Origin of the sequence: Nostoc favosum CHAB5714 (genome assembly GCF_020829495.1) — a bacterium.
GTDB classification, from domain to species: Bacteria; Cyanobacteriota; Cyanobacteriia; order Cyanobacteriales; family Nostocaceae; genus Nostoc; species Nostoc favosum.
Window position 1 is genome coordinate 1 of the sequence record NZ_JAIVFQ010000052.1, and the last position, 52,531, is coordinate 52,531.

The 52,531-nt window shown below is 42.2% G+C and carries 64 protein-coding genes, 1 tRNA gene and 1 pseudogene; 35 read left to right on the plus strand and 31 right to left on the minus strand.

Annotated features, from left to right (window positions below; translation table 11 throughout):
• Positions 1-54 precede the first annotated feature (54 nt).
• From kdpA to LC586_RS25660, 4 genes are all read right to left on the minus strand, one after another.
• The gene (gene kdpA, locus LC586_RS25645) at positions 55-1,803 is read right to left on the minus strand and encodes a potassium-transporting ATPase subunit KdpA (RefSeq protein ID WP_229488061.1); all 1,749 of its coding nucleotides are present in this window, start codon (positions 1,801-1,803) and stop codon (positions 55-57) included.
• Positions 1,804-2,188: 385 nt separating this feature from the next.
• Entirely contained in the window at positions 2,189-2,644 is a 456-nt protein-coding gene (locus LC586_RS25650; protein ID WP_229488062.1) for a type II toxin-antitoxin system VapC family toxin, read from the minus strand.
• A complete protein-coding gene (locus tag LC586_RS25655; RefSeq protein ID WP_229488063.1) occupies positions 2,645-2,965 on the minus strand; it encodes a hypothetical protein in 321 nt (106 codons plus the stop codon).
• A gap of 467 nt (positions 2,966-3,432) precedes the next feature.
• On the minus strand, positions 3,433-4,668 hold the full coding sequence (locus tag LC586_RS25660) for an FIST signal transduction protein (protein ID WP_229488111.1): 1,236 nt from the start codon (positions 4,666-4,668) through the stop codon (positions 3,433-3,435).
• 371 nt (positions 4,669-5,039) lie between these two features.
• Here LC586_RS25660 and LC586_RS25665 point away from each other — a divergent pair, with 371 nt between their 5' ends.
• From LC586_RS25665 to guaA, 9 genes are all read left to right on the plus strand, one after another.
• Positions 5,040-5,285: a Calvin cycle protein CP12 gene (locus LC586_RS25665; RefSeq protein WP_100901547.1), complete on the plus strand. Its 246-nt coding sequence runs from the start codon at positions 5,040-5,042 to the stop codon at positions 5,283-5,285.
• A gap of 857 nt (positions 5,286-6,142) precedes the next feature.
• Entirely contained in the window at positions 6,143-6,739 is a 597-nt protein-coding gene (locus LC586_RS25670; RefSeq protein ID WP_229488064.1) for a DUF3177 family protein, read from the plus strand.
• A 37-nt stretch (positions 6,740-6,776) separates the two neighbouring features.
• A complete protein-coding gene (locus LC586_RS25675; protein ID WP_229488065.1) occupies positions 6,777-7,073 on the plus strand; it encodes a DUF7734 family protein in 297 nt (98 codons plus the stop codon).
• Positions 7,074-7,253: 180 nt separating this feature from the next.
• Positions 7,254-7,463 carry a DUF433 domain-containing protein gene (locus tag LC586_RS25680; protein WP_229488066.1) on the plus strand — a complete coding sequence of 70 codons (210 nt, stop codon included), beginning with the start codon at positions 7,254-7,256 and terminating at the stop codon, positions 7,461-7,463.
• Positions 7,464-7,566: 103 nt separating this feature from the next.
• Positions 7,567-7,758, plus strand: coding sequence for a hypothetical protein (locus tag LC586_RS25685; protein ID WP_229488067.1), 192 nt, complete (start codon positions 7,567-7,569; stop codon positions 7,756-7,758).
• On the plus strand, positions 7,755-7,937 hold the full coding sequence (locus LC586_RS25690; protein WP_229488068.1) for a type II toxin-antitoxin system HicA family toxin: 183 nt from the start codon (positions 7,755-7,757) through the stop codon (positions 7,935-7,937). Before LC586_RS25685 ends, LC586_RS25690 begins: the two co-directional genes overlap by 4 nt.
• A 202-nt stretch (positions 7,938-8,139) precedes the next feature.
• Positions 8,140-8,424, plus strand: a complete 285-nt coding sequence (locus LC586_RS25695; protein WP_229488069.1) for a hypothetical protein — start codon at positions 8,140-8,142, stop codon at positions 8,422-8,424.
• A 326-nt stretch (positions 8,425-8,750) separates the two neighbouring features.
• On the plus strand, positions 8,751-9,866 hold the full coding sequence (cbiD, locus tag LC586_RS25700) for a cobalt-precorrin-5B (C(1))-methyltransferase CbiD (RefSeq protein WP_229488070.1): 1,116 nt from the start codon (positions 8,751-8,753) through the stop codon (positions 9,864-9,866).
• 224 nt (positions 9,867-10,090) lie between these two features.
• The gene (gene guaA, locus LC586_RS25705; protein ID WP_229488071.1) at positions 10,091-11,710 is read left to right on the plus strand and encodes a glutamine-hydrolyzing GMP synthase; all 1,620 of its coding nucleotides are present in this window, start codon (positions 10,091-10,093) and stop codon (positions 11,708-11,710) included.
• A 408-nt stretch (positions 11,711-12,118) separates the two neighbouring features.
• Here the strand turns inward: guaA and LC586_RS25710 are convergent, their stop codons facing one another.
• A complete protein-coding gene (locus tag LC586_RS25710) occupies positions 12,119-12,268 on the minus strand; it encodes a hypothetical protein (RefSeq protein WP_229488072.1) in 150 nt (49 codons plus the stop codon).
• Between the two features lie 342 nt (positions 12,269-12,610).
• A complete protein-coding gene (locus LC586_RS25715) occupies positions 12,611-12,757 on the minus strand; it encodes a hypothetical protein (protein WP_229488073.1) in 147 nt (48 codons plus the stop codon).
• Positions 12,758-12,797: 40 nt separating this feature from the next.
• Between LC586_RS25715 and LC586_RS25720 the strand changes: the two genes are divergently transcribed.
• A complete protein-coding gene (locus LC586_RS25720; protein ID WP_229488074.1) occupies positions 12,798-13,202 on the plus strand; it encodes a response regulator in 405 nt (134 codons plus the stop codon).
• Between the two features lie 294 nt (positions 13,203-13,496).
• Here LC586_RS25720 and LC586_RS25725 read toward each other — a convergent pair.
• Positions 13,497-13,784, minus strand: a pseudogene (locus LC586_RS25725) (cation transporter dimerization domain-containing protein); the annotation flags it as partial.
• A gap of 115 nt (positions 13,785-13,899) precedes the next feature.
• Here LC586_RS25725 and LC586_RS25730 point away from each other — a divergent pair.
• A complete protein-coding gene (locus tag LC586_RS25730; protein ID WP_100901541.1) occupies positions 13,900-14,253 on the plus strand; it encodes a hypothetical protein in 354 nt (117 codons plus the stop codon).
• 688 nt (positions 14,254-14,941) lie between these two features.
• Here LC586_RS25730 and LC586_RS25735 read toward each other — a convergent pair.
• The 3 genes from LC586_RS25735 to LC586_RS25745 all read right to left on the minus strand — a co-directional run bounded on the left by LC586_RS25735 (position 14,942) and on the right by LC586_RS25745 (position 16,869).
• Positions 14,942-15,178 carry a DUF4327 family protein gene (locus LC586_RS25735; RefSeq protein WP_229488075.1) on the minus strand — a complete coding sequence of 79 codons (237 nt, stop codon included), beginning with the start codon at positions 15,176-15,178 and terminating at the stop codon, positions 14,942-14,944.
• Between the two features lie 941 nt (positions 15,179-16,119).
• Positions 16,120-16,539, minus strand: a complete 420-nt coding sequence (gene rbfA / locus LC586_RS25740; protein ID WP_229488076.1) for a 30S ribosome-binding factor RbfA — start codon at positions 16,537-16,539, stop codon at positions 16,120-16,122.
• Positions 16,540-16,662: 123 nt separating this feature from the next.
• Entirely contained in the window at positions 16,663-16,869 is a 207-nt protein-coding gene (locus LC586_RS25745) for a DUF751 family protein (RefSeq protein WP_229488077.1), read from the minus strand.
• Between the two features lie 165 nt (positions 16,870-17,034).
• Here LC586_RS25745 and LC586_RS25750 point away from each other — a divergent pair, with 165 nt between their 5' ends.
• A complete protein-coding gene (locus LC586_RS25750) occupies positions 17,035-17,892 on the plus strand; it encodes a DNA adenine methylase (protein WP_229488078.1) in 858 nt (285 codons plus the stop codon).
• Here LC586_RS25750 and LC586_RS25755 read toward each other — a convergent pair.
• From LC586_RS25755 to LC586_RS25775, 5 genes are all read right to left on the minus strand, one after another.
• The gene (locus tag LC586_RS25755; protein ID WP_229488079.1) at positions 17,864-18,340 is read right to left on the minus strand and encodes a PD-(D/E)XK nuclease superfamily protein; all 477 of its coding nucleotides are present in this window, start codon (positions 18,338-18,340) and stop codon (positions 17,864-17,866) included. The two genes, LC586_RS25750 and LC586_RS25755, sit on opposite strands and share 29 nt — an antisense overlap.
• Positions 18,341-18,587: 247 nt before the next feature.
• Positions 18,588-18,887, minus strand: a complete 300-nt coding sequence (locus tag LC586_RS25760) for a type II toxin-antitoxin system RelE/ParE family toxin (protein ID WP_309143404.1) — start codon at positions 18,885-18,887, stop codon at positions 18,588-18,590.
• The gene (locus tag LC586_RS25765) at positions 18,880-19,101 is read right to left on the minus strand and encodes an addiction module protein (RefSeq protein WP_229488080.1); all 222 of its coding nucleotides are present in this window, start codon (positions 19,099-19,101) and stop codon (positions 18,880-18,882) included. Before LC586_RS25765 ends, LC586_RS25760 begins: the two co-directional genes overlap by 8 nt.
• Before the next feature lie 116 nt (positions 19,102-19,217).
• On the minus strand, positions 19,218-20,438 hold the full coding sequence (locus LC586_RS25770; protein ID WP_229488081.1) for a HetZ-related protein: 1,221 nt from the start codon (positions 20,436-20,438) through the stop codon (positions 19,218-19,220).
• A 392-nt stretch (positions 20,439-20,830) separates the two neighbouring features.
• Positions 20,831-21,490, minus strand: a complete 660-nt coding sequence (locus LC586_RS25775) for an L-threonylcarbamoyladenylate synthase (protein ID WP_174709417.1) — start codon at positions 21,488-21,490, stop codon at positions 20,831-20,833.
• An 11-nt stretch (positions 21,491-21,501) separates the two neighbouring features.
• Here LC586_RS25775 and LC586_RS25780 point away from each other — a divergent pair, with 11 nt between their 5' ends.
• From LC586_RS25780 to LC586_RS40815, 3 genes are read left to right on the plus strand one after another with little or no spacing between them, the layout of a single operon-like run.
• Complete coding sequence (locus LC586_RS25780; RefSeq protein WP_229488082.1) at positions 21,502-21,660, plus strand: hypothetical protein; 159 nt, start codon at positions 21,502-21,504, stop codon at positions 21,658-21,660.
• 55 nt (positions 21,661-21,715) lie between these two features.
• Positions 21,716-23,002, plus strand: coding sequence for a nickel pincer cofactor biosynthesis protein LarC (larC, locus tag LC586_RS25785; RefSeq protein WP_229488113.1), 1,287 nt, complete (start codon positions 21,716-21,718; stop codon positions 23,000-23,002).
• On the plus strand, positions 22,995-23,117 hold the full coding sequence (locus tag LC586_RS40815; RefSeq protein WP_267921726.1) for a hypothetical protein: 123 nt from the start codon (positions 22,995-22,997) through the stop codon (positions 23,115-23,117). Before larC ends, LC586_RS40815 begins: the two co-directional genes overlap by 8 nt.
• Positions 23,118-23,583: 466 nt before the next feature.
• On the opposite strand, the gene LC586_RS43410 is transcribed toward LC586_RS40815, so the two are convergent.
• Both LC586_RS43410 and LC586_RS25790 read right to left on the minus strand, forming a co-directional pair.
• Positions 23,584-23,748, minus strand: coding sequence for a DUF8639 family protein (locus LC586_RS43410; RefSeq protein ID WP_498072182.1), 165 nt, complete (start codon positions 23,746-23,748; stop codon positions 23,584-23,586).
• Positions 23,749-23,761: 13 nt separating this feature from the next.
• The gene (locus LC586_RS25790) at positions 23,762-25,369 is read right to left on the minus strand and encodes an NAD(P)H-hydrate dehydratase (protein WP_229488083.1); all 1,608 of its coding nucleotides are present in this window, start codon (positions 25,367-25,369) and stop codon (positions 23,762-23,764) included.
• A gap of 251 nt (positions 25,370-25,620) precedes the next feature.
• Between LC586_RS25790 and LC586_RS25795 the strand changes: the two genes are divergently transcribed.
• From LC586_RS25795 to ylqF, 8 genes are all read left to right on the plus strand, one after another.
• Positions 25,621-26,826 (plus strand): murein hydrolase activator EnvC family protein, encoded by a 1,206-nt coding sequence (locus tag LC586_RS25795; RefSeq protein ID WP_229488114.1) that lies wholly within the window; start codon positions 25,621-25,623, stop codon positions 26,824-26,826.
• Positions 26,827-26,892: 66 nt separating this feature from the next.
• Positions 26,893-26,965, plus strand: a tRNA-Arg gene (locus LC586_RS25800).
• 231 nt (positions 26,966-27,196) lie between these two features.
• Positions 27,197-27,319 (plus strand): N-6 DNA methylase, encoded by a 123-nt coding sequence (locus LC586_RS41965; RefSeq protein WP_369010541.1) that lies wholly within the window; start codon positions 27,197-27,199, stop codon positions 27,317-27,319.
• Between the two features lie 5 nt (positions 27,320-27,324).
• The gene (locus LC586_RS25805; protein ID WP_229488084.1) at positions 27,325-27,492 is read left to right on the plus strand and encodes a hypothetical protein; all 168 of its coding nucleotides are present in this window, start codon (positions 27,325-27,327) and stop codon (positions 27,490-27,492) included.
• 33 nt (positions 27,493-27,525) lie between these two features.
• The gene (locus tag LC586_RS25810; protein WP_229488085.1) at positions 27,526-27,780 is read left to right on the plus strand and encodes a DUF2281 domain-containing protein; all 255 of its coding nucleotides are present in this window, start codon (positions 27,526-27,528) and stop codon (positions 27,778-27,780) included.
• Positions 27,777-28,199, plus strand: coding sequence for a type II toxin-antitoxin system VapC family toxin (locus LC586_RS25815; protein WP_229488086.1), 423 nt, complete (start codon positions 27,777-27,779; stop codon positions 28,197-28,199). The genes LC586_RS25810 and LC586_RS25815 overlap by 4 nt, the downstream gene beginning before the upstream one ends.
• Positions 28,200-28,473: 274 nt before the next feature.
• The gene (locus LC586_RS25820; protein ID WP_229488087.1) at positions 28,474-28,857 is read left to right on the plus strand and encodes a VOC family protein; all 384 of its coding nucleotides are present in this window, start codon (positions 28,474-28,476) and stop codon (positions 28,855-28,857) included.
• 87 nt (positions 28,858-28,944) lie between these two features.
• Complete coding sequence (ylqF, locus tag LC586_RS25825; RefSeq protein WP_229488088.1) at positions 28,945-29,826, plus strand: ribosome biogenesis GTPase YlqF; 882 nt, start codon at positions 28,945-28,947, stop codon at positions 29,824-29,826.
• A gap of 27 nt (positions 29,827-29,853) precedes the next feature.
• On the opposite strand, the gene LC586_RS25830 is transcribed toward ylqF, so the two are convergent.
• The gene (locus tag LC586_RS25830; protein ID WP_229488089.1) at positions 29,854-31,338 is read right to left on the minus strand and encodes a VanZ family protein; all 1,485 of its coding nucleotides are present in this window, start codon (positions 31,336-31,338) and stop codon (positions 29,854-29,856) included.
• A gap of 558 nt (positions 31,339-31,896) precedes the next feature.
• Here LC586_RS25830 and LC586_RS25835 point away from each other — a divergent pair.
• Together LC586_RS25835 and LC586_RS40820 are read left to right on the plus strand one after the other, a co-directional pair.
• Positions 31,897-33,549 (plus strand): adenylate/guanylate cyclase domain-containing protein, encoded by a 1,653-nt coding sequence (locus LC586_RS25835; protein WP_229488090.1) that lies wholly within the window; start codon positions 31,897-31,899, stop codon positions 33,547-33,549.
• Positions 33,550-34,110: 561 nt separating this feature from the next.
• Positions 34,111-34,242 carry a hypothetical protein gene (locus LC586_RS40820; protein ID WP_267921727.1) on the plus strand — a complete coding sequence of 44 codons (132 nt, stop codon included), beginning with the start codon at positions 34,111-34,113 and terminating at the stop codon, positions 34,240-34,242.
• A gap of 194 nt (positions 34,243-34,436) precedes the next feature.
• Here the strand turns inward: LC586_RS40820 and LC586_RS25840 are convergent, their stop codons facing one another.
• The gene (locus LC586_RS25840; protein WP_229488091.1) at positions 34,437-35,060 is read right to left on the minus strand and encodes a Uma2 family endonuclease; all 624 of its coding nucleotides are present in this window, start codon (positions 35,058-35,060) and stop codon (positions 34,437-34,439) included.
• A 227-nt stretch (positions 35,061-35,287) separates the two neighbouring features.
• On the opposite strand from LC586_RS25840, the gene LC586_RS25845 reads away from it, so the two are divergent.
• Both LC586_RS25845 and LC586_RS25850 read left to right on the plus strand, forming a co-directional pair.
• Complete coding sequence (locus tag LC586_RS25845; RefSeq protein WP_229488115.1) at positions 35,288-36,655, plus strand: NAD-dependent succinate-semialdehyde dehydrogenase; 1,368 nt, start codon at positions 35,288-35,290, stop codon at positions 36,653-36,655.
• A 122-nt stretch (positions 36,656-36,777) separates the two neighbouring features.
• Positions 36,778-38,421 (plus strand): acetolactate synthase large subunit, encoded by a 1,644-nt coding sequence (locus tag LC586_RS25850; protein ID WP_229488092.1) that lies wholly within the window; start codon positions 36,778-36,780, stop codon positions 38,419-38,421.
• A 188-nt stretch (positions 38,422-38,609) separates the two neighbouring features.
• On the opposite strand, the gene LC586_RS25855 is transcribed toward LC586_RS25850, so the two are convergent.
• The 3 genes from LC586_RS25855 to LC586_RS40825 all read right to left on the minus strand — a co-directional run bounded on the left by LC586_RS25855 (position 38,610) and on the right by LC586_RS40825 (position 39,448).
• The gene (locus LC586_RS25855) at positions 38,610-38,843 is read right to left on the minus strand and encodes a hypothetical protein (RefSeq protein ID WP_229488093.1); all 234 of its coding nucleotides are present in this window, start codon (positions 38,841-38,843) and stop codon (positions 38,610-38,612) included.
• A gap of 67 nt (positions 38,844-38,910) precedes the next feature.
• Entirely contained in the window at positions 38,911-39,147 is a 237-nt protein-coding gene (locus LC586_RS25860; protein ID WP_229488094.1) for a hypothetical protein, read from the minus strand.
• A gap of 166 nt (positions 39,148-39,313) precedes the next feature.
• Positions 39,314-39,448 carry a hypothetical protein gene (locus LC586_RS40825; protein ID WP_267921728.1) on the minus strand — a complete coding sequence of 45 codons (135 nt, stop codon included), beginning with the start codon at positions 39,446-39,448 and terminating at the stop codon, positions 39,314-39,316.
• A gap of 2 nt (positions 39,449-39,450) precedes the next feature.
• Here LC586_RS40825 and LC586_RS25865 point away from each other — a divergent pair, with 2 nt between their 5' ends.
• The 4 genes from LC586_RS25865 to LC586_RS25880 all read left to right on the plus strand — a co-directional run bounded on the left by LC586_RS25865 (position 39,451) and on the right by LC586_RS25880 (position 43,429).
• Positions 39,451-40,020 carry a hypothetical protein gene (locus tag LC586_RS25865; RefSeq protein WP_229488095.1) on the plus strand — a complete coding sequence of 190 codons (570 nt, stop codon included), beginning with the start codon at positions 39,451-39,453 and terminating at the stop codon, positions 40,018-40,020.
• Positions 40,021-40,022: 2 nt separating this feature from the next.
• Positions 40,023-40,244 (plus strand): hypothetical protein, encoded by a 222-nt coding sequence (locus tag LC586_RS25870; RefSeq protein ID WP_229456196.1) that lies wholly within the window; start codon positions 40,023-40,025, stop codon positions 40,242-40,244.
• Positions 40,245-40,576: 332 nt separating this feature from the next.
• Positions 40,577-40,864 (plus strand): GIY-YIG nuclease family protein, encoded by a 288-nt coding sequence (locus tag LC586_RS25875; RefSeq protein WP_229488096.1) that lies wholly within the window; start codon positions 40,577-40,579, stop codon positions 40,862-40,864.
• A gap of 321 nt (positions 40,865-41,185) precedes the next feature.
• Positions 41,186-43,429, plus strand: coding sequence for an ATP-binding protein (locus LC586_RS25880; protein ID WP_229488097.1), 2,244 nt, complete (start codon positions 41,186-41,188; stop codon positions 43,427-43,429).
• Here LC586_RS25880 and LC586_RS25885 read toward each other — a convergent pair whose 3' ends face one another.
• Both LC586_RS25885 and LC586_RS25890 read right to left on the minus strand, forming a co-directional pair.
• The gene (locus tag LC586_RS25885) at positions 43,430-43,936 is read right to left on the minus strand and encodes a hypothetical protein (protein ID WP_229488098.1); all 507 of its coding nucleotides are present in this window, start codon (positions 43,934-43,936) and stop codon (positions 43,430-43,432) included. It abuts the gene before it with no gap.
• A gap of 133 nt (positions 43,937-44,069) precedes the next feature.
• Positions 44,070-44,399: a hypothetical protein gene (locus LC586_RS25890; RefSeq protein WP_229488099.1), complete on the minus strand. Its 330-nt coding sequence runs from the start codon at positions 44,397-44,399 to the stop codon at positions 44,070-44,072.
• Between the two features lie 446 nt (positions 44,400-44,845).
• Here LC586_RS25890 and LC586_RS25895 point away from each other — a divergent pair, with 446 nt between their 5' ends.
• Positions 44,846-45,928: a class I fructose-bisphosphate aldolase gene (locus LC586_RS25895; protein WP_229488100.1), complete on the plus strand. Its 1,083-nt coding sequence runs from the start codon at positions 44,846-44,848 to the stop codon at positions 45,926-45,928.
• A gap of 150 nt (positions 45,929-46,078) precedes the next feature.
• Here the strand turns inward: LC586_RS25895 and LC586_RS25900 are convergent, their stop codons facing one another.
• Positions 46,079-46,747: a ribonuclease T2 family protein gene (locus LC586_RS25900; protein ID WP_229488101.1), complete on the minus strand. Its 669-nt coding sequence runs from the start codon at positions 46,745-46,747 to the stop codon at positions 46,079-46,081.
• Between the two features lie 295 nt (positions 46,748-47,042).
• Between LC586_RS25900 and LC586_RS25905 the strand changes: the two genes are divergently transcribed.
• Both LC586_RS25905 and LC586_RS25910 read left to right on the plus strand, forming a co-directional pair.
• Positions 47,043-48,209 (plus strand): pyridoxal phosphate-dependent aminotransferase, encoded by a 1,167-nt coding sequence (locus LC586_RS25905; protein ID WP_229488102.1) that lies wholly within the window; start codon positions 47,043-47,045, stop codon positions 48,207-48,209.
• Between the two features lie 92 nt (positions 48,210-48,301).
• On the plus strand, positions 48,302-48,589 hold the full coding sequence (locus tag LC586_RS25910; protein WP_229488103.1) for a hypothetical protein: 288 nt from the start codon (positions 48,302-48,304) through the stop codon (positions 48,587-48,589).
• A gap of 21 nt (positions 48,590-48,610) precedes the next feature.
• On the opposite strand, the gene LC586_RS25915 is transcribed toward LC586_RS25910, so the two are convergent.
• Positions 48,611-48,991 (minus strand): helix-turn-helix domain-containing protein, encoded by a 381-nt coding sequence (locus tag LC586_RS25915; RefSeq protein WP_229488104.1) that lies wholly within the window; start codon positions 48,989-48,991, stop codon positions 48,611-48,613.
• A 13-nt stretch (positions 48,992-49,004) separates the two neighbouring features.
• Complete coding sequence (locus tag LC586_RS25920; protein ID WP_229488105.1) at positions 49,005-49,298, minus strand: type II toxin-antitoxin system HigB family toxin; 294 nt, start codon at positions 49,296-49,298, stop codon at positions 49,005-49,007.
• A 187-nt stretch (positions 49,299-49,485) separates the two neighbouring features.
• Here LC586_RS25920 and LC586_RS25925 point away from each other — a divergent pair, with 187 nt between their 5' ends.
• Positions 49,486-50,118, plus strand: a complete 633-nt coding sequence (locus LC586_RS25925; protein WP_229488106.1) for a hypothetical protein — start codon at positions 49,486-49,488, stop codon at positions 50,116-50,118.
• A 22-nt stretch (positions 50,119-50,140) separates the two neighbouring features.
• Here LC586_RS25925 and LC586_RS25930 read toward each other — a convergent pair whose 3' ends face one another.
• The 4 genes from LC586_RS25930 to LC586_RS25945 all read right to left on the minus strand — a co-directional run.
• On the minus strand, positions 50,141-51,091 hold the full coding sequence (locus LC586_RS25930; protein ID WP_229488107.1) for a tetratricopeptide repeat protein: 951 nt from the start codon (positions 51,089-51,091) through the stop codon (positions 50,141-50,143).
• Between the two features lie 166 nt (positions 51,092-51,257).
• Positions 51,258-51,734: a hypothetical protein gene (locus LC586_RS25935; protein WP_229488108.1), complete on the minus strand. Its 477-nt coding sequence runs from the start codon at positions 51,732-51,734 to the stop codon at positions 51,258-51,260.
• Positions 51,735-52,301 (minus strand): Uma2 family endonuclease, encoded by a 567-nt coding sequence (locus LC586_RS25940; protein ID WP_229488109.1) that lies wholly within the window; start codon positions 52,299-52,301, stop codon positions 51,735-51,737.
• Positions 52,302-52,337: 36 nt separating this feature from the next.
• Positions 52,338-52,531 (minus strand): hypothetical protein (locus LC586_RS25945; RefSeq protein ID WP_229488110.1); only part of this gene is annotated, 194 nt, incomplete at its 5' end.

Genomic DNA, 52,531 nt, shown 5'->3' on the forward strand with positions numbered 1-52,531 from the left:
TGCTCCCCCTGCTCCCCCTGCTCCCCCTGCTCCCCACTCCCCACTCCCCAATCCCTAGCCGATGCCTTTGGCGATAAAAAACGCTTCACCGATCGGGCCTAATGCTAATACTGGGAAGAATGTGAGTGCGCCCAAGATTAAAATCACGCCTGCGGTGACACCTATAAATAGTCCGGTATCGGTTCGCAATGTACCAGTCGTGTAGGGAACAGCTTGCTTGCGAGACATGCTATCTGCCAAAAACAGCAAACCTAAAATTGGAATATAGCGTCCAGCTAGTAAACTGAAGCAGGTACTTAGATTCCACCACAGGGCAGTTGCAGTGGTTTTTGCGCCCGTCGCAGACATCGCTAATGGTGAAGGTTGTGAATCTCCCAAGCCTTCAAACCCAGAACCGTTGTTAGCAGCAGCTGAGGCGTATTCATAGATAACTTGAGCAAAGCCGTGAAAACCCGGATTACTAATTCCTGATAGTTGGTCAGCAAATGCTAGGGTGATACCTGCGGGAATCATAATAGCGATCGGGTGAACCAGCAGAATCAGGAAACTAGCAAGTACAACCTCGCGCTTCTCAATCTTGCGTCCCAAAAATTCTGGTGTGCGTCCTACCATCAGCCCTGTAGCGAACACAGCCAGAATCAGGTAAGCGAATAAATAAGCGGTTCCTGTACCCTGCCCACCCCAGATAATTTGCAGGAACATATTGGAAAGGGTAATAAAACCACCGTTGGGCATAAAGGAGTCGTGTAAACTATTGACTGCACCGCACATAGTACCAGTTGTACTCGTTGCAAATAATGCAGATTGTGCCCAACCAAACCGGACTTCTTTACCCTCTAAATTCGGTTGTTGACTACCCAGCAGTGCATTCACAGCCGGATTGCCGTTGTATTCACCAATGGCAGTGACGATGATAAATACTAAATAGAGAACGCCAACCATGCCGTAGACTAACCAAGCTTGCTTAGTGTTGTTCGCAAACAACCCATAAGTGTAGATTAGGGAAGTAGGAATCGAAAGCATGGCCACGATTTGAATTAAGTTAGAAAATCCGTTGGGATTTTCAAAGGGGTGTGCTGAGTTGATAGCGAAAAAGCCGCCGCCGTTTTCCCCTAATTGCTTGATAATTTCATAGTGGGCAACTGGGCCACGAGCGATCGCCTGACTAATATTCGGATTTTCCAAGGTAGGGAATACAACTGCACCCCCCAGAGTTTCTGGAACGCCAGCTGCCATCAAAGCGATCGCGCCCACAATACAAATAGGCAGCAAAATTCGGGTAATCGAGCGAATTAGGTCTACATAAAAGTTGCCTAACGATCTACCCGTCAATCCCCGAATAAAAGCAATCCCCACCGCCAAACCAGTCGCAGCAGAGGTGAACATGTGATAACCAAGCCCCCACATTTGGCTGCCATAGCTCATGTAGGTTTCACCAGAATAGTGCTGCTGGTTGGTATTAGTAATAAAAGAAATGGTAGTATGCAGCGCTGTGTCCCAAGTTGGGGCATTTATTCCCGTAGGATTCAGGGGCAACGATCCCTGATTCATGATGATCAAGAAAATCAGCAACCCCATTGCTACGTTGCTATACAGGATTGCCCGCCCATACTGCCAGCCCGTCATGTTTTCTTTGTTTTTAACGCCAACCAAGGCATAAAGCACTCGCTCAACCGGATTCAGAATTGGGTCGAGAAAAGTCCTTTCCTCTAGGTATACACGCGCCATATAGCGCCCAAAAAAGGGAGTAAGCGCTACTACAATTAGTAGCGTTAATACAATTTGAATCCATCCTTCTAGCATTGGATTAGTCGAACTCCGACATAAACAAATTTCAGATTATTATAAATTATATTCTTGCTATGAATTAGAAAGAATATAGAAGGTATTGACATTATGATGAACTCACCTATAATTATGTGTTTCCTCAATCAATCATGAAGCTTTTTGTTAGAGAACACAAGGTATAAATTAATATTTAAACTTGTCTATCTTAGGAATATACTTATATATATATATCAGTATTCAGAGCGTTTATATCGATATATATCTGCAAATATAGAAAAACAGCTAAATCCTAAACAAACAGCTATTTTGCGCTTAAACGGGAGCATCCCACTTTGGCGAATAGCCTACCTGATTTTTCACGTCATGAAAAAAGAGTGCAAGGTGATAACCTCATTAGCTCTCACGGATGGCGTGATGTAAAGCTAGTTGGGTTCAAAGGGGTGACTTCAGAAGCGTAGCGGTTAAAGTCTCTAACGTTGAAAGTTAAGATATGGGTTAACCTGTGGACTAACATTAAGGCTACAAGCCTAGCATCGTGGACATTTACACCCGCTACCCCATACTGTAAAATTAATCGCTTCCACTCTGGATAAATCTCAGGTACATCTGGCAGTACCAAGAATAAACCTTCTAAACTCTCCAGTTCCATCCTGGCTTCAGCTATGGTTAAGCCTAAGCCGTTCCTTTGAGCAGGTCGTGTAGCACTTCGCCAAAACTCTATGAGGTTTTGCGAGGTAATAAAAAGCTCTTCTTCGGCTCCTGGTAAAGTTGAGATTGCGTTCAGTGTATCTGCATACATTGGGTGGTGTGGCTGTACACTTAGTAGTAGTAAATTGGTATCGACAAGATAAGTCACTTAAATATCTTCGTTCTCGTCATCATCGTATATTCCTGCCCGACTTAAAGCATACTCTGATAGTAAGGGCGTATCTCGTCTATGGCTCTGTGCCCATTCCCGAAAAGCTGTTATCCACTCAAGAGCCGTTGCAGTTTTGTAAAATGGTTGATCCTGTTTTGATTTCATCAACTGCTTAAGCAATGCATCAAAATGTGGCTTAACCACTTCAACAGGGAGCTTAGTTACATTTGCTAACACCTGCACAACGCCTTCTAACTCTTGTCTGTCAGCCTCTGTTAGTAATGGTAGTATTTGATTGTTATTGTTATTGTTTCCCATGCTAGTAGCTCTCCATAAATAATACTGAAATTACTTTCTATAGCAGTCCTATTTGATTCGTGAAAAATATAAAATTTGAAAACGAACCGCAAAGTATTGGCTTTGGGCGCAAAGGGAAGAAAGAAGAAAGAGATATATAATTTTCACAAATGATTTAGGACTGCTATAGTTTAACTAGTTCCGTGGGTTTAAGTCCCCCGGTTCAATAAAAATTTTGTTTTGTGTTCGGGTTAAATCCCCATTACAAAACAAAGTTTACGAAAGCGTTGCGGGGCGAACGCGAGTGCGTCTCTAAGAGTTGCCCATTACGAATTACGAATTACGAATTATTTAATAACAGGCTACTATAGCAATCCTAAATCATTCGTGAAAAGTTAGCTCCCCGACAACTTTTACGAAGTCGGGGAGCTGGACACCGCGAATTTTCACAAATTAGATAGGATAAAGTCAGAAGTCTAATTCATAATTCATAACTGATTTTGGCGACAAATTCCAAATGCACAAGTGTAGGCGTGTAAGAAGGTTCTGCCACCAACAGGGCCGATTTCACCACCACAGAAAAAGCCGCCTACAGGAATATCGCTGACGTAGCGCCGAAATAGTTCAGAATCGAAATTGGGTTTACCATAGAGTCCTTCACCTCGCCCCAGACAGGCAAACATTAAGGCAGCTACGGCAGAGGGTTCAGATTCTCGTTGGGTTTGATAACTTTGCAGGAGTAATTCTAGGTCTTCAGCAGAGGCTTGGGCATCGCGGAGGTGGAATTGCAGCCTTTGTCCTGGACGGACGCGATCGCCAATTGCGATCGCCCCAGCTGTTGGATCGACCCCAAGAATACCACGAATTAAAAAGTCTCCCTGTTGCAAAGCCAGCTTAAATTCATCCATCGCCACACCAACAAACAGAGAATGCTGTGCTAAAATCCGTTCGTGTTCGCTGAGACTGGCAATCAAATCTCGCAACACCACTAGAGGCACTTTCTCATCTAACTCTAAGATGATGTTGCGATCGGCTTTTGTAACTTGCAATGGTTTGCCAATCGGTCGGCATCCTTGGGCTACAATCGTCTCCAAAACAATATTTCCAGTCAAAGCTATACCAACAGTTCCCTCACGATACAAACTTTGGCATTCCTCGCCCTCAGTATCATTACAAAAAAGCGCAACACGACCACCCATACCCCCACCACTAGCCTGTCCCCCCACTATCACCGATCCTGGATAAGCAAAATCCAACCCCTGCAATAAATCGTTGATTCCAGAAGCGAAAGAACTAGACAGCAAAATGAACTGGGGTGTCGGTGATGTTGGCACACCGATCAAATCAACCCAAGCATCTGGTGAACTGTCTAAATCAGGTAATTCTTCAGCAACAACATGAAAAACTTGAACCTTCACCCCTGGAAGGTATGCTAAAGTCAAGCTAATAGCTGGTTCAGCTTCTAGTTCTTGGATTTCTCCGTTAACTGTCGTCCCAATCACACCTCCACCACTACAGCCAATTAGCACTGGCACAGAAAGTTTCTCAGCTAACAAGGGTAACAGTCGGGAATACTCACTCGTGAAAGCAGACGAAATGAATACCAGTCCTAGATCCGCAGGTGCTGTTAACGATGAGACAGCTCGTTCCACCACATCTGTAACAGCTGCTTCCAAAGAATGACGGGTTGATAGGGCGTTTGCCCACTGCATTTGGTCTGCCATGAGTTTTGAGCTTCTTTCTCTTTTTGGGCTAGTAGGTTTTGATTTTTGATTTTGGGAAGAATTGCATCCGACAAAAATTAGTGCCAGCCTTTTGTCTCCTCCATCCCAAGAAGCTGGGGAAGTCATTCCTTAATAGATGCATCTAAATATATTGTATGATTGTTTATCTATGGTACTGATTCCACAAAATCTTAAAAAATAAAGATGAATGCATTGATAGATGCGGCAGTTTACTGTATTGGTTATAAATCAATAGGTTAAAGTACTAAGTTATGAGCTGAATGGTTAGAATGGTTAGTAATCAAGCTAAAATCTGCCATTTCTGAAGTTTTTCTATACTAGTATTAACAACACACAACGAGACTAAAGCAATGACCAACATCCAAGAAACAGCAAAGAGTGATATTCAAGAGAAAATCCAAGAAGAAGTGGAGCAAGCGCGTACTGTCTGTGACGTTAGCGGTAGCAACTCACCAGAGTGTGCTGCTGCTTGGGATGCAGTAGAAGAATTGCAAGCCGAAGCTTCCCACAAGCGCCAAAGCAAGCCAAAAAACTCTCTAGAACAGTATTGTGATGACAACCCAGATGCAATTGAATGCCGAGTTTACGACGACTAAAAATTTAGACAAGTGAATTTTTTGTTCGTTTGGTAAACAAGCAACCAAAATTTACTTACTCAAATCTTGCACTCTCACCTCACTCCCGCCTAAAATCTTACTCCCCTCTTTCATCATTTGCCCCAACAGGTAAATAATTCATGAAATATCTGGAGTTACGGATGTATAAGGGTTAAAACTTGAGAGTTTTTTTATCTTAAAAGGAAACTTTTACACCCAAAAAAAATTGGGATTTTGTCCGAGAGTGCCGAGTATATAGTCGGTGGGTGAGTTTTGGAACTCTTCCTGACGCTACTTACAAATAGGTGCAAAATCCGAGATGAGGGTCTTTGAGTTGCTTGTTTTTTACTAAATAGAGAGATTGAGGAAAGTGAATTAAACAATTTAGCATTTAATACCTTTTCCAAAAATCTTTGCAACAAATGAATTGACCGTAGGGGCGTACATCTGTATGCCCCTACAAACGTATTTACAGTATAAATTTGGTGAAATGGTATAAGTTGGATAGCCACTTGCTTGCACAAAGAATTTAGAGCGCAGTCTTGAGGCTAGACTTTGTGCTTTCATTAAACTGTTATGTAATATAGATAGACTATTAGCTAGCTAATAGCTTACAGGCAGGGCTATTTCATTCTCATCTAGCCCGCCTCAGAATGAATTCTGAGTCTAATAGCGAAACTCGTCTAAAGACGACTGAGAAAAGGTTATAGTCCGTTAAAACGGACTTTAGCTATAAGAGAAGAACTTTAGTTCTGGGCGGTTTATGTCTAGAACGAAATAGCCCCAGCTTACAGGTTTGTCAGTTATGGATACTTGTTCTTGGTTAAAAATGTTTTATTTATCGTTTGAGAAAAACTATGGACTATAACGTTTGGTTTCGCCCTTTCGTCTGGATGGATTACCGACTGGCAGTATTATTCCTGGTAATTATTCCGCTAATTCTTTTGATTTGGGCATTTGTGCAAAAAGCAGAAGGCATACAACGCTTATTGGCTATATACTGGCGAGTATCAAGCCTGGTAGCAATCACGATTTACTTAATGATTGCCCAGTATCCAGTTAGCTTTATCTCTGGGTTGATAGCTCAGATTTTGATCCCGATTTCGCTGTGGTTCTGGGTGGATATCAACGATGAAATTGAGTATCAAACCAGTGGCGCTTTGAAATTGATTTTTACTTCTTGGCGCTGGGCGACAACTGTTTATTGTATTTTGGGTACACTAGCCTTTATCCCTTTTTTGGGTTGTGCTTTTTCTGGCAGTGCGCTGAAGACTTCCTATTGTCGCGTCTGGTTTGAGGCTCCGTTGCTATTCAAAGAATATTTCCATGCTAATAGCAAGGCTGAGTTTTTAGGTTTTCTCGGCATAACTAGTTTAGTAATTTATGTGCTTTACTTAAGCTACTTTGTTCTGATTAAGCTGGGCAAGCAGGGACGTTCAGCCACACCACAGTAAGCGTCGTTGCACTACCATACCCCTACTCTTAAAATAAATGGATTCCATTGGCAAGCGACTGGAACAATACACCGCTAAACGTCCCCAAGAAGTCCTAATTGTAACAGTGGAAATTGCTGATGAGCAAGATACAATTGCTATTTTCAAAGGCTTTTCCAGTTCTTTGATGCGCCCTACAGCATTTGATGCAGATGTACCAGTTCTACCAGATGAGGCAAACATCCTCAACATTGATCGAGTAGCCAGTCCTTACAATCCTGAAGCACCCCGTTATATTCAACAAGGAATTTCTTGGGAAGCTATGGAAACTCTATTATCAGAAGTAGGTGTTTAACTAATTACTAATTTGTAATTCCTAACATAGAGCAGTATGGGGATGATCGCAGTTAAGACAGACTGGTTACACTGTTAGCATTATTGGATGGGCTTAGATGCAACAGTTCCAGGATGCGAACACGCCAAAACCATTCAGTCGAGAACAACGTTGGGAAATGAACTATTATCTTGACTAATTATGAATTACCACGACATTATTACGATTCAACCTGGAAAACGCAGTGGTAAACCCTGTATCCGGGGAATGCGAATCACAGTTTATGATATTTTGGAGTACCTTGCAGGCGGAATGACTGAAGCAGAAATATTAGAGGATTTTTCTGAATTAACTTCCGAAGATATCAAAGCGTGTCTAGCTTTTGCTGTTGATCGTGAGAAGAAGGGCTAACAGTTTGCTCAGTGAGTAGGACTCTGGACGACTGTGATCGGGCAATTGCCCAGTTTGATAAGATGGTTGGCATAGTTAGAGAAGTTCATAAGTCGTTCACCCTATGACAACCAAGAAATATGTTTACTGGCAAGATGAGGAGATGTGGCTTGGCTATTTGGAGGAGTATCCAGACTACTGGACTCAGGCAGAAACCGAAAACGAATTGAAGGAGAACTTAACTGATATTTACAAAGAATTAACCAGTGGGGCAATCCCCAATGTCCGAAGAGTGGCTGAACTTGAGGTATTGTGAAACGACGGGACTTGATCAAACGCCTCGAAGAGATGGGTTGTGTATTTATTCGTCATGGTGGCAAACATGACTGGTATCAGAACCCAAGAACGAAGGTATCTCAACCTGTTCCAAGGCATCGAGAAATTAAGGAACAGCTTGCCAAACACATCATCAAAATGCTTGGCGACGAAGGCTAACACGGCGTTGGAGCCGAACCCTGAAAGGTTATTTGGTGAGAATATGAGGGTATCTGCATCGGCTCAATTTTACCGTTACCCTGAAGGAAGCAAGCTACAGATGGGTCTAAATTGCCGTCTGAAGTGTCTTAAATTTTGAAGAATTCTTTAGACATCATAATTCTCAATCAAACAGGGTGGGTTTATGTGAGGTTTCAGCAAAGTGGATAGAACTCAACATCAGTCTTACAAACCTTGGCAGATCGGAGCTTTCCCAAAAAAACGTAGTGATGTGCAGTTGCTTAAAGATAGTGACGATGGTCTGGAAATAGACCTCATTTTTTATGATCCAAATCAAACTATCACAGTCAAGTTCGCATATACAGAAGTGTATCGGGTTATAGACGAAGGGCGCAGGCTTAAGCAACTCCAGCACTTGCCTTTACCAATGGAGGAAACAGTATATGTGGTGTCCAATTCAGATATTGTGGAGGATGTTAGTAGATGAATCTTGCGGAATGTTGGAAACTAGGGATGTGGTTCATTACTTTATTGTTACAGACAATGATTGTATTGACGTTATTACTAAGGCTGATGTTAAACCACAATTGGGGAAAAAATGCTAGGTTCAGTGATATAAAATGTTTGTGCTTGTTGCGGCATAACAATCCTGTTGCAGCGGACTGTTGAAAGCCTCTGGTGGTGAGTTCAAGGTTGCTGGCAGCCTCTGAACGGGGGCGTTACCCTGAAGGAAGCAAACTACAGATGGGTCTAAATTGCCATCTGAAACTCTCTTCAATTTTGAAGAATTATTTTGACTTTTGAATTTACAAAATGTCCCTTTCTGGATACACACTCCCAGTATTTGCCTGTGCTTCTGCTGTTGCAGCTTTACATTGGTTACGCGATCGCCAAACCCTAATTTTAGCATCTATAGATTTGATTGAACCCGCTCAAATCGCAGAAATCCCAATCGAACAGGTAGCAGGACTATCTGAAAGTACGGCTTTGGCAATCACTCGCAGCGATCCTGGTGATAATCTCGATTTGACTAAAGATACACCGATTTGGGCGCTGGTGGAGTGGAGAGAACAGGGTGATGATGCTGTAATTATTAAAGGTGGGGAAGGAATTGGCAGACAGATGAATGCTGACGACAAGCCAGCTATTTATGCCTATGCTCAAAGGCTTTTACGCGAGAATTTGCAACGAATGCTAGCACCTGGGGAAAAAGTCACGGTGACGATTATTCTACCCGAAGGGCGATCGCTTGCTGTTCGCACTTCAAATTCTGCTTTTGGTGTGGTTGAAGGACTTTCCCTTTTAGGCACAACCGGCATTTCTCAACCTTTGAGTACACCAGATCAGCTTGCAGTTTTTCGGGCTGAGTTACAAAATAAAGCCAGTCGTTTTGAAAGTTTAGTATTCTGTATCGGGGAGAATGGCCTAGATTTGGCGCGTAAACTAGGGATTAATCCTGAACAATTGGTCAAAACTGCTAACTGGATCGGCCCAATGTTAGTGGAAGCTGATGTGCTGGGTGTGAAAGAAATCTTATTATTTGGCTATCACGGTAAGCTGATGAAACTGGCTGGAGGGATTTTTCACACTCATCACTACTTGGCTGATGGACGGCGAGAAATTTTGTCAGCGCATTGTGCGATCGCTGGTTTAAAATCACCAGATATCCAAGCTGTGTTTAACAGTGCAACCGCCGAAGCCGCACTAACATACCTAAAATCGCTAGATGCATCAACTGGTAGTGATTGGGTAAATCAAGTTTACAGTGCGATCGCCGAAGCCATCGATGTCCGTTCTCAAGAATACATCCAAAGTCATAGGGAAAGTAGCACAGGAGTAACAATTTGTGGCTCTATCCTCTTTGATCGCGATCGCAAAATTATCGTGAAGAGTAAAACTGCTGGTCTGTTGATGGGAAAATTATGTTAATTTATTATGAATAATCGTAAACAATTCAAATAAATAATCTTCTAAGTAACCACTCTAGGGTAAATTTATCGTTTTAATACCATCTCCGACTCAGGAACTCGACAAACGCACATAACCTTGCGTTTGTAAAGGCTCTCTATACGATTATCAGCCTACCCAGGCTGAATAATAGCATCATCATAGACCACAAAGCATCTACCCTTAACAGACATAACACTCCCGTCATGAATACAGCGGTGATACCAACAGAACAAGCGCCCCAAACATTAGAAAATTTTGGGAGACTTGATCGCCAATTGATTGTAATTCTGGACTTCGGCTCTCAATATTCTGAGCTGATTGCCCGTCGCATCCGCGAGACTCAAGTATACTCTGAAGTTTTATCCTATCGCACTACTTCTGAACATTTGCGCCAACTCAATCCTAAGGGAATCATCCTCTCAGGTGGGCCGAGTTCGGTTTATGGTGATAACGCTCCCCATTGTGACCCAGAAATCTGGAATTTGGGAATACCCGTCTTGGGTGTTTGCTATGGGATGCAGCTGATGGTAAACCAACTTGGCGGCGAAGTGGCAAAGGCTGATCGAGGTGAGTACGGCAAAGCGTCATTATATATTGATGATCCCACAGATTTGCTCACGAATGTTGAAGATGGCAGTACGATGTGGATGAGTCATGGAGACTCAGTTACTCAAATGCCATCAGGGTTTGAATTGCTGGCACATACAGAAAATACTCCCTGTGCTGCGATCGCCGATCACGAAAAGAAACTTTATGGCGTTCAGTTCCATCCAGAGGTGGTGCATTCTGTTGGCGGTATAGCATTAATCCGTAATTTTGTCTACCACATCTGCGATTGCGAACCTACTTGGACAACAGCGGCTTTTGTCGAAGAGGCAATTCGGGAAATTCGTGCCAGAGTTGGTGACAAGCGGGTGCTGTTGGCGCTGTCTGGTGGGGTGGATTCTTCTACCCTGGCCTTCTTGCTGTATAAAGCCATTGGTGAGCAACTGACTTGCGTATTTATCGATCAAGGCTTTATGCGAAAGTATGAGCCAGAGCGATTGGTAAAGCTGTTCCAAGAGCAGTTTCACATTCCTGTAGAGTATGTTAATGCTCGCGATCGCTTTTTAGCTAAAGTTGCTGATATCACAGATCCTGAAGAAAAACGCCGCCGCATCGGACACGAATTTATTGCTGTATTTGAGGAAACATCCAAACGCCTTGGTCACTTTGATTATCTAGCTCAAGGGACTCTTTATCCAGATGTGATCGAATCTGCTGACACCAACGTTGATCCCCAAACTGGTGAGCGGGTAGCGGTGAAAATTAAGAGTCATCACAATGTTGGCGGTTTGCCCAAAGACCTAAGATTTAAATTGGTGGAACCACTGCGGAAACTATTTAAAGATGAAGTCCGCAAAGTTGGGCGTTCCATTGGTTTACCAGAAGAAATTGTCCAACGGCAACCTTTTCCTGGGCCTGGTTTGGCAATTCGCATTCTGGGAGAAGTCACATCTGAGCGGTTAAACATTTTACGCGATGCAGATTTGATTGTCCGGCAAGAAATTAACCAACGCGGCATGTATCATGATTTTTGGCAAGCATTTGCTGTATTGCTGCCAATTCGTAGTGTTGGCGTTATGGGGGATCAACGTACTTACGCTTACCCGATTGTTTTGCGGATTGTGACCAGTGAAGATGGCATGACTGCTGATTGGGCAAGAGTCCCTTACGATGTGCTGGAAGTGATTTCCACTCGGATTGTGAATGAGGTGAAAGGGGTGAATCGGGTGGTTTATGACATCACCTCTAAGCCGCCTGGAACCATTGAATGGGAATGATGTAAACGCAAACAAGCGCAGAGGGTTCATCTATTCTCTGCGCGTTTTGTCTTTTGAAAAATTAATGCGATCGCGTTTACAACTCGCTATCATCTAACACCATCTGTGGCTTTCGACCAGTTTTCTTTTAACCATACTAAATCCATAGGACTTACGCATTGACAAGAAATACCAAATATGGAGCAAGGTTAAAAACCATATCTTTCGTAAGGGCACAGCAAAAGCTTAGCCCCTACAGCATGGTCTATTGACGATCGCAGGATAATTAAGAAAAGCCTGAAAACTTCCTCAAGATAGGTAATGCACATCACGATGCATTTGTACAGTGCGTAAGTCCTAATCCAGATTGGTTTTAACGTGATTGTTGAAAAATGTTCTAAGGAATCGGTGATTAGGTTTATAACCTTATCAATTAAAATCGCCGACGAAGTGCTGATCACCACCACCAAGATTCCAGCCGTCAATCCTGTCAAACTGAACTGAATTTGCTTGGAAGCCACTACCGTTGTAGGTCAGCAGTCCTGCGTATTTAGGGCTGCGGATGAATACATCGCTCATGGATTTAATTCCTCAATTTTATTGCAAGAGTCATTAGTTGCGATGCACCTTGGGTGCATCTCTCTTAGCTACCAACTTCAGTTGCAGCGTTCCGGATTCTGTCTTAGAATTTTTGGTAAAACTGAGATGCTTCCTAAGCTTGATAGCTATTGAAAAAAGTGTAATTTATTGTTGTATAAAATAAATTATACTTTTTATTATTTCCAAGTATTGATTTATCCCAAAGTTGATTCACCTGATGGCATGTCAATACGAAAAGAATATGACACTTGCGTAAGTCCTAAAATTATTCTTTCTTTCTTTTAACTTTTGGCTTGTTCGGTGAAATTTGTCAATGGGATTTTATACAGGCAATAAATATAAATGCCAGGGAAGAATTAACCGCCAATTAGATGGTGGTTGGACGACTTGAGTTTTTTCTAGGAAAAGAGACGCGATCGCAGTAAAATTACCAATGGTGTGGTCACTGAAAAAAAACAAGCATCTCATTAGAAATAACTTTCATTTGATCAACGTTAATGGAGATGTTATGGAACCTGCTCTGCCCCTTGCTGGCTTAAACATCCTCGTAGTTGATGATGATGAAGATAGCCGCTTTTACATTACTACCGTGTTGGAAGCTGATGGAGCCACCGTCATGGCAGTTGCATCGGCGGAGGTAGCATTGAAAGTATTACCTGAGTTGCAACCAGAAGTTTTGATTTGTGATATTGCTATGCCTGGTGAAGATGGCTACACTCTCATCCGCAAGATCCGGGCGCTGAAGTCTGATATTTGGGGAAAACTCCCCGCTATAGCTTTAACTGCCTATGGCGATAGCGAGTATCGTAGCCGTGCCCTGGAAGCGGGCTTTCAGTCTCATGTGGCTAAACCAGTTGACCCAGGAGAACTAGTTGCGATCGTCGCTAATTTAGTTGCTTCTTATAAGAGTTAATGAAAAGATGCAGTGATTTGTCGGTGGTCATTTGTTATTTCTTTAATTTCCCTCATCTCCCGTCATATTCTTCATCTAAAAGTGAACTACCTACACCTTGCTGAAGCACAATGTAAGGTGTTTTTTGTAAAAACGATCGCGCATAAAAGAATGCATCCAGTCAATAGCCAGGAATTTGACATCATTGCATTTGTTAATTTTGAGCAAAGCCGGAGACGTTTCAGTTAGCTGCAAAAAAGTCTGAGTTAAGGCTTCCTTATATCTAAAACAAGGCGTGATTTTAAATTGCTTAGATTACTTCGCTCCAGTTTCAAAGCTAATTTGCTCAGACTTATAGGCTGGTGGCTCGACGTGAATTAAAATCCTGACTGGACGGAATCGTTCTTCTAATCGGCTTTCTACTTCTTCGGTGATGTGGTGAGCGGTTTCTACGTCTGGTGCATCTACTATTAAATGCATTTCGATGAAGACTTGACGACCAAGAACACCGCGAGAAGCAATATCATGACAGTTAATTACACCTGGAACAGAAGTAGCGATCGCATGAATTGCTTCTGGTGCGATCGCCATTTGATCTACAAGCTAATGCAAAGCTGGGGCGCATCCTCGAAAAAGTGGGCTTCGCCGCCGATCTCGGCAGCTTCGTCTCTTCTTCCGGTAATATTAGTACTTATCAAGAAGTTTTAATAAAAAAGATATGTCTTCAATTCCTCTAACATTGAACCTAATTGAAGGTTCTGTCTCCTTCAGTTTTTCACCCCAAGCAGCACGAGAATTAAAAGCAGCAACAGATCAATTGATGGAGCGTCTGAAAGCTGTCGCCGCTAAACCCACTCCTGGCGGCGGTAAAGTAACTCCCCAGCCTCCCCTAGAATATCGTTATACGGGTGAAGTATTTTTAGAAATTTTCTGTAATCCTAATATCTGGCCGACGCCCTTCGCTGCCAAAGTTTTGCTGACTGTCCGCAACGTCAACATCCGCTTGACTACGGAAGCTGAACTTACTCGCATCATTGAAGACATTAATAATTACTTAGAGCAAGTGGGCTAAATTACCAAAAATCAAGAATCCACGCTTAAACAATAATGATAATCATTGCAAGGGCGGAGGAAACTATTGCTTCCTCTCCTTTAAACTGTAACGAATGGTTCCAGAATGCCCTGTTAGAAGTCTGACAATTCAGGTCAAGATAATTCGTAATTGATAATGACGCTCGAGGACTCGCTAACGCTGCGAAGACAGTAATTCGTAGTTATGACCCCACGACTGAAGTCGCTTGCTCTGAAAGAAGGAAAAAATTTATTTATCTCCATAACTAAAGTTAGGGGCTTATACCATAAATTACGAATTACGAATTACGAATTACTAATTATTTGGTCATGTGGAAAAGTCCACGAAAACCTAACCCCCTAATCCCCTTACAGTGCCGGGAAGCTTTATAAAAATTACCGGAGCAGTTCCATATTGGGAACCGCTCCGGTTACAGAATTTACATACTAGACTCAAGTTGTAGCACCAGATATATAGAACAAATGCTTCTGATGCTTTTTTTAACTTGAAAAATTGTATAAATTCAGACTCCAATGCTTCGGTGTTAATGAAAAACGCAAGATTCTGCATGGGGCAATGCTTATCAAAAATCAGAGATTATCCCCCAGATTGGGCGTAGGATCGTTGATTGTGACATCCACACATCGAAAATGAACCCCCAATCCCAAACCCGAAATTAAACATTGATTTAGTCGTTGTCCCACTGTTCACGACCAATTAGGTCGCCAATGCGATCGCGTAACAAAAAGTCACATTTCTCTAATTCACATTCAACGCAAACCCACTCTCTCGCTGGAATGTATTGGCAGAGCGTATATATTGGCTGTTGTCGGCTAATGATTCCCTTTTGCACCAGTCGGCGTGCTTCGTCTTGAATCAGATCGAGAGAGTAATAATTGATAGAAGGCACCGTATTCACACTCATGTTTTTTACTCACAAATTAACACTTACGATAGTGTTCCCGTTAAAAATTAGGAACAAACATTACAGAAATTAGACTTGTGGCTAGGATTTTGTAGTTTGCTATACGGAACTATTTTTATTTTGACGCTACATCTCCTAAAATTATCTCAAGATATGTTAAGAAAGTCAACGAATCCTGACATTTATCGAAAATCCGCTTTACAAAAAAAATTCCGAGTAGTTAACTTAACCTGCTATGGCAGCTGTATGGTTTTTTATACAACAAGTCTGAAAGTCTTGCCATTACTGTATTTAGGCAAGATTTGCCGGTTGTCCAGAGGTTCAGGGCACGTAGGCGTAGCCCGCCGCAGGCATCGCTTACATATCAAATAATCACCTTAAAGGCGGATTTAGAACTGCTGGTATTTATCTAAGGGTAAACAACACAAGAATATTTGTCAGATACTAGGGTATAAAGTGTTGCAAAACATAACGGCTAAAGTACACTACGAAGGCTTTTATCCCAGCATCTGTTAACAATTTCTTAAGTATAACCGTAATTAGTTGGTTAATTTGAGTACTAATATTACACAGTTTTCTTTGGATAAACATCTGTAGAAGGGTGGAGTAAGGAACTTCCAAATAAAACAATATCCAATCGCAGGGGAAGCAGAATCTGATAGTTGTATTGGATGCAAGAATTGGATAATTTAATTTTTGGAGTTCCCTTAACAGGATTTCTCTTAAAGGTCACTACAAATAGGCAGCAGGCGGTAGAGGGAAAGAGGAATAGTAGAGTAGGGACGAAAGCCAAGGCAAACAAAAAGCGTATACATCCAACTACCGATCCCTGAAGTAGGTTATGGTCATATTAAAACAGACGCGATCGCGTCGCGTCTGTAAATTGTTTGGCGGATTTGCTGAGATTAATTGTTCTGAAGTTACATTGTTATTTAAGTTACTTATTCATCAGATAATTCATCATCTTGATCAGTGTTGTCTTCTACTGCTAGCAGATTTTCTGGCGGACGCTGATGGTTAAGTTGGTTTAGTAGTGCCAGTACTTTATTACCGCGTTCTATGGAGCGATCTTCGAGAAACAGCACTTCTGGGGTACGACGTAGCCTTACCCGCGCCCCAAGTTCACTGCGGACGTAACCTGTAGCCGACTTTAAGCCTGCCATTGTTTCTGCTTTAGCTTCATCTGTACCATAGATACTGACGTAGATTTTGGCGTGTTGGAGATCGCCGGAAACATCAACATCAGTAACACTTACCATTCCAGTACCCACACGGTCATCCTTGATGCCGTTGAGCAGCATTTGGCTAACTTCCCGTTTGATCAATTCAGCAACGCGGGAAACCCGACGATTTGTAGCCATAAAAATTTCGCCTCATCACAGAGGTTGTACGACAAAAATAGATGCAAGTTGAGTAGACAGTACTTAGCGGGAGCAACGCCAAGAGCAACCGTCTGTGGGGCACAGCCCCGATATAGCGCTAGTCTAGATTGTACTCAAGCCCAGCATTGCCCGTAGGGTGAGAGTAAGGAAGACTAGGCTGCTCACAAACAAACCCAAGATAGCGATTAAGGTGACTGGGCGCTTCAACAATGGCACTAACGGCGCAAAGGTGTTCAGAAACAGTCCTAAGACGATAGTAATTAAGTACCGGGGGTAGCGAAAGACGTTATCCCAAAATCCGTCAAACATCTGAATGTAAACTGCCTTGTTATATACTTACGTTTGTTTTGATATGCTTTATCTACTCAATTGTAATCTATGCGGCTGGAAAATTAGCCAGCTAATATAAAATATACTTCGTCGGTTATATTAACTTTATTTAGTCACGATTATTTTCAGTTAAATCGCAAGTAAATGGTAATTCAAATCCCCAAGGAAACTAGCCCGCGTCCATTTTTGAAGTGGGCAGGGGGTAAAAGTAGGTTGATACAGCAATATATTCCTTATTTTCCTAAAAGTTATAAAAATTACTATGAGCCATTCTTGGGTGGTGGTGCAGTTTTTTTCTATCTCCAACCAACCGCAGCAGTTTTAACTGATATTAACGCCGAATTAATTAACACTTATTGTTGTGTTAGAGATTATGTTGAGGAATTAATTTCTCTATTGAAAGAGCATAAAATCCGACATGATAAAGATTATTACTATAGTATCCGAAACCACTCTGGTGGTACTGACATAGAAAAAGCTGCTCGTATAATTTATCTTAATAAGACTTGTTTTAATGGCCTTTATCGAGTCAATTCACAGGGTAAATTCAATGTGCCTTTAGGCAAATATGAAAATCCAAATATTTGTTCTGAGGTTTTACTAAAAGCAGCCTCAGCAGCGCTTTCTCATGCAGAAATTAAACAAGCAGATTTTACAGAAGTCTTAAATCATGCAACTAGCAGTGATGACTTTGTATTTTTTGACCCGCCATATCATCCTATCAGTGAGACAAGCTATTTTACTGCTTATAGCCAAACTTGTTTTAGTAAAAAAGACCAAGAAGTTTTGAGAGATACTTGTGCAGAGTTAGCAAGTCGTGGTGTCAAAGTTATGGTATGTAATTCTGATAGCGAATTTATTCAAAAAATTTATACTGATATTAATTTTGAAACTTATAGAATCAAAGCAGCACGATCAATTAACTCAAACATAAAAAATAGAGGGATGATTTACGAACTCTTAATTACATCTTTTAAAGATTTTTATTTGCCCAAGCAATGAATCTGTCTAAACTATAAACTGCTAATAAATTATGGTTATCATTAACTCTTGCTTTTAGCCATTTGCTTGCGCCTTCTCGCATACCTTCACCGCCTAGTATGACGATAGTTGGTGCAGGGTAATAGTTCTGGATATTCATATTCAAGTAAGGAAACTTTTCATCAACTGAACCGGGGCTTTCTTGCCATTTGCACTCGAAAATTAAACCAGATGGCATTGCAGGTGAGCCAACAACATAAAAATCAACCTTCAAATCGGTATGATAAATTCCAGTTCCAATATAAATTTCTTTTCCATAACGCTTTGGCAATAAAGCAGCATTTAAAATAAATTCTTTTGGCACATAGTTCCCGACTTGGAAATAATTATGCCCAGTCAAAATTGCTTCTACATTTCTTTCTAAAATATTCCCAGCCTTATTTGCCCGTCCGCCTTGAGTCAGAGCCATCCTAAATCCCTCTGCCAAACGTCCTGCTTATTATAGGATTTCACAAAACCAGTAAAAAAGTGTCAGTTGCTTAATATGAATTTTTGATTTTGACTAAATAAGGTTGGATTAATAAGTAAAAAATCTGAAATATTTGGTACTCTTGTACTAAATAAATACAAATGTATTAATAATTTGTATAAAAAACGAGTTACTAATTGAGATAATAGTTAAAATAATGGATTTTTTGTATCGGTTCAAAGACCAACTATTGCAAGCGACTGCGCCATTTTTCTGGATCTTGGGAACAGTGGAAAACAGCGTAGATAATAATCTCCTGTTCATTAAACTCGTAAAAAACGACGTAGGGAAAACGCCTGACTGTAGCGCGGCGATAAGTTTCATGAACAATCTGGTACGTGCTGGGGTGACGCTGAATTAAATTCAGGCAGGCATCAATAGAGCGTAGGAACTGGGCGCCTAACCCAAATTTGCGTCCCTCGTACCAGTCATAAGCTTCAATAATGTCTAGTTCTGCGGCTATAAGGATAGTTAAGTTTCTAGCTATGCCATTGAGAGATTCTGGCTTTTACATCTTCCCAACTGCTACCAATGGCTGGGTTTTGTTGATATTCGGCTTTGCGACGGGCTAGCTCTTGTTTTTGCCAATCTAAAACTGGGAGTGCTGCTGGTGTAGCGGCAATCTCATCCCATAAATCTTCTACTAGTTGAAGTTTTTCCGCTCTCGAAAGACTAGAGAGTTCGGGAAATACTGGGTTCATGGTCTTCTATGATTTTATTCACCTTCATTATTACACCCCGAAACCGCCATATCTATAACAACATTTCTAATAACTGGAACTTAGCTTGGATAAATTTTAGTTATTTCGTTTTGACTTCAACCTGTCTGTGCTTCAGTATGACCGTTGCGGATAGCCCATGCTAGTTCTAAAAGTTCAGTCCAGCGCTTTTGTAGCTGTTTGGGGGTGCATTTGATGGCTTTAGCGATCGCTTGGTCGTTTTGGCGTGCAGTTTTTAACTGTAATATTTGCTGTTGCTGTTCTGTTAGTTGATTCACAAAGATTTCCCACTGCTGGGAAGATAAACCCAACTTTTGCTCTAAACCCGCACCTAACCATTGATGTACCAATTGCCAGTGGTGTTGTTTGGCAAACTTTTCTACGTGGTATTTAAACCGTTGTTGCAGATAATCGCGCTGACGGCTAGTTAAACCGAGAATTTGGTCAATTTCTGGGGCTGAAAGGTCTTGAAGTTTCAAGCTGAGGTAGTTCATACAGTCAGATTGGCCTTGAGAATCCAGGTATTTCATCAATTCAGTGATGACGCGATCGCGTTCTGATTCTTCTGATGGATCGAAATTAGTTTGGGCAATCATCTGCGATCGCAACTGTTGCACCGCCGAGTTACGCTGGTAAGATTCCGCTTCTTCACCCTTAGCAGACTCTACCGCCATTTCAATATCCACGGTAGTTTCTTGCGGCTGACGACGAGCAAAGCCTTGGGCCCGCAAGATAATCAATTGCTGATTTGCACCACCAGGTAAATTGATCCGGCGTTTGGCATACTGCTCTGTAAACGCCATATATTCAGCTAATTGCAGCTGAGTACGCGGTGTGTGATCGTTAGGTAGTTCGTTTTCTCTGCGGAAAGCTTTGATAGCTTCGATATAAAATGCTTGTAAAAAATCTTCAATCAGGCTGTAACGAGCCTCAAAACCCAACTCAGAGCCGGATATAGTTACATGGCGGTAAACCATAGCACCCAAATTGCTATGTAATTCCACGCGCCCTTGTTTTGAACCTAGTTGGTAGTAACGTAAGCACTTGTGCATCCGATGCCTTCCCAACGTAATCTGCCAGGATTTGATTTCCCCTGATGTTTGGATACGGGAGCTTTTATCACAAATGCGTTCTACTTCTACGGCTATGCGGTTTGCTAAAGCTTCTACGCACCTGGGTGCTGCTTTCACTTGCGCTTGCATTTCCTGACACAGCAATTCAATCAAGGTTTCGCTGCTGCTGTCTGAAAATTCTTCAGTCGAAAGGTGATTATCAAAAATGGGTGTAGAGTTTGGTAGATTAACGACGTTAGATTTCATGACTTTTCCAGTAGTATTGCACCGTAATTACAACGCAGACACAGCAATCAAGGCCAGCCTTGGCTTACGAATCTTTAGGCATTCATCCATCAAGGCTTGCCGCATGTAATGCTCACATCTAAAGCTCATATATAAAACTGTAGGAAATACGAGAGAGTTACAGTTATGGAAATGTGTCGGTTTTTTCACAAGCCACCACATTGACGCTGGGACATAAGTACCCACCATTTTCTCAAAGTTGCCAAATCCCTTTTTGTACCAACTGTTGCCACCATCCTGTTATTGCATCTGTGCCCGTCGTAGACATCGCCTTAAAATATGACAATTTAAAAACTGGAGTCGCTTTTATCACAATTTCCGAAACAAAGAGGTGCGCCTGTGAAGTGTAATTTTTATACCCATGCTGCTGCTGCTTCCCAACCTAAACCCCTCCGTATAATTGCTGCTTCGTCTCCGGTCATATCCAAAATAGTAGATACTTCATAAGTAGGTTCTTCGCCAGTGTCTACAATTATGTCTACCAACTTGTCCAAACGGTCAAATAGCTCTACCCGCGACTGAACAGTTTCTGGATCTATCCGAATCATGCCATTATCTGCTTCATCTGGTGGCAGATGTGCTGAAGTTGAAATAATCGGATTGCCCAAGGCTGCCAGCAGTTCCAAACACACAGTATGGTTTGGTACTCTAATTCCAGTACTTTTCCGCTTGGGGCTTTGCACCAATCGCGGTACTAATTTAGTTGCTGGGAGCAAAAACGTATATGGCCCTGGAATCAGGCGTTTCATAATTCGATAGGCTGTGTCACTTACGAAGGCATAAGTTGCCACATTTGAAAGCGAGGGACATAAAAATGTCAGTGGTTTATCATTTGCTAGCTGTTTAATTTGCCGCACTCGTTCTACCGCCGACTTGGCATTCAAATCACAACCGATCGCATAGACTGTATCAGTAGGGTAAAGCATGACTGCGCCACTAGAAAGCGCCGACTTTATTTCCTCTATTCGGCGAACTTGAGGATTATCCGGATGAACTGAGAAAATTTTTGCCATAGGATTGGGGAGTGGGGAGTGGGGAGTGGGGAGTGGGGAGTGGGGAGTGGGGAGTGGGGAGTGGGGAGTGGGGAGTGGGGAGTGGGGGAGATGAGGGAGATGAGGGAGATGAGGGAGATGAGGGAGATGAGGGAGATGAGGGAGCAGGGGGAGCAGAGGAGAATAATTAATAACCAATGCCCAATGACTAATGACTAATGACTAATGACTAATGACAAATTTATTATGAATAAAATTGCTTATCTTCAATGTCCGACAGGAATTTCTGGTGATATGTGCCTGGGTGCTTTGGTGAGTTTGGGTGTTCCTGTGGAGTATTTAATCGGAAAACTCAATGGGTTGGGTATTGAACAGGAATATCAGTTAAGGGCGGAATTTGTCCAACGGAATGGTCAGCAGGCGACTAAAGTACATGTGGATTTAGTACACGATCGCCACCACCACCATCACCACGACCACGAACACAGTCATGATCACACACGCCACCTGCCAGAAATAGAGCAGATGATTCTCAAAGCGGGGTTGCCATCACGGGCAGAAGCTTGGAGTTTGGCGGTATTCCGACAGCTAGCAGTAGCAGAAGGGGCGGTGCATGGTATTTCTCCTGAAAAAGTTCATTTTCATGAGGTGGGTGCTGTAGATGCGATCGTAGATATTGTGGGTACTTGCTTGGGGTTGGATTGGTTGGGAATTGAGAGCAATGAGGAAGGATTGCCCTTACTTTATTGCTCGGCGTTCCCGACTGGTGGCGGCACTGTTCGGGCTGCACATGGTCAGATGGCAGTACCAGTACCAGCAGTATTAAAGCTGTGGGAAATGCGGGGTTGTCCAGTTTATAGCAATGGCATTGACAGAGAACTGGTGACACCAACAGGAGCTGCGATCGCTACTACTTTGGCAAGAGATTTTGGTTCACCACCTGCGATCGCTATCAAGCAGATAGGATTGGGAGCAGGAACCATAAATTTACCCATTCCCAATATTTTACGCCTTTGGGTGGGTGAAAGCGCAAATTTACAGTCAAATTTCAGCGATTCTGAAGATAGTAGCTCAAATTTAGAAACGATATCAGTACTAGAAACTCAAGTTGATGATTTAAATCCGCAAGCGATCGGCTATGTGTTTGAGGCGTTGTTTGCTGCTGGTGCGGTGGATGTATTTACCCAAGCGATCGGCATGAAAAAGTCCCGTCCAGGGATTTTGCTGACTGTGATTTGTCATCCAGAAAATTTACTCAGTTGTGAAGCGGTTGTATTCCGCGAAACCACTACTTTGGGTATTCGGCGAACAACTCAGCAACGCGCCATTTTACAACGAGAAATTCAACAAGTGGAAATTGAATATGGTCAAGTGCGCGTCAAGATAGCATGGAAAGGGCAATCACCAGAAAAAGTTATTGCAAATGTGCAGCCAGAATATGAAGATTGTGCAGACTTAGCTCGAAAACATAATATTCCCTGGCGCGAAATTCAACGGTTGGCGCTACAGCGTTGGTATTTAGCCAATGGCTGATACAAATTCCTTGTTCCTCGTTGGAGACTGGGAATGCCATCCTAAAGGCTTTGTCGTTACCCACATTTTTGTAACAGTCATGTCGCGCTCACCCGATATCCCGCCCAGAACTTAAGTTCTGGGCTGATAGCTAAAGTCCACTCAAGTGGACTGAAATTTTCCCTTTTACATTAGGACTTACGCACATTCTACGAATGATTCTCTTCTCTACGAGAGGCTACGCGTTGGCGGAAGCCGACGCACCAGAAGGCGGTTCGATAAATTAAGCTTTTTAGCAATTGTTGCGTAAGCCCTGTACATAAGATAGCCTTCTAGATGGCTGGAAATTTTGTATTTAGTCCTCTTGAGAGGAATGCAAGCTATTAGCCTTGGAATTTATTCCGAGGCGGGAATCGTAACGAAGCCCAAGATTCAAAAAATCTTGGTAATGACAAGTCTAAAGGCTCCGCCTCCCCTTACACATCAATCAACCCTAATGTGTTTCGGCTTTACAAGCGTGCCTTTGATTTTCATACTTTGGGCAATGAAAAACTTTATCCCCAATCCAAATTGGAATATTCAGGAGGGAGAAAACTCACACCTTAATAGTCATTATCAGCCACACAAATGCCTTTACATTTAATACCGTTCGTAGCGGTGCGCTGACAATGAGAACATAGAATTTTTTCGTTTTCTGTTTCTTGATTTGTCTTTAAACTAGTGCTTGCCTGTAATTTTTCTTTTTCGGTCTGGATTTTTAGAATCATAGTTAAAAGCTGTTTAATTACTTAGAACTTTTATCAAATATTGTGTCAATGTAAACGCATCTACACCCAATTCAGTACGCTCCTGGGCTGCTAAAATACCCGCTTGCGAATGCCACCATGCGGCAGTTGCCACAATATTTTCTATGGGAATCTCCTTCGTTGCTGCTTGCGCCAACAATCCACCCAGTAGCCCAGTTAACACGTCACCGCTACCGCCACGCGCTAAGGCGGGTGTGCTTTCAGGAACAATCCACACAGCACCTTGAGGGTTTGCGATCGCAGTTCTCGACCCTTTCAACAATACTATCGCCTCACTTTGCGCTGCTGCTTCCCGTATTGCTTGCATCCTGTCATGTTTGGCATCGGGGACATCAGGAAACAATCGTTGGAATTCACCAGTGTGGGGTGTGAGTACGGTTACTGCTTGGCGTTTTTTTAATGTGGCGATCGCTCCCATTTGTGCCAAGATATTTAAACCATCGGCATCGAGAATTAGAGGGCGATCGCTTTCTATGACTTCTTGGACAATGGGAGTGGCATCTTGTGTTAAACCAGGGCCACAAGCGATCGCATTAAAGGAACTCAGATCGGTTTTTTCTGGTAATTGCAATTGAGCAATGGCTCCAGTTTCCGTCTCTGGACAACCGACAATTAACGCTTCTGGCAAGTGTGACACCAAAAGAGATTTCAGCGATTCGGGTACAGCGATCGAAAGCATCCCCACACCACTAGCCCTAGCACCTAAACCAGTTAAAATTGCCCCACCTGCATAGCGCCGCGAACCGCAAATCAGCAGTAAATGTCCTTCCTTATATTTGTGGGTGACTGATGGACGGGGTAGGGGTAAATTAGCAAGTGCCGTTGCTGGTGTAATACGTCTAATGCTGGGTGCATCTTTCAGAACAGCTTTCACATCAGCTAAAGGAATATCGAAATCGATTAACTCAGCTTTGCCGAGATATTCCAACGCCTGATCTTGGAAGAAAGCTAGCTTCCATAAACCCAAGCAAAAAGTGTGAGTGGCACGAATGGCAGTTCCTAATACTTCGCCTGTATCAGTGTGTAAACCTGAAGGTAAATCAATACTATAAATTGGCACAGACAATTCATTTAACTGATTAATTGCAGAAGCGATGGGATTAGTGAGCTTTCTTTCTAAACCAAATCCAAACAAGCCATCAATCAACAAATCAGAATTTGGCAGCTGCTCAATTGTTTGATAAATTGGAATGCCCAAACTCTGAGCATACTGTAAGTGCTGCGAAGTTAATTCCTTAAGCTTAGAGAAAGGAGAATAAATCCAAACCTCATACCCGCGAAAGTGTAATTCACGGGCTACTACTAAAGCATCCCCGCCATTATGACCCGGGCCGACAAGAATTCCAACACGAGATCCCCCCGCCTGCGGCGATCCTCTTAAGAACGGTGTGTTTGAAAGGATGTAGCCCCCCTTTTTAAGGGGGGTTGGGGGGATCTCTTGAATGCGACGGGCAATTAATCCCGCCACCTTTTCCATCAAAGCGACTACAGGCATTCCTGCTGCAAATATCCGATCTTCAATATCGCGCATCTGCACAGCAGTCACTACCACTTGCGAAATTTTTTCTTGCCTGTTCTGCATCAGTCCTAATTCCTGTTAGCGGTAGCGGGGCGTTGAGCCAGTGCTGAGTTATGAGTTTTAGGGTAACTGAAACTTTAGCAGATTTCAAAACCTTTCCTTCATAAATGAACTAACTGCTTAATGCTGACATCGCTGGAATCTTTGTGTTACAACTTGGCAGACAATTTAATCATGCGTTGGAGTGGGTGAATCAGATTTTGGGAATAATCCTCATAGTGTTTGAAAGCATCGTTTTGCTTGGGCTTCAGGCTATGAGAGCGCGATTTATAGTAAAAAACAATATTTTTGGCTATTTATCTATTGCATTTTGCTGCATTTTGTGGATTTGTTTGGCATTAATTCCAGTCCACGCAACCTCCACAGGTTCTATTGATAATTTGCGACAACAGCAGCAACAAATGAACCAGCAGCGTCAGAGTGTGGTTAACGATCGCGATCGCTTAACAAATCTCCAACAAGAGGCCCAAAAACACCTCACTGGTTTAAAGCAAAATCTGCAAACTACAGATAGCTACATTCAAGAGAGCGAATCACGATTACAACTCGCCACCCAACGCCTACAGCACTTGGAAACTGATTTAGCAGTAGCGCAGCGTTCTTATGAAGAGCGGCAAATAGCAACAGTAGCACGATTGCGTTATCTCCAGCGATCGCCTGCATCTGTTGGATGGGCAGTTTTGCTCGAAAGTGAAAATATCAGCGACTTTTTCAGCCGTCGTCATCAATTGAAGTTAGTGTATCAAGCAGACGAACAAATTTTGGTAAAACTCAACCAACAAGCACTCCTTATCAATAAACAAAAAACTGACGTAGAACAGCAAAAAAACGAAATTGCCTTGATTCGTGAGCAATTGTTAGCACAAAAATCTGATTATCAAACCCAGGCGCAGTCACAATCAGAATTGATTCAACGTCTTAATAGCGATCGCCTAGCCTTGGAAGCAGCACAAAACCAGCTAGAGAGGGAATCCAAAAATCTGGAAGTCTTGATTCAACAAAAGGTAGCAGAAGCTAAAGCAACAGAAGAAGCCCAAGCAAAAACCAACAGCCGGACAAGTGTAATCATTCGGGGAACTGGTGTAATGGCATATCCTAGTGATGCTGGTACTAGCAGTCCCTTCGGCTGGCGGATACACCCAATCCTTGGCTATCGTCGCTTTCATGCCGGGTTGGATTTTGCCGCTAGCTATGGTAGTAAAATTCGGGCAGCCGATTCGGGTAGAGTAATTTTTGCTGGGTGGTATGGTGGTTATGGCAGAGCTGTAATTATCGACCACGGCAATGGTATGACTACACTCTACGGACATACCAGCGAGTTGTATGTTTCCGAAGGACAAGCAGTCGAACGCGGACAAGCGATCGCTGCTGTCGGTTCGACAGGTTTCTCAACTGGCCCCCACCTCCACTTTGAAGTCCGCCGGAATGGTACACCGGTAGACCCAGCTAATTATCTTTGAACCCAGAAACCAAGTTTCTCTAGGCTGCAAATTTTATCACAGACGTGCTATAATGTGTAAGACTAAGGGCGCGTAGCTCAGTGGATAGAGCAACAGATTCCGGTTCTGTGGGTCGGGGGTTCAAATCCCTCCGCGCTCGTTACTTTTAGAAGACTAACCACAAAATCGAAAAGTTATTTTCTCTCATGGGATAAACCCAATTTATCCTATGAAACATAATGGCAACGGGTAGCTGGAATATAAAAAATTATTTAGACTTACTAATATAATATGGGATTATAAGTTATTGACAAATCCTGTCTATAATAATCCCTAATAACTTATTACAAAATAGATTTTTAATATAATTTATACTAAACTTCAAATTGAGATTGACGATACATCCAGGCAACCTAAATTTACGGTTGACAAGAAGGTAATGCGCTTTGATTATGTGGTTGCTAATCCGATGTGGAATCAGGACAACTACGGCGCAGATGCTTATGAAGAATAGAAGAGTTGAGGCAAGCGGATTATAATCTTAGCCCTTCGCAGTTTGTAGATGTTAGCAATAAAGTTGTGCATCGTGCGATCGCAGATATTTTGACAGATTTGGCGGTAGCCAGACAAGAGAGGGAATGGGCGGATAAAGATTTAGCTGAGGTGCTTGCTAATTTGACATTTTAGATTTTGGATTGATTTTTTCAGGAGGATAGGATAATGACTCAAGCAATTGATAAGGAACAAATGATAATTGATGAATTTAAAAAATTATCTCCTGAGAAGCAGCAGGAGGTATTAAATTTTATTGAATTTTTGCATTTTAAGGCGCAAAAGCAGGATGTACAGCATAAAGAAGAGAAAGAACCTATTTCCGCCTATGAAGCTGCAAAAGAGTTTGCTGGCTGTGTTGATGGAGGGCCTGGGGATCTAGCTACCAATAAGAAGTATTTAGAAGGCTTTGGTTGGAAATGAGGAAAAAGGTACTTCTAGATACAGGCCCCTTAGTCGCATTTATTAATAATCGGGAAAATTCGCATGATTGGGCAGTTAATGAATGGAAAAAGATTGAACCGCCTTTCTTGACTTGCGAAGCAGTAATTACTGAGACGTGTTTTATATTGCGAGATTTTTATGGCGGAGAGGATGCGGTTATGTCTTTACTAGATACTGGCTTAATTCAAATCTCTTTTCGTCTCAGTGATGAAATAGGAACGGTTAGAGAGTTGCTGAAGCGCTATCAGAATGTGCCGATGTCGTTAGCTGATGCGTGTTTGGTAAGAATGAGTGAGTTAATTGTGGGGAGTTATGTCTTGACGCTAGATAGTGATTTTCGGGTTTATCGGAAGAATAAGAATGAGATGATGGATTTGATTATTGCTGATGGGATATAAAAGGGGATAGATATAAGTGAGATAAGCTGTTACGCATTTAACTTGTACATTTACCTGATGACTGTTGACCGTTGACTGATGACCGATAACCGTCAACTGTCAACCGTCAACCGTCAACGATTATAAAGAATGTTTATATATTTATATAATTTAGACGCATATCAGCTTACAAGTACCTAAAATTACAGCCAATCACTTTTAAAACATCCTCTAAGCTTGACATTTTGCCTGTCTATGATATGTAACTTAAAAGTTCAAAAGGCGAAAGGCAAATATGGTTTTCCAGTACACTAACGCATTTGTCACCATAGCATCGGTTAATTGCGAGAATTTAGTGAATTTCTATACTAAATTCCTGGAGCAAAAGCCAGTTATTTTGATTCCGAATGTTTATGCTGAGTTTAATTTGGTCAGTATGCGTTTAGGTATTTTTAAACCAAAGAACACAAATAAATCGGAATTTGAAGCGATTGCCAAAAGTAAGATAAGTTTGTGCTTAGAGGTGAGTAACTTAGAAGATGCGATCGCTCACCTAACAGCTTTAGGCTATCCCCCACCAGGAGACATTTCTATTGCTTCCCACGGGAAAGAAATTTATGCCTATGACCCTGATGGCAATCGTATAATTCTACATCAAGCTGCTAGGGGGAGTCATTAGTCATTTGTCATTGGTCATTTGCAAAGGACAAATAACAAAGGACAAAGGACAAATAACAAAGGACAAATAACAAAGGACAAAGGACAAATGGCTATAACTCAAAACTATAGATTAAACCTGATTCAATGGTATCCAGGTCACATTGCGAAAGCTGAAAAGAAGCTCAAAGAACAGCTGAAGCGGGTAGATGTGGTGTTTGAGGTACGAGACGCGCGGATTCCCTTAGCAACTCATCATCCGCAAATAGGTGAGTGGGTGGAGGGTAAGACACGGGTGTTGATACTTAACCGAGTAGATATGATAACGCCGCAAATGCGATCGCTGTGGATAGATTGGTTTAAACGTCAAGGGGAAGTCCCTTATTTTACCAACGCTCAACATGGTAAAGGTATAGCAGAAGTGGCGCGGGCAGCGCAAGCTGCTGGGGTAGAACTTAATAAAAGAAGAAGCGATCGCGGCATGTTACCGCGTCCAGTGCGGGCTGTGGTAATTGGTTTTCCCAATGTCGGTAAATCAGCTTTGATTAACCGCTTGTTAGGACGGCGAGTAGTAGAAAGTGCAGCCCGTCCTGGGGTGACTCGCCAACTGCGCTGGGTGCGAATTTCCGAGCATTTGGAATTGCTAGATGCTCCTGGTGTCATTCCTTTAAGATTGGAAGACCAAGATGCAGCATTGAAATTAGCCATTTGTGATGATATCGGTGAAGCATCTTACGATAACCAGCTAGTAGCAGCAGCCCTAGTGGATTTACTCAACTATTTGGAAGCTGTAGCCGCAGATTTGTTACCAAAGAAACCATTACAGTCCCGTTACCAACTCGATTCGACATCAGACACCGGAGATACCTATTTGCACGCCTTAGCGGAGCATCGTTACAAAGGTGATATAGAGCGAGCTGCAAGGCAACTTTTAACAGATTTTCGCAAGGGGTTGTTGGGTGAAATTAGTTTGGAATTGCCACCTAATTAAATATGGGTGACAGAAAAGGAAAAATTGTTAGTTTCTCATTTTTAATTGAGCAGCCCGCACTCTCAAAATCAACATAGTTCCTCCTGTAAATAACATACCCAAGAATAGGCTTTTTAGACTAAAGTTTTTCCCGCTCTCACTTACTAAAATACCTTCCAATATTAGAGAAGGTATTAATATTCCCCCATAAATCAATAAATTAGAAAGTATCAATCTTCTTTTCGCTATAAGAGTTAATATCGTTAAGCAAAAACCTAGAGGAATAAAAGTTAGTCCATAGTAAAAAATCCTCTGATTTTTAGGCATTAATTCCAATAAATTCAAAGAGTAAAAATTCTGTAAATTGTCTACATATACTTGGATGGTTGCTCTGAAATAAGTGATGATTATATGGTGAGGTTTAGTGTCTGTAAAAATATTAGGTATATTTAGTGTTAAATCTGCTCCATTTTCTCCAGTTATCGGCGTTCGTAATCGAAAATCTAAGTTATTTCCCTGCTGTCCCAGTGTCAAATTGCGACGTAGGGAAGTGCCGGAAATCGAAATAATGCGGGCAGGGCCAAACTGCTCTGAATTAGTAGTAGCAAGGGTAGTGCTGAGTGTAAATTCAGATGTTTTACTAATTCTTTTGCTGAGAGTTGTGACAGGAGTAGCTGTTTGTAGCCAATGACTAGAACTCAAAAAAACACCTTTAACTTCCTGTGCATCTGAAGGTTGTCCTTGCCACAATAGTTCTGGCAATTGTCCAGTCCGTTCTTTATAGCAACATTTTCCTTTGAATTGATAATTAGCTATTAGAGAATTACCAAGATTATTAAAGTAACTTGAATCAGCTAATCCTTGTGCTACCTCATTTGTTGAAATGGCTCGATCCGCAATATAAATTTCAGATATGTATCCTTGCCAAGGTCTATCCCTCGTCTGTTCGTTACCAATCAGCAGGGGATAATTTGCATCCCAATTACTCAAATTTATCGTATTCTGCCACAACAGCGAAATCATTAATGTCAAAAATATATATCCAATACAAAATACTACTATCTGTTTAATTGAGCGGCTAGCTCTACTGTTTTCTATCTGTGCAACAATTTTTTTAAAACTTTGACTATTCCATAGATAAAAGCAAATTAAACCAAGAATTCCACCAATACTATTGTTCAGAATATCCGATGGAGTAGGCATTCTTGAAGGTAGAAATACTTGCAAGACTTCAACCGTCAACGATAAGGTAGCACTCACCAAGGTAACTATGAAAACTTGCACTCCTGTTTTTATCCTTCTTTTCTGCAAGAGTCTAGTGAAGCCGAAACCTAAAGGCATAAACAGCAAAAAATTATTTACCTGATCTTGAAAATTACTAGCATTGTTAAAACTGGCAAAAAATTCTGGCAGAGAAAACCTGTCTGGGATGGAAAAGTTAAATGGATAAAGTGTAGCTAATAGTACCAATAAAATGCTGGCACTGACAATCAGCAAATTAAATACTTGAGAAAAACTAGTGCGTTGATTCATAAGTTATTGTGTTATGATTGTGACTAATAGTGGATAGTAATAAAGGTAGTTATTTCCAATACATCAATGATTTGTTAGAGTAAGCACATAAACTTTTTTAGTAGTTATTTGTGCTACTTATGAATTATTAATTACTAGTAATTTGTGCTTAAAACTACTTTTGAACTGCACGCGATATCAACGCTGCTTTTATATTATTTACTAGTAGATAATTATGCTCGCTAAATTATAAATAAATCATCAAGCTATGATGAAAAATACATATAGTTGGGTTTGGGCTTAAGTTGACACTAATGGCAACCAAAGAAACTTTACGGCGTTTATGGTAAAAAAAAAATCAAGTTCTTTTTTCCCCCTGCCCCCTACCTCCCTTCACAACGAGATTCAAACCCACTCTGAACTGAATCTTCAGCAAAATTGCCTCTTTCAACGTAACATCCGTCACATGCAGTTGTCGGAATCCAGTTAACAGTGTCATAAAGAAAAGGTGAAGGTTAACCTGTAGTGTATAACTTACCTTAGAGTTGCTTGCACCTCTAGCTTCGATGGATCACACTCATGACTGAACTGACGCTACGCCTACAAGAGGGAGATACCGAGACAACGATCGCAGTTGATCAAGATATATTCACAATTGGCCGTTTGCCGGAATGTAACCTGTACTTACCTTTTGCTGGAGTATCTCGCAACCATGCCCGCTTGGTGAAAACAGCAGACGGTGTGTGGACTATTGAGGATCTGGGCAGCAAAAACGGGACGCAAGTAAATAAATCTCTTGTTAACTTTCCCCAAGAGTTACATCACGGCGATATCGTTTGGCTGGGCAATGTTAGCCTGGTAGTGCTGCTCACAAGCCCTGTTTCCCAACCGACACTTGGGTATCCTGGAACTTCGGACATTAATGAACAAAGAACAATCCTTCACAATGTCGAACAATTACAACAGCAATGGATCGCAGCTGATAGCAAAGATGGCAACATCAATAATAAAGACAAAACCATTGCCCGTCTCAAAGACTTAGTGGACATAGCTAAAAATCTTTGTGCGGCGGCGTCTATAGAAGAGATTTTTTCTCAAGTGCAGCAAGTGGTTTTTCGTTACCTTGATAGTATCGATCGCTTGGCATTATTAATTGATGTTAATGGTTGCGGTCAATTAGAATTAGTGAATGCTGCTACTAGAAATGTTTCCCAACAAAAATATCTCCCCTCTGATGGAAGTTGGATTAGTCGTAGTATCTGTCAAAAGGTATTTGACGAAAAAGTTGTCATTCAAACCGCCGATACCCAGCAGGATGAACGGTTTGCTAGTGAACAGAGTATTTTGTTCAAAGGCATTCGCAGCGCGATGGCAGTGCCTTTATGGGATGAAAATAAAGTTGTGGGCGTACTGTATGCCGATGCCAATCTTTCTTCTTACCATTGGGCAAATGAAGGCGAAGAAGAACTCAGCTTTTTTTCAGCTTTAGCAAACATTGTGGCTTCTAGCGTCCAGCGTTGGCTACTGGTAGAAAAACTCAAAACTGAAGAAATGATTCGTCACCGACTAGAACGCTATCATTCTCCAGCAGTTGTGCAGCAGTTGATATCTTTAGGTGCATTACCGGGTGGTCGTTTAGCTCCCACCGAGAGCGAAATCAGTATTTTGTTTGCAGATTTGGTTGGCTTTACGGCAATTTCTGAACGGTTAACGCCAACTGCGATCGCCCAACTATTAAATAATTTATTTGAAGAAATGCTAAAAGAAGTGTTTACTTGGGGCGGCACTTTAGATAAATATATTGGCGATTGTATTATGGCATTTTTTGGCGCTCCAGAACCGCAACCAGATCACGCCGATCGCGCTGTTGCTGCTGCACAGGGAATGCTCACTCGTCTCGAACATCTTAATGCCAACGGTTTTTGGCACGAACCGCTTCAATTACGTATTGCTATTAATAGCGGTAAGGCTGTTGTGGGAGATGTCGGTAGTTCCCAAAGGGTAGATTATACGGCATTAGGCGCGACGATTAATCTTGCTGCTCGCATGGAAGCAGTTTGTCCACCTAGTGAATGCGTGATTAGTGAAGCCACTCATAAAATGCTTTCACTGCCTTCAGACTTTGAGGAAATGGGAGATTATCGTTTCAAAGGTATTGAACGATTAGTTAAGGTTTATCAGACAAAATTGCAGCCAATGCCAACAATTATTAATCCATTTATTAATCTTTAGGCATTGGGCATAATAGGGAATGGGAAATAGGAAAAAATTGCTAATTATGAATTACGTTAGGGACTTTCAAATAAAAAATATCTAACTATTTATTGTGGAGTGGGCATCTCGCCCGCCCCATTGGTGTCAACTTAAAGTTAAGGAGCAATTGTCAATAAGTCATCCTACTCAAAAGCTTGCTGAAATCAAATTAGTTGATTTAAGAAAAGCGATCGCTTTTCTCTTCAGTGGTGATCAGTGCCATTGAAGATGTCTACTACTCGAATGATTGCAGCGATCGCTTGATTCATATTTTGGTTCAGCAACACCGGAAATTTTCTATATTGTTTTCTGAACGGGGTCTGTATACGGAAAAAGTTTGTATATTGCCCAAAAATAAATATTACAGAGAAAGTTTCTATATATTTATAACAAATTAAGTAAATAAGCGGATAATTTCTGGTATATTATCGGTATATTAAAAACTCTGTAACAGTACCAATTTCAAAATCCCCGGTTGGAAATTACAGGTAGTGAACAACCTAAGTAACAAGTATCTTAGACATCTGTAAGGTTAAACTTATGACTTCATTTGCTTCTGTCTATGAGAAATTTGATGCTATTCAAGCTCGAAAACTTGCAGGATTAATTCAACAAGCGTATGACCAATTTGACCTAAGAGGAACAAGGATTTGGGAACTTGAAGGGTCTTAAAACTCAAATCCAAATAACTCTGAATTTGAATTTGGATTCGAGAAGGGTCTTCCAACAAATGGGATAAGTTGGATTTTTGGGAGTGCAACTGCTTTCTGGATTCTATTAATAATTACTACAGCAATAGTACCAAAGCTATTATTTAGCTGATCCTACTTAATTTTGAGATGAAGTTGAATAGCCTCATGCTCAATTTAGCTGACCGTGCCAGCGCGAAAAATTTGCTCTGCGGTCAAATTAAACTGTGGAAAAGTTGGCGACTGGATACGGTCATCTCCTCGAAACTTACTAATACGATACTCACCTTCTTCTAAACAGCAAACCAAAATAGTAGGTTGTTTGGGCTTGCCAATAAATTCTCTACCACCCAATGCACCATAATCTACAATCCAGTATTCAGGAATTCCCATTTCTTCATAATCAGCGTATTTTTTCAGATAATCATCACGCCAATTGGTACTTACCACCTCAATTACTAAAGGAATTGATGCTGCTTGAGTAACAGTTGATTCTTTTTTCCACAATGGTTCATTAACCAAATTAGTAAGATTTAGGAGCAGCAAATCTGGCGAATAAGCTGATTCGTTTTCAAGTGGTTTAACTAATACTGTTTTTGGTATACCATACCGCAGTCCGAGGCGACTATATTCTAAAGTGATTTTTGTAGATAAAAATACAATAATCTCTTCATGGTCGCCTGTTGGTTGGGGCATTTCTACTACTACTCCATCATATAGTTCGTAACGTTGTCCTGTGTTATCTGGATATTTAGCAACGAATTCATCGAATGTAACTACTTTGCGTAAGACTTGAGTCATAGCTTGATTCCTCAATTGTGCAAATTATAACAACTTTAATTGTATTTAAATCATCAATATTAATACTTATTGATTGGTATACTTTAATTAAATTAAAGTTGCAAAATTGTAATATTGGGCAGCTAATTCTTAGCTAAAAGACTAGAATTTGGGTAGTAGCTTCCTAAATTTATATGTATAACATTAGGAAGCCTACTTCAAGCTATTTTTTAACGGGAGGTCAGGTAATGGCGATCGCCACCATTAATCCCGCCACTGGGGAGACGCTCAAAACCTTTGAGGCGCTCAATGATGCAGAAATTGCCGCTAAACTCGATTTGGCTAATCAGGCTTTTGAACAGTATCGTCAGACTAGTTTTTTGACGCGATCGCACTGGCTACAAAAGGCTGCTGATATTTTAGAGCAAGACAAAGCAGAATTTGCTAAGTTGATGACTCTAGAAATGGGTAAACCATTTAAAGCTGCGATCGCTGAAGTCGAAAAATGCGCCGTCGTCTGTCGCTACTATGCCGAACACGCCCCTGATTTCTTAGCTGATGTTTCTGTAAAAACCGATGCTAGCCATAGTTTTGTTCGCTACCAACCAATGGGCGCAATTCTCGCGGTGATGCCGTGGAATTTCCCTTTCTGGCAAGTGTTCCGCTTTGCTGCACCAGCGCTAATGGCGGGAAATGTCGGTTTACTCAAACATGCTTCCAACGTGCCGCAGTGCGCCTTGGCAATTGAAGATATTATCCGACGGGCAGGTTTTCCTGAAGGTGTGTTTCAAACTCTATTAATAGGCGCTGCTAAAGTCGCCGATTTGATGGCTGATGACCGCGTAAAAGCTGCCACATTGACCGGAAGCGAACCAGCCGGTGCATCCCTCGCCGTCGCCGCCGGCAAACAAATTAAAAAAACAGTTTTGGAATTGGGAGGAAGTGACCCATTTATTGTGTTAGAAAGTGCTGACTTAGAGACAGCAGTTGTCACAGCTACTACAGCGCGGATGTTGAATAACGGGCAATCATGTATTGCAGCGAAACGTTTTATTGTCGCAGAAGCGATCGCAGACAAATTTGAAAAATTACTTTTAGAAAAATTTGAGGCGCTGAAAGTAGGCGATCCCATGCAACCAGATACCGATTTAGGCCCACTGGCAACTCCTGGTATTCTCCAGGATTTAGATCAACAAGTGCAAGGTGCTATTAGCAGTGGTGGTAAAGTCCTCACCGGTGGACATCCTTTATCAGATCGTCCTGGTAACTTTTATCCACCAACGATTATCATAGATATCCCGCCTGAGACACCAATTGCCAAAGAAGAATTCTTTGGCCCGGTAGCATTGTTATTCCGGGTTCCAGATATCGATGCTGCCATTAAACTCGCTAATGATAGCCCCTTTGGATTAGGTGCAAGTGCTTGGACAACCAACGACCAAGAGAGCGATCGCTTGGTTGAAGAAATCGAAGCAGGTGCCGTATTTATCAACAGTATGGTCAAATCTGATCCCCGATTGCCCTTTGGTGGCATCAAGCGTTCTGGATATGGCAGAGAATTGAGTATCCAAGGTATACATGAGTTTGTCAATGTTAAAACCGTGTGGGTAAAGTAATAGGGGAGTAGGGAGTAGGGGGGCGAGGGGGACAAGGAAGATTCATTCTTTCACCTGTTTTAAGTACCCCATTCCCCACTCCCCATTCCCCAATATTTATTCGTCAATAGTTAGGAAATAAAATGAATACAGCAGAATTATTGGTGCAGTGCCTAGAAAATGAAGGAGTGCAATATATTTTTGGACTCCCTGGCGAAGAAAATCTGCACGTTTTGGAAGCGTTAAAACATTCTTCGATTAAATTTATTACAACTCGTCATGAACAGGGTGCAGCATTCATGGCCGATGTCTACGGACGTTTGACAGGAAAAGCTGGAGTGTGTCTTTCTACTCTTGGCCCTGGGGCAACCAACTTGATGACTGGGGTAGCAGATGCTAACCTCGATGGTGCGCCTTTAGTGGCGATTACCGGTCAAGTGGGAACAGATAGAATGCATATTGAATCCCATCAATATTTAGATTTGGTGGCAATGTTTGCACCTGTTACCAAGTGGAATAAGCAGATTGTGCGACCGAGTATTACACCAGAAGTAGTACGGAAAGCATTTAAGCGATCGCAATCGGAAAAACCTGGTGCAGTTCACATCGATTTGCCAGAAAATATTGCTGCCATGCCCGTCGAAGGCAAACCTTTGCGTAAGGATAATAGCGAAAAAACCTATGCATCTTTTGCTAGCATTCGGGCAGCAGCAGCCGCAATTTGCCAAGCAGTTAACCCATTAATCTTAGTAGGAAATGGGGCAATTCGCGCTCATGCAAGTGATGCCGTAACACAATTTGCCACCTTGCTGAATATACCTGTTGCCAATACTTTCATGGGTAAAGGTGTTATTCCCTACACACATCAATTAGCTTTGTGGTCAGTGGGATTACAGCAAAGAGATTTTATTACCTGTGGCTTTGATAACACAGATTTAGTAATTGCGATCGGCTATGATTTGATTGAGTTTTCCCCCAAGAAATGGAATCGTAATGGTGAAATTCCCATTGTGCATATTGGGGTAAATCCGGCAGAAATTGATAGTAGTTATATTCCCAACGCCGAAGTCGTGGGAGATATTTCAGATTCCCTCTATGAAATTTTAAAATTAGCAGACCGACAAGGTAAACCCGATCCTTTTGCCATTAGCTTAAGGTCAGAGATTCGGGCTGATTACGAACAGTATGCCCATGATGACGGATTTCCCATCAAGCCACAAAAGTTAATTTATGACTTACGGCAAGTGATGGGGCCAGATGATATCGTCATCTCTGATGTTGGCGCACATAAGATGTGGATGGCGCGTCATTATCATTGCCATAGTCCCAATACTTGCATAATTTCCAACGGCTTCGCAGCTATGGGTATTGCCATTCCTGGCGCATTAGCAGCAAAACTCGTTCATCCTAAGCGCAAAGTCGTTGCTGTAACAGGTGATGGCGGCTTTATGATGAATTCTCAAGAATTAGAAACAGCCTTGCGTGTCGGTACACCCTTTGTCACCATAATTTTCAATGATGGTGGCTATGGGCTAATTGAGTGGAAGCAAGAAAATCAATTTGGCAAAGGAAACTCATCTTTTGTACATTTCAGTAATCCTGATTTTGTCAAATTTGCCGAAAGCATGGGTTTAAAAGGCTACCGAGTTGAATCGGCTCTAGATTTGATTCCCACTCTGAAAGAAGCCCTCGCTCAAGATGTACCCGCAGTAATAGATTGTCCCGTAGACTACCGCGAGAATCATCGCTTTAGTCAAAAAGCCGGTGAGTTAAGTTGTGCGGTGTAAAAAGTAGAGACGCGATTAATCAGTAGAGACGCGATTAATCGCGTCTGTTATTTATTCTTAACTCCTTTAGTGTTTTGGTAGGGTGCGTTAGCCTTTGGCTAACGCACCGCTTTACTTCACTTCATTTATAGAGATATTTCTTCTCCTTCTTCGCGTCCTTCTCTACGAGACGCTACGCGAATGCGTCCTTAGCGGTTCGTTAAAAAAACTACGAGTATCAAAGACTCGTTCACGAGTATCAAAGACTCGTTCACGAGTATCAAAGACTCGTTCACGAGTATCAAAGACTCGTTCACGAGTATCAAAGACTCGTTCACGAGTATCAAAGACTCGTTCACGAGTATCAAAGACTCGTTCACGAGTATCAAAGACTCATTCACGAGTATCAAAGACTCGTTCACGAGTATCAAAGACTCATTCACGAGTATCAAAGACTCGTTTACAATAAATTAGAAGTTATTGATTCTAACTCATCACTGATTTTTACTCTTAATTAATCGTCTTCTGGTTAGAATTCGTGCTTTCCTGCTTTTGGGAAATATTTTCTACTGCTTTGCATTGCCTTTTGTCAATATCTGACTTAATAATGAGTCCCTTAGTATTGAGCGCCATTTCAACTCGGTATTGACCATTCACCATATTAATAGCGGCGTAAGTTACTGTACCAAACATCATCACTCCGCAAAGTGATAAGGTAATTTGCAAAACTCCCAGTACTCGTTTCATTTTCAAAGCCCTTAATCCCTTACATTCTCATTACAACTTGGTGCTGGCTGAGAACGGAGTTGAGAAATAGTCACCGATTAGACGAGTTGTTAGTTGATTATCGGTTAAGTTCAGGATGACTATAATTTTTAGAGTGCAAGACGTTATCGCTGAATAGCTTTGCTATTTAGCTAGTAGAAAAACCTGATATACTCACAGCAGTTTCTCGATGAGGAATGATGGCGCGATCGCTCCGAGTAGCCCCAGAGTATACCGCATCCAGAAAATTACCGTTGGATTTTTGTAGACTTGCAAGACCCACGAATGCAAAGCCGAGAAGGATTGCTAAAGTACATCCTAGAATCACTGAAGATGCAAGTGCCTACACCTTGCGATTTAGATCATTTCATGGATGTAGTCAGCGAGAAATTGCATTTTCCCACAGTCATTTTATTGGATGAGATTAGTGTTGGGTTGCAACGCTGTCCAGAATTAGATGATGGCTTTTGGGAGAGTTTGCGGTCTTTGGCGACTAACCATACAGGGGGGAATCTAGCATTTGTCTTGGCTACCCCCGAATCACCGATTGAAATGGCGCGAAGCACAGGACACAGTTCACCCTTTTTCAATATTTTCGGCTACACCGCACATTTGGGAGCATTAACTGAGACAGAAGCACGGGAATTGATAGCGAGTTCACCCATTCCCTTCACTGACGAAGATGTAGAGTGGATTTTGACACAAAGTCGTTGTTGGCCACTGTTGTTACAAATTCTGTGTAGAGAAAGATTATTTAACTTAGAAGAAGGGGAGAATGATGATAATTGGCGTGAGGAAGGTTTACGACAAATGAAACCGTTTGCTCATTTATTAGATTCAAAGCTAGCAGAGTAACTATGAAAGCACACCGAATTGAAACAAAGTTAACTAAAAACGGAACCTTGATTCTTGAGGATTTACCGTTTCAGGCTGGCGAAGCCGTTGAAATTATCATTCTAGAAAGTCACACTCATCCCCAAGAAGCGAATTTGTATCCTTTGCGTGGCAAACAACCGTACCGTTATGACGATCCTTTTGAACCTGCTGTGCCTCTGGAAGATTGGGAAGTCTTGCAATGATAAATTTAAATTGTCATTGCGATCGCACCTCAGTGAAGCCAAGCAATCCCCGTTTCTGAAAATTCTAGATATTAAGTAGGCAACCATAATTAAATGTAATATGTCATTGCGAGGAGGAACGACGTTCGCGCAGCGTGTCGCAGACAAGCAATCGCAAGGTTTTGGGATTGCTTCTCTACAGACGTTTAACGAACACTTCGTACCCTACGGGTTCTCCAAAGAACTACGCAATGACAAGTCTTCGAGGACATGATTATTATTTATAATTTTTCACTGACAAATATAACAAACATTTGCTATGACTGATTTCTTATCCAAAACAAGGATTGAAAATGAGCCAGCAATATTATCTATATATAATGACGAATAACTATAATAGTGTGCTGTATACAGGAGTAACGAACAATTTACAAAGAAGAGTTTATGAACACAAAGAGAAAATGATAGAAGGATTTACTAAGAAATACAATATTAATAAATTAGTTTATTATGAGATTTTTGAAGATGCCTATACAGCCATTAGTAGAGAAAAACAGATTAAGGCAGGTTCCAGACGAAATAAAATTGATTTAGTCAATAGCATCAATCAAGAATGGAAAGATTTATACGATGCATTGTAAATTTTGCTGGTGTCAATTGCGATCGCACCAAGGTAAAGCACAGCAATCTTAGTCATTGCGATTGCTTCATTCCGCTAGCGCTGCATTCGCAATGACAGATTATGTCATTGCGAGGAGGAACGACGAAGCAATCCCAGCCTTTGCGATTTGATTGTGATCGCACCCAGGTAAAGCACAGTAATCCTAGCCTTTGCGATTGCTTCATTCCGCTAGCGCTACATTCGCAATGACATACTAAGTACACTTTGTCATTGCGAGCGGAACGTAGTGAAGCGAAGCAATCGCAATGACACAGAGTATTAAATAAGGAGTGCAAAAACGTTGACTTCACCACAACTACCCCCCAACGCCTACACCTATGCACCCCAACAGCACCCCAACTTAATCCTCGGTAGCCTGCAACTGCTTCTCTGGCTTGTCTTGCGCCCTTCAGCTTGGCGTAACCACCTCAAGCGCATTGACCCTATTTTAGACACCGACTCCTCTTTGATTATCTTGTTGAGACGAGGGCGATGGCGAAACCTTGCTCTGTGGCGGCTGCTCATCCAGAGATACTTAATCTTACCTATCCTGGCTAATGTACTGCTGGGCTTGGTGCTGCGGATGTTGAATGAACCAATCGCAAATATAGCTTTTTCGGTGGCGTTTGGCGTGGTAGGAGGCGTGGTGGGAGGCGTGGTGGGAGGCGTGGCGTTTGGCCTGGTGGGAGGCGTGGCGTTTGGCGTGGCGTTTGGCCTGGTGGGAGGCGTGGCGTTTGGCGTAACGGCGCTTGGCGTGGCGCTTTGGATGGCGAGAGGCGTGGTGTTTGGCCTGGTGGCAGGCGTGGCGTTTGGCCTGGTGGCAGGTGTGGCGTTTGGCCTGGTGGCAGGCATGGTGTTTGGCGTGCTGGCAGGCGTGCAGGCAGGCGTGCAGGTAGGCGTGCTGGTAGGCGTGCTGGCAGGCGTGCTGGTAGGCGTGGCGGTGGTAAGCAATGTTCTATCTTTTCCATTTCTCACACCCTGGAATTATCTCCTCTATAGATTAGACAAACGACGTAATGGTAAAAGCCCTTGCTTATTGCGCTATCATTCCGCCTTTTGGGATGAGTGGCAACGTTTACATCTGCCCCGCTTGGATGAGCATCTCCTCTTCGTCATCGAAAATAACCCAGTTGAAGGCAAAGCTGCTTTAGAATATCTAAGTACTAGCCCCCAACGCTGGGCGGCTCAAGCTGCACAAATTGAACTGGATGCACGCAGTTTACAAGGCTGTGCTGATGTGGAAGCTATCCGTAAAGCTCATCGCAGTCTGGTAATTGACGAACTAAGGAGTGAAATTAGCCCTCTACTACAAATCTTTAGCCGTATCAGTGAGGATGTAAATGCTGCACTCAATCAAGCAAGTGCTTATAACCAGCGTTTAGTTCTCACATCTGTTGCAGATAAATTAAATCTACACTTGCAGAACTTTTATCGTAGCAGCGACAAATACACAGCCCGTTTCTACCCCATTATCAAAAGTTGGCGTGAGATAGTCACCAACTATATAGAGGAACTGGCTAAAATTACTGAACTCCGCCAAGAAATTGACTCGCCTTATATTACTGGGAATCCCATTACACTAGAGCAAGAAATCTTCATTGGGCGCGATGATATTGGCTTACGCATTGAGCAACTACTGCGCGATCGCCGTCGCCCACCTCTGCTACTATACGGTCAGCGACGCATGGGTAAAACTTCCCTCCTCAACAACATCGGAAAGTTACTACCTAGTAACATCATCCCCATGTTTGTAGACTTGCAAGGCGCACCTTCATCAGCTAGTGACCATGCAGGTTTTCTTTACAACCTGGCTAGAGACATGGAGAAGTCAGCGAAAAAGCAAGGTTTAACTCTACCGTCCCTACCCCGCGAAGTCTTAAAATCTGACCCCTTCACCTATTTCGATGAATGGCTAGATAAAGTAGAACAAGCTCTAGAACAAAATACCGCCTTACTAGCCCTAGATGAATTCGAGGTGCTAGACAACGCCATAACCAAAGGTCGCTTTGATGAACAGGATGTTTTGGGAATGCTGCGTCTTAATGTCCAAGTAGTGCATATCTCGTACCTCAAAGAAGCGGAAGCACGACAATTAATTGAACGTCCTGTCAAAGATTTTACTCTCCGCTATGAACCTAACGCCGTTGAGCGGGTACTGCAACTCACGCGCTGTCACCCATTCTTAGTACAACTACTCTGCGCGGAAATTATTGTCCTTAAGAACGAACAAGACCCCTCTATCCGGCGATTGGCAACTTTAGGGGATGTGGAAGCAGCGATACCAGAAGCTTTGCAAAGTGGTGGCTTTTTCTTTGCTGACATTCAAAACAACCAAGTAGACGCTACTGGAAAAGATATTTTACGTTTTATCGCCGCTCAAGGGGAAGGGGCTATAGTTAGCCGCCAAACTCTATTGCAACATTTCCCTGATGCTGATATTACTTTCAACTTGCTGTTGCAACGTGAGTTAATTGAGGAAGTTGACGACGGCTATGGCTTCCAAGTAGAGTTGATTCGCCGTTGGTTTGTTTCTAAACAGAATTAATTACACAGTGTCATTGCGAATGGAGCGAAGCGGAATGAAGCAATCCAAACCTTTGCGATTGCTTCGCTCCGCTCGCAATGACAAGTATTGAGCCAGACATGATATCAAAGACTCGTTAACGGAGTTCAAAGACTCATTCACGAGTATCAAAGACTCGTTAACGGAGTTCAAAGACTTATTCACGAGTATCAAAGACTCGTTAACGGAGTTCAAAGACTTATTCACGAGTATCAAAGGCTCGTTAACGGAGTTCAAAGACTCATTCACGAGTATCAAAGACTCGTTAACGGAGTTCAAAGACTCATTCACGAGTATCAAAGACTCGTTAACGGAGTTCAAAGACTCATTCACGAGTATCAAAGACTCGTTAACGGAGTTCAAAGACTCGTTCACGAGTATCAAAGACTCGTTAACGGAGTTCAAAGACTCGTTCACGAGTATCAAAGACTCGTTAACGGAGTTCAAAGACTCGTTCACGAGTATCAAAGACTCGTTAACGGAGTTCAAAGACTCGTCGTTGAGTACAATATATTATGCCCCTACAATGATTTTGAATATTAGAAGTTAGTACAGTGGTGCGTTACACCAAAGGCTAACGCACCCTACTAAAAATAGAAGTTAGAATACACGTACATCAGGCTTAGGTGGATCTTTGTTGCTTGTGCTGGCGTAATTGCTCTACTATATAGTCTTCCAGTTCTTGCCTTTCTCTCTTACTGGCATTTCGTTGATAAGTTCTTCCTGTTTCTTGCATAAACTTGCGTTTCTCGCTTGGAGAAGATTTGAGTTTACCTCCACTGCCTTGCAGCTTTTGCTGTAATTCTTCCCAAGTCTTTTCACCCACACTTTCACCTAGTTTGACCAGTACCTTTGGTAGTAATGTTCTTGCCTCTCTTTGAAAATCCTCTTCTGTCTCAAGGGAAGCTAAATCTATATTGCTGAAATCGATATCGATTTGAAACTTACTCATAAAATTGTGTTTGTTCTTTTAACGATTATTACCACTATAGGGGGAAGATAGATTTTACTTTCCTGTCAATTCTAGTACAGCACGGCGTCAATTCAGCTACCATCTAAATTAACAAGGACAAGTTGCTCAGAGCAAATTGCTCTTGTTAGTGGTTGCAGCAAGCAACTCTGTTAAAGACCATTAACCTGCATTGGATAAAAATTCTGGTCTTGAGTGCGATCCTATCACTCCGCATCTTTCTTAAGAAGTTATTTGTTTGGGATAAAACGCAAATTATGACAATTAAATCTCACGTTTAATCAGTAAAACAAGTTTTTACAGATGATTTAAGACTGCGATATCATAAGGTTTTTAAATATAGTTAATTCCCGCACAACAAGGTTAGCAATATTAAAAATGCTATCTTAAAGGCAAAGGTCATTTACTCAATTTTTGAGGAAAAAACTATGACTACAGCGCTCATAGAGGCTAATTCTATCGAGTCATTGCTAGGTAAAGAGGCTGAAGACTTGCTTACCTACAAAGCAAAAGTTCCTACTGATTTACTACATTTGCCGGGGCCAGACTTTGTAGATCGTATCTGGCTCAACAGCGATCGCAACCCACAAGTATTACGTAATCTCCAGTTACTTTATTCTACTGGTCGTCTTGCATATACTGGGTATCTGTCTATTCTACCGGTAGACCAAGGGATTGAACACTCAGCAGGTGCGTCTTTTGCGCCCAATCCGATTTACTTTGACCCAGAAAATATTGTCAGGCTAGCGATCGCCTCAGGTTGCAATGCGGTTGCTACCACTTTGGGGACATTAGGTATCGTTTCGCGCAAGTATGCCCATAAAATCCCCTTTATTGCCAAAATCAATCACAACGAATTGCTGACTTTCCCCAATCAATTTGACCAGGTATTGTTTGCTGATGTGGAACAAGCTTGGAATTTAGGGGCGGCTGCTGTAGGTGCGACAATTTACTTTGGTTCAGAGAATTCTACCAGACAAATTCAGGAAATCAGCAAAGCTTTTAAACGCGCCCATGAACTGGGGATGGTGACTATTCTCTGGTGCTATCTGCGAAATAACGCTTTTAAACAAGATAAAGATTACCACCTTGCGGCTGACCTCACCGGACAGGCGAATCATTTGGGTGTGACGATTGAAGCCGACATTATTAAACAAAAGTTACCAGAAAATAACAATGGTTACGGTGCAATTGCCAAAGCGACTGGTAAGAGTTACGGCAAAACTGATGAGCGGGTTTATACAGAGTTGACAACTGACCACCCAATTGATTTAACTCGTTACCAGGTGCTGAATTGCTACTCTGGGCGTGTGGGGCTGATTAATTCTGGTGGCGCGACTGGTAAAAATGACTTCGCAGAAGCAGTTCGCACGGCTGTAATTAATAAACGGGCTGGTGGTTCAGGATTAATTTCTGGGCGAAAGACCTTTCAACGTCCCTTTGAGGAAGGTGTAAAACTGTTTCATGCCATTCAGGATGTTTATTTGTCGCCAGATGTGACGATAGCTTAGGGAGTGGGGAGTGGGGAGTGGGGAGTGGGGAGTGGGGAGTGGGGAGTGGGGAGTTAGAAGTTAGGAGTTAGGAGTTATAACAATTCTTTCCCCAATGCCCAATACTTCGACTTCGCTCAGTACAAGTGCCCCATGCCCTATGCCCCATTTTTATCTAACGTTTCTCAGTAAGAAATCTGGCTGACCACAACTTTTTTGCGATCGCTTCAAAATCTCGGCGCTACAAATACCAGGTTCACCGTTTTTGGAATAACAAAAGAAGACTTCTTGCAAAAATCTTCCTGAACCAGAACAAAAAGGTGCTATACCATCAGGAGTCATTTTATTATTAGCACTCACAAATGAATTTTTAAAATTTGTAATTGTGGTACGCAAGGGTTTCGCAGGACGATTATAAGCTGCGGGAATAGCGATCGCATCTTTTAATTTTTTACTCAATGTCAAGTATTCCGCAGGAGTTTTCCCTGAACAAGTACCATGTTTTTCCCATTCATGCTCGTAAAGTTTATTGCTAGGAAACAAATTGGGAAACCGCCGCTTTACTTCCGACGGTAATTTTTGCGTGGAACAATTAGCAGGATAACCAGCTTGGTACTGTGGCCACAAACCATGTAGTACAAAACCAAGTTTTTTTCCAGAACCACACTGCTGCTGGTCACGAGTGCCATTTGTAGCACAATAATCCGGCGACCAAGAGAGTGTCAGTACATAAAAATCAAATTTACCCGGAGTACCGCGATTTTGAGCAATAGCAGCATTAGGTATAAAAAGACTAGTAATTAACAGAGAAGTTGCGATGAAAAGTTTCTTGAACTGCATATAAATAGTTAGTTGCCTTAAAACTAAAGTTATATACAGTACATTGTTAAGAGTCAAGGATCAAGAATCAAACCGCAACGCGAGAGTCATTAGTCATTAGTCATTAGTTATTAGTCAAGAGTTACTTTCCTCTGCCTCCCCTGCTCCCCCTGCTCCCCCTGCTCCCCCTGCTCCCCCTGCTCCCTCATCTCCCCACTCCCTATTCCCCAATCCCCAAGCAATTCAGAAAAGCAAATCTTGGTAGAGATTCTGGGATATCCTTAGATTAGTGAAAGATTTGCCAAAAATAGTAAGAATGAAGCTGGCAGCAAGAGTAAGTCAGGTAACACCTTCATTAACCTTAGCGATCGCAGCCAAGGCTAAGGCACTGAAGGCAGAGGGAATAGATGTTTGTAGTTTTAGCGCTGGAGAACCAGATTTTGATACCCCAGCGCATATTAAAGCCGCAGCAGTAAAAGCTTTGGATGAAGGCAAAACCAAGTATGGTGCAGCAGCCGGAGAACCAAAGTTAAGGGAAGCGATCGCCCATAAGCTTAAAATTGATAACGGTCTTGATTACAAGTCTGAGAATGTCATCGTCACCAATGGCGGTAAGCATTCTCTGTACAACTTGATGGTGGCGTTAATCGATTCAGGTGATGAGGTAATTATCCCTGCACCCTACTGGTTAAGTTATCCCGAAATGGTGACTTTGGTCGGTGGAGTCTCGGTAATTGTGTCCACAGATGCAACGACGGGTTATAAAATTACTCCCGAACAACTCCGTAAAGCAATCACGCCGAGGACAAAGTTATTTATCCTCAACTCTCCATCTAATCCTACAGGAATGGTTTACACGCCAGATGAAATCAAAGCACTGGCGCAGGTAGTAGTTGATGCAGATATCTTTGTTGTCTCTGATGAGATTTACGAAAAGATTCTCTACGACGGTGCAGAACATATCAGCATCGGTTCTCTTGGGAAGGAAATTTTTGACCGCACTTTGATTAGTAATGGGTTTGCGAAGGCTTATTCCATGACTGGGTGGAGACTTGGTTATTTAGCAGGGCCTGTGGAAATCATTAAAGCAGCGAGTACCATCCAAGGACATAGTACATCTAACGTGTGTACCTTTGCCCAATATGGTGCGATCGCGGCTCTACAAAGTTCTCAAGATTGTGTCGAAGAAATGCGCCAAGCCTTCACCAAACGCCGACAGGTAATGCTAGACAGACTCAACGCCATTCCCGGATTGAGTACCGCCTCACCAGATGGCGCTTTTTATCTGTTTCCTGATATCAGCAAAACCGGTCTAAAATCCCTAGAATTTTGTGACGCTTTGTTGGAAGAACATCAAGTTGCAGTCATTCCCGGAATTGCTTTTGGCGCTGATGACAACATTCGCCTTTCCTACGCCACAGATATGGCGACGATTGAAAAGGGAATGGATAGATTGGAGAAATTTGTCAAGTCGCGTATTTAGTTAGTTGTCAGTTGTCAGTTGTCATTTGTCATTTGTGAGGAGAATTTACCAACTTTCCAACTTCTTAACTCCACCTTTTCGACTCAGAACGGGTGGAGTTCATTTTTAAACCTGAAGTTCCGAGTTCTGAAGCTCAAGTTCCGAGTTCTGAAGCTCAAGTTCCGAGTTCCAAGCTTGAAGTTTCATGTTCCGAAGCTCAAGTTCCGAGTTCTAAGCTTGAAGTTTCGAGTTCCAAGCTTGAAGTTTCGAGTTCTGAAGCTCAAGTTTCGAGTTCCAAGCTTGAAGTTTCATGTTCCGAAGCTCAAGTTCCGAGTTCTAAGCTTGAAGTTTCAGATGAATGGTGGGAGCAAAAACGTCAAAAGGGTTTTGGGCTTAGTTAATCTCAATTAATTCCAGCACCATCAAGCTGAATTTTGCATCAAAGGGTATGGTTGAATCAAAATCTGTACCGGAATCCCCAATTGTTGATGCAAACCCCGAATCATCTCTAAGGTTAGCGCCTGCTTGCGATGCAAAATGTCGGCAATTTCTGCTTTACTGCCAATAACAGGCTCTAATTCATCTACAGACAATCCACGAGATTCGAGATAATATAAGATTGCTTCAATAGGATCTGGTGCTTCGATTGGGTAATGCCTTTGCTCGTATGCTTCCACCAGCGTAGTTAAAACTTCCAATCGGTCAGACTCTGGTGTATTTAGTTCTGTATCAAACAATCTTTCAATTTCATCAAGTGCAGCATGATAATCAGCTTCGGTGCGGATTGGACGGGTTTCAAGCATAGGTATTACTGTCTCAAATACTTGTTGCATCTACGTTATCGTATTCTTTATGTGTTCCAAGAAAACGAATAAAAATAATTCTAATATCATAACGAACGTGAACAATTAAGCGGTAATCATTACCTTTGATATTAAAAACAACACGATTATTAGCAATAATACTGGCATTGCGATAAGTGCTTTTGATATTTGCCGGACTACCCCATTCTGCGCGAGATGCTTCATCAAACCAAGCCTTTAATGGCTGTTCGGCATCGGGATATACTTCCCAAAACTTTTGTAACGTGCTGCGGGCAATGATTCGCATAATGAGATAATTACAGCGTTACGATACATAAATATAGCAGTCCTATTTGATTCGTGAAAAATATAAAATTTGAAAACGAACCGCAAAGTATTGGCTTTGGGCGCAAAGGGAAGAAAGAAGAAAGAGATATATAATTTTCACAAATGATTTAGGACTGCTATATACTTGAAACCTTTACCAATGATAAATGACAACTGAACGTCACCGTCCGCCGATACTTAAACCAAATGAATTTTACACATTCCGCAGCTATTTCCAAATGAAATTTGCTCCCGCCGATATTTTGCGGGAATTAGGAGTAACTTTAACTAAAACAACAATCAATTTACCTGTCGCTGCTTCAGAATTATTGACTCGACTACCAGATTTACACCAACGCCTAGAAGAAGCGATCGCTCGTGTTAGTCTAACTAGTGAAGCAGCTAGACGCGAGGTACTAATCGCCCCCATTTTATTAGAAGTAGCCCACATCACAAAAGCAATAGTTAATATTGAGTACCCAATTGAAGTTAACCAGTATCTCAGAGGTGACTTAGACTACTATCTTCAGTCAGAACACAATATTTTAGTGGTAGAAGCAAAACAGGCAGACTTAACACGGGGATTTACCCAGTTAGCGACGGAGTTGATTGCCTTAGATACGTGGGTAGAATCAGATGAGCCAATCTTGTATGGTGCTGTGACTACTGGAGATATTTGGCAGTTTGGTAGTTTTGATCGCCAAGAACAAAAAGTGAGTCAAGATTTAATGTTGTATCGAGTGCCAACTGATTTGGAAATCTTGATGCAGATTTTAGTAGGAATTTTGATGCAAGGCTAAACAAATGTAACGCCTCAAGTATCTACTTCTGAAGTTGGTTGATGATTTCCAGCGCTTTTTGGGACTCCTCTATTTTTCCTTGTTGCTTAAAGATATCTGCGGCTTGCTGTAAGTCAGTAATTGCCCCCTTTTTATCTCCCAATTGGGCGCGGGCATTTCCCCGGTTGTAGTAGGCATTGGCATCGTTGGGATCAATCCGCAAAACTTGGTTGTAATCTTCGATTGCCCCCTTTTTATCTCCCAATTGGGCACGGGCAACACCCCGGTTGTAGTAAGTTTCGGCAAAGTTGGGATTAATCCGCAAAGCTTGGTTGTAATCTTCGATTGCCCCCTTTTTATCTCCCAATTGGGCGCGGGCAATACCCCGGTTGCTGTAGGCTAGGGCAAAGTTGGGATTAATCCGCAAAGCTTGGTTGTAATCTTCGATTGCCTCCTTGTTATCTCCCAAATCAGCGCGGGCATTTCCCCGGTTGTAGTAGGCTGGGGCAAAGTTGGGATTAATCCGCAAAGCTTGGTTGTAATCTTCGATTGCCCCCTTTTTATCTCCCAATTGGGCGCGGGCAATACCCCGGTTGCTGTAGGTATCGGCATCGTTGGGATTAATCCGCAAAGCTTGGTTGAAATCTTCGATTGCCCCCTTGTTATCTCCCAATCCAATGCGTGCAACACCCCGGTTGCTGTAGGCTGGGGCAAAGTTGGGATTGAGGCGAATTGCTTCAGTATAAGCTGCGATCGCGCCTTGCAAATCTCCTTTCTTTTGCTTATCCAAACCCTGATTATAGAAGTCTTCAGCCGTGAGTGTTGCAACTTTGGGAGCATCAGTTATACGAATTCTCAAGAAATTTATGTCGCTAGCATAACTGGGCTGATTGATGGTTGCAGTAGTGCTAAATGTAGTTAAGGTTGCTATAGCGAAGGTTTTTGCAACCCCTATCGACAATTGAGGAAACAATAATTTTCTTATAAATAACATAAAAAATAAATGTTATTGTCGAGTGTTTATAGAAAATAATACAGGCTTACTAAGGAACTTTACGGCGATTTGTTTCTAAGCACCACAATATGTAAGATACTGCATTACGCTAGTGAACATTTTTTTAATTGTAAGTCTTTTAACCTGATGTTCAGGGTTCTCAGCCTTATGTTTTCTGTCCCAAGCTCGAAGTTCCGAGTTCCAAGCTCGAAGTTCCGAGTTCCAAGCTAGTAGTTCCGAGTTCTAAGCTCGAAGTTCCGAGTTCCAAGCTCGAAGTTCCGAGTTCCAAGCTCGAAGTTCCGAGTTCCAAGCTCGAAGTTCCGAGTTCCAAGCTCGAAGTTCCGAGTTCCAAGCTCGAAGTTCCGAGTTCCAAGCTAGTAGTTCCGAGTTCCAAGCTAGTAGTTCCGAGTTCCAAGCTCGAAGTTCCGAGTTCCAAGCTCGAAGTTCCGAGTTCCAAGCTCGAAGTTCCGAGTTCCAAGCTAGTAGTTCCGAGTTCCAAGCTAGTAGTTCCGAGTTCTAAGCTCGAAGTTCCGAGTTCCAAGCTCGAAGTTCCGAGTTCCAAGCTCGAAGTTCCGAGTTCCAAGCTCGAAGTTCCGAGTTCCAAGCTAGTAGTTCCGAGTTCTAAGCTCGAAGTTCCGCGCATTCACACGAATAATCGTTCCACAGTGCAAACAAAATTTGGTAACAGAGGTGAAGATAAGTCATCTGTTGCAAATAATGTTGCCACTAATTTCAGAACTGCTTTTTCTCGGCGGTATACTTCAATCTGTTGTAATTGCCAGTTTAAAATCCAATATTCTTGAACTCCTCTGGAAGCATATAATTTTAGCTTGACTTCCCTGTCTCGTCGCTCGTTCTGCGTCCCAGGAGAAAGTACTTCTACAACTAGTTCTGGCGCTCCCGTTAAATGCCCTTCATCATCAAGTAAGATAGCAAGACGTTCTTTGCTTACCCAAACCACGTCAGGAATTACATTATCTGCATCAGTAAAAATAATTCCTGGTGTTGGGACAGCCTCACCAAGACCTGTTGAGAGTGACCAAGTTCTTAATTCTGCATAAATATTACCAGTAGCTTTTTGATGTCCCCAATGCGGTGCCCTGGTCACAAATAATTCCCCATCGATAATTTCGTAGCGATTACCGTTATCTGGCAATAACTCTAAATCCGCACTTGTCCAGCGTATCCGTTCATCAATGGTTTGGCTCATACGAACCCCTGAAATATTGATACTAATATCCTAATGTCATTTTGCTTGGGGCATTGGGCATAGGGCATGGGGCATAGGGCATGGGGCATTGGTTATTAATTTTTCTCCCCCTGCTCCCTCATCTCCCCCTGCTCCCTCATCTCCCCCTGCTCCCTCATCTCCCCCTGCTCCCTCATCTCCCCCTGCTCCCTCATCTCCCCCTGCTCCCTCATCTCCCCCTGCTCCCTCAT

Bases quoted from the DNA above. Each gene is read 5' to 3' on its own strand.
- kdpA (WP_229488061.1), bottom strand. From the start codon at position 1,803: ATGCTAGAAGGATGGATTCAAATTGTATTAACGCTACTAATTGTAGTA.
- LC586_RS25655 (WP_229488063.1), bottom strand. From the start codon at position 2,965: ATGGGAAACAATAACAATAACAATCAAATACTACCATTACTAACAGAG.
- LC586_RS25660 (WP_229488111.1), bottom strand. From the start codon at position 4,668: ATGGCAGACCAAATGCAGTGGGCAAACGCCCTATCAACCCGTCATTCT.
- LC586_RS25665 (WP_100901547.1), top strand. From the start codon at position 5,040: ATGACCAACATCCAAGAAACAGCAAAGAGTGATATTCAAGAGAAAATC.
- LC586_RS25670 (WP_229488064.1), top strand. From the start codon at position 6,143: ATGGACTATAACGTTTGGTTTCGCCCTTTCGTCTGGATGGATTACCGA.
- LC586_RS25675 (WP_229488065.1), top strand. From the start codon at position 6,777: ATGGATTCCATTGGCAAGCGACTGGAACAATACACCGCTAAACGTCCC.
- LC586_RS25680 (WP_229488066.1), top strand. From the start codon at position 7,254: ATGAATTACCACGACATTATTACGATTCAACCTGGAAAACGCAGTGGT.
- LC586_RS25685 (WP_229488067.1), top strand. From the start codon at position 7,567: ATGACAACCAAGAAATATGTTTACTGGCAAGATGAGGAGATGTGGCTT.
- cbiD (WP_229488070.1), top strand. From the start codon at position 8,751: ATGTCCCTTTCTGGATACACACTCCCAGTATTTGCCTGTGCTTCTGCT.
- guaA (WP_229488071.1), top strand. From the start codon at position 10,091: ATGAATACAGCGGTGATACCAACAGAACAAGCGCCCCAAACATTAGAA.
- LC586_RS25710 (WP_229488072.1), bottom strand. From the start codon at position 12,268: ATGAGCGATGTATTCATCCGCAGCCCTAAATACGCAGGACTGCTGACC.
- LC586_RS25715 (WP_229488073.1), bottom strand. From the start codon at position 12,757: ATGAGATGCTTGTTTTTTTTCAGTGACCACACCATTGGTAATTTTACT.
- LC586_RS25720 (WP_229488074.1), top strand. From the start codon at position 12,798: ATGGAACCTGCTCTGCCCCTTGCTGGCTTAAACATCCTCGTAGTTGAT.
- LC586_RS25730 (WP_100901541.1), top strand. From the start codon at position 13,900: ATGTCTTCAATTCCTCTAACATTGAACCTAATTGAAGGTTCTGTCTCC.
- LC586_RS25735 (WP_229488075.1), bottom strand. From the start codon at position 15,178: ATGAGTGTGAATACGGTGCCTTCTATCAATTATTACTCTCTCGATCTG.
- rbfA (WP_229488076.1), bottom strand. From the start codon at position 16,539: ATGGCTACAAATCGTCGGGTTTCCCGCGTTGCTGAATTGATCAAACGG.
- LC586_RS25745 (WP_229488077.1), bottom strand. From the start codon at position 16,869: ATGTTTGACGGATTTTGGGATAACGTCTTTCGCTACCCCCGGTACTTA.
- LC586_RS25750 (WP_229488078.1), top strand. From the start codon at position 17,035: ATGGTAATTCAAATCCCCAAGGAAACTAGCCCGCGTCCATTTTTGAAG.
- LC586_RS25755 (WP_229488079.1), bottom strand. From the start codon at position 18,340: ATGGCTCTGACTCAAGGCGGACGGGCAAATAAGGCTGGGAATATTTTA.
- LC586_RS25765 (WP_229488080.1), bottom strand. From the start codon at position 19,101: ATGAACCCAGTATTTCCCGAACTCTCTAGTCTTTCGAGAGCGGAAAAA.
- LC586_RS25770 (WP_229488081.1), bottom strand. From the start codon at position 20,438: ATGAAATCTAACGTCGTTAATCTACCAAACTCTACACCCATTTTTGAT.
- LC586_RS25775 (WP_174709417.1), bottom strand. From the start codon at position 21,490: ATGGCAAAAATTTTCTCAGTTCATCCGGATAATCCTCAAGTTCGCCGA.
- larC (WP_229488113.1), top strand. From the start codon at position 21,716: ATGAATAAAATTGCTTATCTTCAATGTCCGACAGGAATTTCTGGTGAT.
- LC586_RS40815 (WP_267921726.1), top strand. From the start codon at position 22,995: ATGGCTGATACAAATTCCTTGTTCCTCGTTGGAGACTGGGAATGCCAT.
- LC586_RS43410 (WP_498072182.1), bottom strand. From the start codon at position 23,748: ATGATTCTAAAAATCCAGACCGAAAAAGAAAAATTACAGGCAAGCACT.
- LC586_RS25790 (WP_229488083.1), bottom strand. From the start codon at position 25,369: ATGCAGAACAGGCAAGAAAAAATTTCGCAAGTGGTAGTGACTGCTGTG.
- LC586_RS25795 (WP_229488114.1), top strand. From the start codon at position 25,621: ATGAGAGCGCGATTTATAGTAAAAAACAATATTTTTGGCTATTTATCT.
- LC586_RS25810 (WP_229488085.1), top strand. From the start codon at position 27,526: ATGACTCAAGCAATTGATAAGGAACAAATGATAATTGATGAATTTAAA.
- LC586_RS25815 (WP_229488086.1), top strand. From the start codon at position 27,777: ATGAGGAAAAAGGTACTTCTAGATACAGGCCCCTTAGTCGCATTTATT.
- LC586_RS25820 (WP_229488087.1), top strand. From the start codon at position 28,474: ATGGTTTTCCAGTACACTAACGCATTTGTCACCATAGCATCGGTTAAT.
- ylqF (WP_229488088.1), top strand. From the start codon at position 28,945: ATGGCTATAACTCAAAACTATAGATTAAACCTGATTCAATGGTATCCA.
- LC586_RS25830 (WP_229488089.1), bottom strand. From the start codon at position 31,338: ATGAATCAACGCACTAGTTTTTCTCAAGTATTTAATTTGCTGATTGTC.
- LC586_RS25835 (WP_229488090.1), top strand. From the start codon at position 31,897: ATGACTGAACTGACGCTACGCCTACAAGAGGGAGATACCGAGACAACG.
- LC586_RS40820 (WP_267921727.1), top strand. From the start codon at position 34,111: ATGACTTCATTTGCTTCTGTCTATGAGAAATTTGATGCTATTCAAGCT.
- LC586_RS25840 (WP_229488091.1), bottom strand. From the start codon at position 35,060: ATGACTCAAGTCTTACGCAAAGTAGTTACATTCGATGAATTCGTTGCT.
- LC586_RS25845 (WP_229488115.1), top strand. From the start codon at position 35,288: ATGGCGATCGCCACCATTAATCCCGCCACTGGGGAGACGCTCAAAACC.
- LC586_RS25850 (WP_229488092.1), top strand. From the start codon at position 36,778: ATGAATACAGCAGAATTATTGGTGCAGTGCCTAGAAAATGAAGGAGTG.
- LC586_RS25860 (WP_229488094.1), bottom strand. From the start codon at position 39,147: ATGAAACGAGTACTGGGAGTTTTGCAAATTACCTTATCACTTTGCGGA.
- LC586_RS25865 (WP_229488095.1), top strand. From the start codon at position 39,451: ATGCAAAGCCGAGAAGGATTGCTAAAGTACATCCTAGAATCACTGAAG.
- LC586_RS25870 (WP_229456196.1), top strand. From the start codon at position 40,023: ATGAAAGCACACCGAATTGAAACAAAGTTAACTAAAAACGGAACCTTG.
- LC586_RS25875 (WP_229488096.1), top strand. From the start codon at position 40,577: ATGAGCCAGCAATATTATCTATATATAATGACGAATAACTATAATAGT.
- LC586_RS25890 (WP_229488099.1), bottom strand. From the start codon at position 44,399: ATGAGTAAGTTTCAAATCGATATCGATTTCAGCAATATAGATTTAGCT.
- LC586_RS25895 (WP_229488100.1), top strand. From the start codon at position 44,846: ATGACTACAGCGCTCATAGAGGCTAATTCTATCGAGTCATTGCTAGGT.
- LC586_RS25900 (WP_229488101.1), bottom strand. From the start codon at position 46,747: ATGCAGTTCAAGAAACTTTTCATCGCAACTTCTCTGTTAATTACTAGT.
- LC586_RS25905 (WP_229488102.1), top strand. From the start codon at position 47,043: ATGAAGCTGGCAGCAAGAGTAAGTCAGGTAACACCTTCATTAACCTTA.
- LC586_RS25915 (WP_229488104.1), bottom strand. From the start codon at position 48,991: ATGCTTGAAACCCGTCCAATCCGCACCGAAGCTGATTATCATGCTGCA.
- LC586_RS25920 (WP_229488105.1), bottom strand. From the start codon at position 49,298: ATGCGAATCATTGCCCGCAGCACGTTACAAAAGTTTTGGGAAGTATAT.
- LC586_RS25925 (WP_229488106.1), top strand. From the start codon at position 49,486: ATGACAACTGAACGTCACCGTCCGCCGATACTTAAACCAAATGAATTT.
- LC586_RS25930 (WP_229488107.1), bottom strand. From the start codon at position 51,091: ATGTTATTTATAAGAAAATTATTGTTTCCTCAATTGTCGATAGGGGTT.
- LC586_RS25935 (WP_229488108.1), bottom strand. From the start codon at position 51,734: ATGCGCGGAACTTCGAGCTTAGAACTCGGAACTACTAGCTTGGAACTC.
- LC586_RS25940 (WP_229488109.1), bottom strand. From the start codon at position 52,301: ATGAGCCAAACCATTGATGAACGGATACGCTGGACAAGTGCGGATTTA.